Raw genomic sequence first — 57,671 nt, forward strand, 5'->3', positions numbered from 1 at the left:
CCATCTACAAATAAGCATTAGCTGTGAGCAAAAATTATTTATAATGACTAATGTTAAAATCCTTCCGATTTTCTATTGACATCCATATTTTATTTTTGTATAATTATATTTGAATACTTGCGCTCACGGTGCGATCCCGTATATGCGTTATTTATATTTTTTAGGCTTTTATGGCGTAATAACGTCATTAAGATAGAGGCTGCACGGCGATAGCAGTCATTATTGCTTCGGAATTTTTATATTTTACAGATCACGTATGTGTTTACGCAGGTTCAGCTCGGAAATGAGCTTGTACGGTTCCCTGCTTTGTATGTGATTAGTCTTTTTATCGCTATCTTATTGTATCGGCGCCGATCTTTCACGTTCCGGTACTGTTCCGCAGCTTTACTTAAATACACTTTTAGGCTTTCGCGGCGTTCACGCGGAGGTCTTCCCAATTATTGAAAGTGAGGTCATATAGTGAACGAAAAAGAGAAAAACAGCAAGGCAAAACAGAGCGCGTCTGCCGCTCCTAAGAGAACCTACAGAAAAAGAGCTGTTCCAAAGGATAAGGAAACCAGGGAGAAGAAAACCAACGTAAAAACAGAGACACAGGCTGAAAACAAGACCAAAAGCCGTGCAAGACAGCCAAAGGAAGTCAAGAAGACTCCTGTTAAGATCATTCCGCTGGGCGGACTAAACGAGATCGGCAAGAATATGACCGTTTTCGAGTGTTCAAACGATATGTTCATACTCGACTGCGGACTTGCCTTCCCTGATGCGGATATGCCGGGTGTTGATATCGTTATCCCGGATTTTACCTATGTTGAGAGAAATCAGGAGAAGATAAGAGGTATCGTTATCACTCACGGTCATGAGGACCATATAGGCGGACTTGCTTACCTTCTGAAGAAAATAAATGTTCCTGTATACGCTACAAGGCTTACTGTCGGACTTATCGAGGGCAAGCTCAAGGAACAGGGCCTTTACGGAAAGGTAACATTGAACGTCGTTGAGCCCAAGAAGACCGTAAAAATGGGCTGTATGGCTGTTGAATTTATCAAAGTAAACCATTCTATCCCTGATTCGGTCGGTATGGCTATCCATACTCCCGCAGGTGTTATCGTTCATACAGGCGATTTCAAGGTTGATTACTCCCCTATCGACGGAAAGATCATTGACCTTGCAAGATTCGGCGAGCTCGGAAGCCGCGGCGTTCTTGCTCTTATGGCTGATTCGACCAACGCAGAGCGTCCGGGTTATACTCATTCGGAACGTACTGTAGGCGATTCCTTCGACAAGCTCTTCCAGAAGGGCGAGGGAAAACGTATCATCATAGCAACCTTCTCCTCCAATATCCACCGTGTTCAGCAGATAGTAAACTGTGCGGAAAGATACGGCAGAAAGGTCGCTGTTTTCGGTAGAAGCATGGTAAATGTAATAAACACTGCCATTGAGCTCGGATATCTTGAAGTTCCCGACGGAATTTTCATTGACATCGAAATGATGAATCGTTATGAGAGCGAGCGAATAGTCCTTATTACTACCGGAAGTCAGGGCGAGCCTATGTCGGCTCTTACACGTATGGCTATGAACGACCATAAAAAGGTCAATATCACGCCTATGGACTTCATAATTATCTCGGCAACACCTATCCCCGGAAACGAGAAATTCGTTACCAGAGTTGTTAATGAGCTTATGAAATCAGGAGCTGAAGTTGTTTATGAAGCAATGTACGAGGTACACGTTTCGGGCCATGCATGTCAGGAAGAGCTCAAGCTCATGCAGTCGCTGACAAAGCCGAAGTTCTTCATACCTGTACACGGCGAGTACAAGCACCTGAAAAAGCACGCAGACCTTGCACTTCAGCTCGGTATGCCAAAAGAAAACGTTATCATTGCCGAGATAGGTAATGTCATCGAAACAGACGGAAACACCATGAAGGTCGTTTCACAGGTGCCTGCAGGCAGAGTTCTTGTTGACGGTCTCGGAGTCGGCGATGTCGGTTCTATCGTACTGAGAGACAGAAAACATCTTGCACAGGACGGACTTATCATAATAGTTATCGGTATTGAGAGAAGCACCAACGAGATCGTTGCTGGTCCCGATATTATTTCAAGAGGATTCGTTTATGTCCGTGAGTCGGAAGAACTCATGGTTGAAGCTAAGGGACTTCTCACAGATACCCTTGCCAACTGCTCATCAAGCGAACTCAGAGAGTGGAACTCCCTCAAGGGCAAGCTTCGCGACGCGCTCTCTGACTATATCTACCAGAAAACAAAGCGCAGTCCTATGATCTTACCTATTATAATGGAAACATGATCGATCCGAAAGGAGCATTAAGGTGAAAAATAAATTCCCCTCAGTTATGTTGACACTTCATCTGCTTGCGCTGGGGGTATTGATACCTGCATTTCTGCTCAGCAACAACAACAGTACTATCATCAACATACTCTTTGGCGCTGCGATAGCTCTTATATTCAGCTGTATAGTTTATGCAATAATATATTCGCGCAATTCCATGCGACGTATCTCTAAAATGAATCAGCACCTTGAAAGCTCGGCTGCTGAATTTATGAATTCTCTGCCGGCACCTGTGGCCGTTATTGACGATAACAGGCAGTTTGTCTGGTATAATCAGATATTCTCTGAAAAGATCGGTCTCGGTCAGGACGTTTACGGACTTGATTTTGAGAGCTTCGTAAAAATGGATATCGATATTATATCAAGGAACGGATACGCGATATGTCCCGTAAACGGCTGTATTTATAACGTGACATCGGAAAAATTCGAGAAAAATGATATGTCTTTCCTCGTTATGTACTTCCATGATGATACAAACTATTATACCATTAAAAGGGATATGCTTGAGTCTCACCCGAACGTTGTCATCATCACAATAGACAACTACGACGATATAATGCAGAACGCAAAGGAAAGTGAAAAAGCTCAGACTTCCGTTGAAACCGAGAAGCTTATCGAAAATTTCATGAGTAAAACCAACGGTTTTATTAAAAAAACTTCTTCAAACACTTTCTTTGCCATTATTGAGAACAAGCATCTCAATGAAATTATCGAGGAGAAGTTCAAGATCCTTGACTCTGCAAGAAATATCAAAATATCAGGCAAATATCCCCTTACCTTTTCAATAGGCGTGGGTCAGGGAGCTCATTCCCTTGCCGAAAGCGAAAAATTCGCAAGACAGTGCCTTGATATGGCTCTCGGACGCGGCGGCGACCAGGCTGTTGTAAAAACCGATAACGGATACAGGTTTTTCGGCGGTGTTTCCAGCGGTGTTGAGAAACGTTCGCGCTCAAAAACAAGGATCATTGCCAACGCGCTGCAGGATCTTATCGCAAACTGCGACAGGGTCTTCATTATGGGGCACCGCTTCGGCGATCTTGATTCGGTCGGAGCTGCCTGCGGTATCGCTGGTGCGGTCATAAACCTCGAAAAAGAAGCTTTTATAGCTGTAGACCGCTCAAAAAACCTCGCCGCAAATCTTATCGACAAGATAGATGCTGAAACCGAAGGGGCTCTTTTCATTACTCCCCAGGAAGCGGAAAGTATGATAGCGCCAAATGACCTTCTCGTCATAGTTGACACCCATAATAAGGATTATATCGAAAGCCGTACTCTTTATGAGAGAGCGAGAGCTATAGTCGTCATAGATCATCACAGAAAAACTGTGAATTTCATCGACGACGCAGTCATTTTCCACCATGAGCCCTATGCTTCATCGGCTTCAGAAATGGTCACGGAGATAATCCAGTACCTGAATTACCCGAATGACGAAAAAATCGCGAGCTGCTTTGCCGACGCTCTGTTGTCGGGAATAATGCTCGACACCAAGAATTTTGTAATGCGTACAGGCGTAAGGACATTCGAGGCTGCTGCTTTCCTTAAAAAGCTGGGAGCTGATACTATCGCCGTAAAGCATCTTTTCTCAAATTCCATAGATTCTTACAGAAGAAAAACACAGATAGTCGCTTCTGCGAAGATACATAACAACTGTGCCATCGCTTCAGCCGATTTCAATTCCGACGATATAAGGATAGTTGCTCCGCAGGCTGCGGACGAGCTTCTCGGCATAACGGATGTTGACGCTTCATTTGTTATTTATAAGACAAACAATATCGTGAATATCTCCGCAAGGTCGCTGGGCGGACTCAACGTTCAGGTCGTTATGGAACAGCTCGGCGGCGGCGGACATCAGACAATGGCTGCAGCACAGCTTGAAAACATTACACCGGAAGAAGCCGCTAAGGCTTTGATAACAGCAATAGACGACTGCAAAAACAGCAGTACCGATCTCTGATAAAGAAAGGTTGATGAATATGAAGGTTATTTTCTTACAGGACGTTAAAGGTTCAGGCAAAAAAGGCGAAATCAAGAACGTTGCAGACGGTTATGCACGCAATATGCTGCTCCCTAAGGGTTACGCCGTTGAAGCAACTGCTGCTAATATGAACAAGCTCGAAGGAGCTCAGGCTTCCGCACAGCACAAGATAGACGTTGACATACAGGCCGCTCAGGAAGCAGCTGCTAAGCTCAAAGGCAAAAAGGTGAATATCGCTGCAAAGGCAGGCTCGAACGGTAAGCTTTTCGGCTCTGTTACAGCTGGAAATGTTGCTGATTGCCTTGCAGAGCAGTTCGGCGTTAAGGTCGACAAGAAAAAAGTCGTGCTCAGCACGGATATCAAGAATTTCGGTTCATATACTGCTACTGTAAAGCTTTACAACGGTATATCCGAGACTATCGACGTTGAAGTAGTCGAAGGCTGACCGGTGAACACTATGGGTGAACATGAACTCCTGCTTTCCGCCCGTGAGCTGCCTCACAGCATAGAAGCAGAACAGTCTGTCCTCGGAGCTATAATTTCTCAGCCCTCCGTTCTTCCCGACGTTATCGAGCTTATAAAGCCCGAATACTTTTACAATGAACAGCATAAGGCATTATATTCAATAATGCTTCAGATGAACTCAATGAGTCTGCCTGTTGACATTGTTACGGTTCTCAACGAAGCTGAAAAGCAGCATATCTTTGAAAGCCCTGCGGAGGGACGAAGATATCTTGCCGAAATAGGCAATATGCTCCCCTCTACTGCGAATATTCAGAGCTACTGCAAGATAGTTGCGGACAAATACTTCCTGAGAAGTCTCAGCTTTGTTGCAAAAACTATCCTTGATGAGGTGCAGTCAGGCGAACAGGACGCGCAGCTCCTGCTTGACTCGGCAGAACAGAAGATATACGATATCAGACAGGGCAAGGACGTAAGAGGACTTGTTCCCCTTTCGGAGGCTATTGCCGAGGCGTATGACAGGCTCGGAAAGATATCTGGTCCCGACAAGGAAAAATATGTAGGTGCAAGAACAGGTTTTACCCTTCTTGACAGCATTACCTCCGGTCTTAACAAATCCGACCTTATCATAATCGCTGCCCGTCCGGGTATGGGAAAGACCTCTTTTGCAATGAATATCGCTACAAATGTAGCTCGAAGAGCGGAAAAGGAAGTAGTTACCTTCAACCTCGAAATGTCAAAGGAACAGATAGCTACACGTATCCTTTCAACAGAAGCCCTTGTTGAGTCAAATACACTCAGAAACGGCAGGATATCAGGTGACGACTGGGTAAAACTTGCTACAAGCGCAGGCTATCTCAGTACACTTCCGCTTTTTATAGACGATACAGCAAGCATGACAGTTCAGCAGATGAAAGCAAAGCTACGCAGAACCAAAAATCTCGGACTTGTCATCATCGACTACCTTCAGCTCATGGAATCGACCTCGCGTTCCGATAACCGAGTTACTGTCATCAGTGAGATAACCCGTCAGCTCAAGGTAATGGCTAAGGAACTGAATGTTCCGGTCATACTTCTTTCACAGCTCTCTCGTGCTGTTGAGAGCCGAACGGATAAGCGCCCTATGCTTTCAGACCTGCGTGAGTCAGGTTCTATCGAGCAGGACGCAGATATAGTTCTTTTCCTTTACAGGGACGCTTACTACAACAAGGAAAGTCAGCGTCAGAACATTTCTGAGTGTATCGTTGCCAAAAACAGACATGGTGAAACAGGTACAGTTGAGCTTATATGGGACGGTCAGTTCACAAGATTCTCGAATCCCGACTATAATGCTCCGCCTGAGAATGTATGATAATGTTAAATAAAGTTTATAACTTCATTAATAAATATAATATGCTTAGCTGCGGCGATACCGTGATATGCGGTCTCTCGGGCGGTGCTGACAGTGTTGCTTTACTGCTTATTCTAAATGAATTGAGCGATTCTCTTGGCATAAAATTGGAGGCTGTCCATGTAAATCACTGCCTCAGAGGTGATGAAAGCGACAGGGACGAGCTCTTCTGCAAGAAGCTCTGCGCTGACAACAACATCCCGTTTACAGCTGTTTCATGCGATGTAAAGAGCTTTTCTCAGGAAAAAGGTCTTTCCACAGAAGAAGCTGCAAGAGAACTCCGATATTCCATATTCAGAGAAAAGTCGTCTGGCAAAAAAATGGCGACGGCTCATAATGCAAATGACGCTCTTGAGACTGCTATTCTCAATCTTGCCCGCGGAACAGGTTTAAAGGGACTTGCAGGAATACCGCCCGTAAGAGGCAATATAATTCGTCCCTTGCTTCCTGTTACCCGTGCTGAGATAGAAAACTATCTCAAAATCAAGGGACAGACTTACGTAACTGACAGTACGAACTTATCCGATGACTATACAAGAAACAGGATAAGGCATAGGATAATCCCCCTTTTACAGGAGATAAACGCCTCTGTTATTGAATCGTCGGTCAGTTCGTTAGACGTTGTCCGCGATGAAAATATGCTCATCGAAAAAATGGTCGATGAAGCCGTGAAAAACTGCCTTGACGGCAAAAGGCTGTCGGGACTTGAAAAATATGACCATGTAGTGCGAAAAAGAGCGATATCGAGACTTTTGTCAGAAAATAAGCTCCCCTATTCGCATAAGCGACTTGACGAAGCAGATAATATACTTATTAACGGCGGAAAAATCAATATTTCCGACCAGTATTATCTTATCGGTTCAGAAAAAAACATTGAATTAAAAAAAATAACGCCTGTTTCAACGGAAGTTGTTTCGGCTCCGCTGAAAATGGGTATCAATCGGATATTTGCGGAATCTTCCCTTTTCTGCGAACTTATCGAATGTGATAATTTGAAGAAAAATGAAACTGTTAACAAAATATCCACATTTTTTCTTCTTGATTATGATAAAATAAGAGGAAGAGCAATTGTCAGAAGCCGTGTATATGGTGACAAAATAAAGCTCAGAGGAAGAAGCTTCACTTCTTCTGTTAAAAAATTGATAAACGAAATGATCGCCGTTGAAAACAGAAGTACTCTGCATTTCATTGAGGACGAGGAAGGAACGATCTTTGCCGAGGGTATAGGAATTGCCGACAGAGTCGCTCCGGATAAGGATACAGCCAGATTTCTAAAGATTTCTGTAAATCGAATATAAAGAATGGAGAGGATAATTTGACACCAAAGAAGAGTAAAGGCGTTCTTACCTATCTGCTTATCGTAGGAATTGCCGTTTTCATGCTGGTATTTATCAGCTCAAAGCTCAATCAGAACGCTGAAAAGACTGAATACACCGAGATAATCAGTCTGTTTGACGAGTATAAGGTAGCTTATTACGAGCTTGACCTCGGTACAGGCGAGCTTACCTACAGACTTGAAGACAGCGAGGAAGAAAAGCATTACAACGTTCCTAATGTCAATATATTCCTTAGCGATACGGAGAATTACCGTAAGGAATATAATGCAAAGCACGATAAGCCTCTTGAACAGGACTATATCAAGATCACAGACAGAACGTGGATATATTCCCTTATCCCTGTTATACTGACCGTTCTCCTCGGCATATCCATACTCTATTTCATTATGAAACAGAACGGCGGCGGAAGCAAGTATGCCACATTCGGCAAGGCTAACCTCAAAAACGGCGCAAGCGCGCGTAAAGCGACCTTTAAGGACGTTGCAGGTGCTGACGAGGAAAAACAGGAGCTTATCGAAATAGTCGACTACCTCAAAAATCCGAGAAAATACACAGAACTCGGTGCCAAGGTGCCTAAGGGCGTTCTTCTTCTCGGCCCTCCTGGTACAGGTAAAACCCTCCTTGCACGTGCAGTTGCAGGCGAGGCAGGCTGCCCGTTCTTCCCTATCTCGGGTTCTGATTTCGTTGAAATGTTTGTCGGAGTCGGTGCTTCGCGTGTAAGAGACCTTTTTGAACAGGCTAAAAAACACGCTCCTGCTATAATCTTCATTGATGAGATAGACGCTGTAGGACGTCACAGAGGTGCTGGTCTCGGTGGCGGACACGACGAGCGTGAGCAGACTCTCAACCAGCTGCTCGTAGAAATGGACGGATTTACAGGTAATGACAGTGTTATTGTTATCGCTGCTACCAACAGACGTGATATCCTTGACCCTGCTCTTCTCAGACCAGGTCGTTTCGACCGCCAGATCGTTGTCGGATATCCTGATGTAAAGGGTCGTGAGGAGATACTCCGCGTCCATGCAAAGAACAAGTCACTCGGTCCCGATGTTGACCTCAAGGTTATAGCAAAGACCACCCAGGGCTTCACAGGCGCCGATCTTGAAAACGTACTGAACGAAGCTGCTCTCCTTGCAGCAAGAAACAATCGTCTTGCTGTTACTGAAGCTGATATCGAAGAAGCTACAATGAAGGTCATTGCAGGTCCTGAGAAAAAGTCACGTATAGTAACAGAGCACGATAAACTTGTTACTGCTTATCACGAGGCAGGTCATGCTGTTGCGGCATACAACCTCAAAACTCAGGATAAGGTACACCAGGTCACGATCATACAGCGTGGTATGGCTGCAGGACTTACTGTTACAAGACCTGATAACGATGACAGACACGTTTCACGCAATCAGATGCGCGAGAGTATCATAATGCTTCTGGGCGGTCGTGTTGCCGAAGAGCTCTTTATCGACGACATCTGCACAGGCGCTTCAAATGATATCGAGCGTGCTACTTCAACTGCAAGAAACATGGTTACAAAGTACGGCTTCTCAAAGAAGATAGGTACTGTTGTATACGGTTCAGAGAGCGATGAGGTATTCCTTGGCAAGGATTACGGTCATACACGTAATTACAGCGAAGCTGTTGCAGCACAGATCGATGAAGAAGTAAGAGCTATCATCGAAAAGGCTTACAGCGATTGTACAGCTCTTCTCAAGGCTAATGAAGACAAAATGCATTTCCTTGCAAAATATCTTCTTAAATTTGAAAAGATCGACGGAGATGACTTTGAAAAGCTCATGAGTGGAGAAATGTCAGAGGAAATTCTTCTTACTGATCCCCTTGAGGAGGAAAAGCCGGAGGAAACTTCCGAAGAAGAAACTACAGAAGAATAATATAAAGTCCCGAAGAGCTCTCTTCGGGATTTTTATTGAAAATATTCTTCACTTTCATCACAAGAAGGTGTTTTTATGGATTCTATTAATCTTGTTTTATGTATTATAGCTGCCGCAGCTCTTGATATATGCGTCCTTGTAATACTGCTGACTGCTTATCGCGAGAAAAAGTCGGCAAAGAAAAAATGGTCCGAAATATCCATGGATATGGAGCTTGCCGAACAGGGTATGACTTATGAGCTTGGCTGCGACGAAGTACTTATCGGACGTCATGCGTCTGCGGATATACGGCTCCCTGACCTTTCTGTTTCACGATATCACGCTATACTTACAGTTTCCGACGGAAAATGGTCAATTAAGGATATGGGCTCGAAATCAGGACTCTTCATCAACGGGAGCATGGTCAAAGAGGCAGTACTCAACGAAAACGACGTTATAACCCTCGGAAACCGTCGTCTTATATTCAGAAAAAGGGGGCGTGAACGTGTACGCTAACCCGATTGCATTCGGTTTATCAAGTTTTTTTGTTCTTTTAGCTCATATTGCAATGCTGTTCAACGTTTATATCAACGGAAATTATAAGAATGTCAGAGATGTTGTTATTCTCGGTGCAGCTGTCCTGCTGGTGGACATAGCCTACTTTGCTGTGATACTCTTCTTCAGGCAGACCACATATGCCCTTGATTTTCTGCTGATACTCATACTTAACATGAGCTTTATATTCCAGTCGTGCTTCGGAGAAGTCGGCTTTAATGTAAAACACCTGATAACCTGTATCGCCTGCATAGCTTCCTGCAAGGCAGGTTTTATACTTTGCAGGAACCATAAGCTGCTTCAGAGCAGAAAAAAGCTAATTTATGGCTTAGCTGTCGGCGTTCTGTTTGTAACTCTCATTGTTACGCTTGTAAAAAAGGATATGTGGATATACATCGGAAAGTTCACATTACAGCCCTCAGAGTTCATAAAGCCTCTGTTCGTACTTGCCTGCGCGACTTCCATAGAAGATCAGCAGAAGAAACACAAGGTCCTTTTTGTAAACGTAGTTTACGAAAATATAACACTCATTATTCTTACGGCGGCAATATGCCTTGTTCAGGTAAAATCTCACGATTATGGCAGTTTGCCTACCTTCCTCAGTATTTTTTCCGTTGGATTCCTCCTCAGGATATGCTATCCTAAGGCGAAATTCTCGAAAAAGAAGCTTTTTGCTGTTATCGGTGTTATAATCGTATTTGTACTGATCGGTCTCAAATATGCTCCGGATTACGTACAGCACAGACTTCATGTGGATATATGGAGCGACAAGACGGGCGACGGTTATCAGCAGTCAAAGGCACTTATCGCCATTGCAAACGGCGGCTGGCTCGGACTTGGTCCCGGAAATGGCTTTCTCTCCAATATCTTTGCCTATGACAACGACATAGTTTTCGCAACGATAAGTGAGGAATGGGGACTTCTCTTTGCACTTATGGCTGTACTTGCGATAATAATCATAACTGCCATACCACTTGTCAATCCTGCAAGGTCTTATTATCACGGAACTATCTCCGCCTGCGTTTGTGCAGCATTTATCGTACAAATGGCACTGAATATATTCGGTTCCTGCAACCTTATCCCGTTTACCGGCGTAACGATTCCCTTCCTTTCATCAGGCGGAAGCTCTCTAATGGTCAGCGGCTTTATGGTCGGAATGCTCATGGCAACTCAGTCTCCTTCATTCAGAGAACCCGGACATCCAAAGCAGGAGCCGTCTGTACCAGCATGGAGGTGGCAGGAATGAAAAGCATTAAACGAACTCAGCGTATAATAAGTGCTGTTATTCTGCTGTTTATTATCGGTATGGCTCTCCTTGTCATTAAACTTGTACATGAGTCTTCCTTTTACATGATGAACTCCGATGTTCATCAGCTCGGATATGTTTACGACCGTTCGGGTGATGTACTGTTTGACGGTAGCGGGACAGGTTCCTATCCTGATAATCATTTCCTTGATGTAGGTAATCTTATCGGCGATGACAAGGGACAAATGGACAATACTCTTGTTGCGCGAAATCTTGAGAAAATAAACAATTACAGCTTCAATGACGGACTTGTGCCCAGCGGCGGAAAGGCTGCAATATATACGACCCTTGACCACAATGCCAACAGAGCTGTTTTTGACGCATACGACTATATGGAGGGCTGCGTTTCTGCATATAACTATAAGACGGGCGAACTGCTCGTATGTGTAAGTCTCCCATCCCTTGATGTCACAAATGGTTATGATAATTTGGGAAGTTTCAAATCAGGTACACTTTTATCGAAGAATATGTACGGAACTGTTCCGGGTTCTACGCAGAAGGTCTCAACTGTTATCTCTGCTATTGAAATTATGGGCAGCGATCAGCTTTTTTCGAAGAGCTACACCTGTTCTGGCAGATACCAGAATTTATCGGGAGCTTTCATCGACTGCCATAATCCTTACGGACACGGCACTCAGAACATACAGGAAGCCTTTGAAAACAGCTGCAATCCGTTCTTTGCTCAGCTTGTGGAGGACGAGGCTCTGCCTCTCGAAAAAGTGAAAAAACAGTATGCAAAAATGGGGTACGCTCTTAACGGCGAGGATATGACTTATATCGACATAAACGGGATCAAGTGCGAGACAGCTTCTACAACTCTTGTTGATCCATATGAGTTCAGGACACAGTGGGGCTGTATTGGTCAGGGCGATACTCTTGTCAGTCCGATGCAGCTTATGATGTGGCAGAGCGCTATTGCAAACGGCACCGGAAAAATGACAATGCCTCACCTGATTGACCATGTTACCGATACACGTGGTAAAGAGAAGGAAAAAGCTCCAACAAAGTTCAGCGAAAAGCTATTCTCAGAGAATACTGCCGAAGCTGTTAAGCAGATAATGCTTACAAACGGTGCTGACAGATATACATACCTGATAAACGGATACAAAGTCGGAGTAAAGAGCGGAACTGCTCAGGTCGATGAAGGAATGAAGGAAAATTCGCTGCTTGTGGGCTTTGTTGACGATCCTTCCTTCCCTATCGCTTTTGCTATTCTTATCGAGGATAAGGACAGCGGATACCTCACAACGGAACAGATCGCACAGGTGCTTCTTGATAATTTAAAAAACGATTTCTGATGTCAGATTAAACAAAATATACCATTTAGTTTGTGCATTTCAAACGAATTTAACAAAATTCTCTTGTAAAGCCACTTCTTTTATGGTATAATATAACCATAAAGTACAGTTTTGCATCTTGCAAAGCTATAAAAGGAGGACCAATATGAAAACAACTATCACAGCTAAGAAAATGCAGATACCTACTAACTTTACTGAGTACGCAGCGAAGAGGATCGATTCACGTCTCGGAAAATTTTTTGGAGAGGAAGCTGATGCTAAGATTGTAATTTCGGAAATAAAGACTCAGATAATTCTTGAGCTTACTGTTAAATATAACAGCATAATATTCCGTGCAGAGCGTTCTGCCGAAGACAAATATGTTGCGCTTGATGATGCTATCGACAAGATAATCAGACAGATCAGAAAGAACAAGACAAAGGTCGAGAAGAAGCTTAAAGACGCTGCTTTCAAGGAAGCATTTGCTTATCCTGTTCCCGATACTGTTGACTACGAGGTAATCAAGCACAAGAAGTTCAAGATGAGACCTATGGACATTGACGAAGCTATTCTTCAGATGAATCTTCTTGATCATGAGTTCTTTATGTTCACAAATGCTGATTCAGGTCTTATTAATGTGGTTTATAAGCGTGACGACGGCAATTATGCCGTTCTCGAACCTGATAACGATTAATTGCAAATACTGTATGCGGGGCTTATGTCCCGCATATTGATTTTATGAATGGAGTGTAATACAATGGACGAAAACAAGAAAACAATAATCGAAAAACGTATCCGTAAAACAGGCGAAAATCTCGTTAAGAACAATATGGAGTTCTATTATGCAAAAACCAAAGAGGACGTCTGTCCTATAGTTGAATCCCTGCTTAATGACGGCGATGTTATCACAAACGGCGGCACAATGACAATGAAAGAGTGCGGTTTGGCAGACCTCTTCAATTCTCCCAAATATAAATATCTCGACCGCGCAAAGGTCAATACGCCCGAGGAAGTTGTGGAGCTTTACAGAAAAGCTTTCTTTGCCGACGTTTATATTTCGAGCTCCAATGCAATAACCGAGGACGGTGTCCTTTACAATGTTGACGGAAACAGTAACCGTATAGCTGCTATTGCCTTTGGTCCGAAATCAGTCATAATCATTGCAGGCTACAACAAGATCGTCAAAGACCTTGATGAAGCTGAAATAAGAGTCAAGCGCGATGCTGCACCGCCTAACTGCGTCCGCCTTGACTGCGCTACATATTGCAGAGAAAAGGGCGAATGTGTTTCTTTCGGAAAAGCTGGCAGACAGATCACCGACGGCTGTTCCAGCGACAGCAGGATTTGCTGCAATTACCTTATCTCAGCTCATCAGCGCCATAAAAACAGGATAAAAGTAATTATCGTGGGCGAAGAGCTTGGATATTGATTAAACTGAACAGTAAAAAATATTTCAAATGGGGATTTTACATATAAATCCCCATTTATTTTTTTGATTTTGATACAATAGGGAAAATCTCAGAAATCGTTTGACAAATGCTTGAGACTATGTTATACTATATTCAGCGAATATCGCTTTAAAGTATTACAGTGTAAAGTGGTATAGTCAAAAAGGAGAGGGATAAGTATGAAAGAATTATCAAAGCTTATGAATTACAGATCCGATGTCAAGGTCGTAGACGCAACGCTTCGAGACGGTGGACTCGTTAACGATTTCAAGTTCAGCGACGAATTTGTGAGAGATCTTTATCTTTCAAACATCAAGGCCGGCGTTGATTACATGGAGTTCGGCTACAGAGCTGACAAGGAAATGTTTGATGTCAATAAATTCGGTCCGTGCAAGTTCTGCGACGATGAGTATCTCCGTTCGATCGTAGGCGACAATCACACCGATCTCAAGGTAGCTATAATGGCAGACGTCGGACGCTGCAATTACAAGCAGGATATTGCAGACCGTGAAAACAGTCCTGTTGACCTTGTACGCGTTGCCGCTTATATCCATCAGATACCAACAGCTATAGATATGATTGAGGACGCCAAGAAAAAAGGCTATGAAGTCAGCTGCAATATCATGGCTATTTCCAACGCTCAGGAATCGGACATAAAGGTGGCTCTTGACCTTCTCGGTCAGTCCCCTGTTGACGTATTCTATATCGTTGACAGTTTCGGCTCTATCTATCCCGAGCAGATGGCAAGGATATCAGAGCTTTACGTTGAAATTGCTGAAAAGTACGGCAAAAAGGTGGGTATCCACGCTCATAACAATCAGCAGCTCGCATTTGCGAATACTATTGAAGCTGTAGGAGACGGAGTTGACTGGCTTGACGCTACATACGCTTCTATGGGCAGAGGCGCAGGAAACTGCGCTATGGAGCTTCTCCTCGGCTTCCTTAAAAACCCAAAATACAATGTATATCCTGTATTCCAGTTTATAGAAAAGCATATCAACAAGCTCCGTGAAGAGGGTACTGTTTGGGGCTACGATCTCCAGTATCTCCTCACTGGCCTTTTCAATCAGCACCCAAGAACAGCTATTCAGTACACAAAGGAAAAGAGAAATGACATATCCGAGTTCTATAAGGAGATCATTTCACAGGAATAAAAGAAAAATCCGCATTTTATATAATGCGGATTTTTCTATCAGAATGTAAGCTGATTGCTGTCGCCGAGCTCCTTTGCAGGCTTTCCCGCGGCCGGGACGCTCTTTGACCGGTATTTTTCAAGCTCTGGAAGCTCCTCGGGAGAAATAAGCTCGGCAGAAGAAAGAGCAGCTTTTCTACGGAGATTAATGACCTGTACTCCCTGAGAGTCTCTTGTGGTCTTTGGAAGTATCATTCCTGTATTGAAAACAAGAGCATGACCGCTTGTCGTCCTGAGAAGTATATCAGACTCCGCTGCAATAAATATTGCAGCGATAAGAGGAGATTTCGACGAATATGCATTTGCAAGCTTCTTGCGGTTGGTCTTTGTTTCATATGATTTCAGCGGGACCTTTGCAGCCTTTCCGTTTTCAAAAAAGAACACGATATATCCGCTGTAATCGGTAGTCGTAACAAGGGTTTTTAGGTTTTCTCCTTCGTCAAAGCCAAGCTTTGCAGGTATATAATCGCCCATAACGCTTGCCTTTGTATCGTCGAATGCGCTTGCCTTTGATTTATATGCCTGCGCCTTGTCTGAGAAGAATACAAGCTCTGTCTTGTTTGTTGCTTCAAAGCTCTGACTGATAAAGTCTCCCTCTTTAAGCTTCTGCTCACTGCTCATACGCAGGGACTGAGGTGTTATCTTTTTGAAGTATCCGCTGTCGGAGACAAAGATATTAACGGGATAATCAGGAGTATCGTCAATTTCCTCGGCTTCTTCCACATCAGACTGATAGTAGAACATGGTCTTTCTTGGCTGAGAATAGTTCTTTATAACGTCCTTTAGCTCGTCTACGATTATCCTGCGTATCTTCTTCTTATCGCGGAGGATATCCTCCATTTCAGCAATATCCTTTTTCAGCTGGTCAACTTCTTCGACCCGTCTGAGAATGTACTGCTTATTGATATTACGGAGCTTGATCTCGGCAACAAATTCAGCCTGTACCTCGTCGATACCGAAACCTATCATCAGGTTCGGAACAACATCGGCTTCGTTTTCTGTTTCACGGATTATCTTTATAGCCTTGTCTATGTCGAGAAGTATTTTTGAGAGAGCTTCCAGTAAATGGAGCTTCTCTTTTTTCTTTTGCAGGTCGTGATAAGTTCTGCGCTGTATGCATTCCTCACGGAAAGCGGTCCATTCCGTAAGGATCTCACGGACGCCCATTACCTTAGGTGTTCCTGCAATAAGGATATTGAAGTTGCAGGGATAGCTGTCCTGCAACGGAGTTAGCCTGTAGAGCTTCTGCATGAGCTTGTCGGGATCTGTACCGCGCTTCAGGTCTATCGCTATCTTCAGGCCGTCAATATCGGTCTCGTCGCGGATATAGGATATCTCTCTGATCTTGCCCTGTTTAACAAGGTCGATTATCTTTTCGATAATAGCCTCGATAGTTGTAGTATATGGTATCTCTGTTACCTCGATACAGTTTGCTGTCTTGTCGTAGCTGTATTTTGCACGAACCTTTATGCTTCCTCGGCCTGTCTCGTATACCTTGTTGAGCTCAGCTTCATCGTAGAGCATAAGTCCGCCGCCCGGGAAGTCCGGCCCTTTAAGTGTGCTGATTATATCATGATCAGGGTCCTTCATCAGTGCGATAGTAGTTTCGCAGACCTCCTCAAGATTAAAGGGACACACATTGCTTGCCATAGAAACAGCAATACCCGTATTTGAATTGACCAACACTGTAGGAAAAGTTGCAGGCAGAAGAGTAGGCTCCTGCATGGTATTATCGTAATTGGGTACGAAATCAATGGTCTCCTTGTCGATATCACGGAAGAGCTCATTACATATCTTTTCAAGCTTTACCTCGGTGTATCGCGGAGCTGCGAAGTGCATCTTGCTCGAATACTGCTTTCCGAAGTTGCCCTTGCTGTCGATATATGGGTGCAGAAGAGCCTCATTGCCTCTCGTCATACGGACAAGTGTCTCATATATTGCCTGATCGCCGTGAGGGTTGAGCTTCATGGTCTCACCAACAATATTGGCCGACTTTGAACGCTCCTTGTCAGGGCTGAGCAGTCCCCTCTTGTACATCATATAGAGAAGCTTTCTGTGAGAAGGCTTGAAGCCGTCTATCTCGGGAAGAGCTCTTGATATGATAACGCTCATGGCATAGGGCATATAGTTCTTTTTAAGCGTATCCGCTATCTTTTCGTCAACAACGCTGCCCGAGCCCTCTATATACGCTTCATGCTTGAAAACAGGCTGCTTTGAGGGAGTACTTTTTTTCCTTGGCATTTATTTTTCTCCTTCTGAACGTCTTTCGCTCTTTTTCAGAAGCTTTTCGGGATCTTTGACAAAAGTCCTCACAACGCTTCCGCAGTCACGGCATATTGTATGATAAAGCGATGTCGAATGCAGAAGACTGTCGGCGCTGTAAACCGCTCCGTAAAAGTTCTGATATCCTGTTATGAATTCAGTACCGCCGCAAAAACGGCATTTTGTCATTCTTACCTTTTTCATATTATCACTCCGTTAGCTTATATCAGCAAGATCAAGGTAATCTGCTCCGTATTCGGAGATATAGTCCTTACGTCCCTGGAGGTCATCGCCCAGGAGCATTTCAAATATTTCGGCTGATTCGCTGATATCCTCAGCAGTTACCTTGATAAGACGTCTTGTGTCGGGATTCATTGTAGTAAGGCTCATCATATCGGGCTCGTTTTCACCAAGACCTTTAGAGCGCTGTATAGTATACTTCTTATCGCCTATCATCTCTAGAATGCGCTGTTTTTCCTGCTCAGTATAGGCAAAATAGGTCTTTCCCTTGGTATTTATCTCGAAAAGAGGAGATTCTGCAATATAAACATATCCCTGCTCGATAAGCGTAGGCGTGAGCCTGTAGAGCATGGTAAGTATGAGCGTTCTGATCTGGAATCCGTCAACGTCAGCATCAGTACAGATAACTATCTTGCTCCAACGGAAGTTGTTGATGTCAAAGTTTGAAAGCTCCTTGTTGGCTTTTGTTGTCACTTCGACACCACAGCCCAGTACTTTGATAAGGTCTGTGATTATCTCGCTCTTGAATATCTTGGAGTACTCAGCTTTCAGGCAGTTCAGTATCTTTCCGCGTACAGGGATTATCGCCTGAAATTCTGCATTTCTCGCAAGCTTTACGGAACCGAGAGCCGAATCACCCTCAACGATATATATCTCGCGGCGTGAAACGTCCTTTGTACGGCAGTCCACGAATTTTTCAACCATATTTGCAAGGTCGATAGTTCCTGTGAGCTTTTTCTTTACGTTAAGGCGGACTTTTTCTGCGTTTTCACGGCTTCTCTTGTTAATAAGCACCTGTTCTGCTATCTTCTGTGCCTCATCAGGGTTCTCGATGAAGTAGACCTCAAGCTGATGACGCAGGAACTCGGTCATAGCCTCGCGGATAAATTTATTGGTAATTGCCTTTTTTGTCTGGTTAGCATAGGAGGTCTGAGTTGAGAACGATGAAGAAACAAGGATAAGGCACTCCTCAACATCTGCGTAGGTTATCTTGCTTTCGTTTTTCTGATAACCGTTTATTGACTTGATGTAGCTGTCTATCTGAGCCTGAAACGCTCTCTTTACAGCTTCTGCAGGAGAACCGCCGTGCTCAAGAAAGCTGGAGTTGTGATAATATTCCGTGAGCTTGGCTTTATTTGAAAAAGTAAGAGCAACATCGAGCTTTACCTTGTACTCGGGCTTGTCGTCACGGTCCCGTCCCTTTTTCTCGGCAGTCCAGTGCTGGATAGAAGAAAGCGTTCCCTCCCCTGCTATCTCCTGAACATACTCCGTAATACCCGATTCATAGAAGAATTCCTGCTCGTTGAAACCGCCTGCCTCATTCTCTGAACGGAAAACAAAGAGGATATTCGGGTTTACTATAGCCTGTCTCTTTAAAATATCGCAGAAGAACTCGTCAGAAACGTTTATATCGGTAAATACCTCAAGGTCGGGGCGCCAGCGTGTCTTTGTACCTGTCTGTTTTCTCTTGCAGGGTTCTTTTTTCAAGCCGCCCACGTTATTTCCCTTTTCAAAGTGAAGATCATACTTGAAACCGTCACGGATTACCTCAACATCCATGAACTCCGACGAATACTGCGTAGAACAAAGGCCAAGTCCGTTAAGGCCGAGCGAATACTCGTATGATTCGGCAGCAGCGTCATACTTACCGCCTGCATAGAGTTCGCAGTAAACAAGCTCCCAGTTATAGCGCTTCTCGTTATTGTTATAGTCAACAGGACAGCCTCTGCCGAAGTCCTCGACCTCAATCTCGTTGTTTCTGTAATGAGTGATTATTATCTTGTTGCCGTATCCTTCACGGGCTTCGTCGATAGAGTTTGAGATGACTTCAAAAATCGAGTGCTCACAGCCGTCAAGGCCGTCAGAGCCGAATATAACCGCCGGACGCTTACGGACTCTGTCCGCGCCTTTGAGCATTGATATACTGTCGTTGCCGTAATCTTGTTTCTTAGCCATAATCCTCTGCCTTTCGGTCACGTTTTAAATGCATACTTGAATATTATAGCACATATATTTCTTTTTTGCAAGTCAGCGGCAGTTTTTTCTCTTAAAATGATAAATAACTGGAAAAGGCAGTCAATTCGACTGCCCCTGCCGCCTATTTCAGCGCTTCCTCATATTCCTTTTCCTTAAAGCCAACGATCACCTTATCGCCGGTAACGACTATAGGTCTTTTTACCAGCATTCCGTCAGAGGAAAGAAGCTTGTACTGCTCCTCCTCAGACATATCCTGCAGCTTATCCTTTAGCTGCATTGACTTGTACAGAAGTCCGCTGGTATTGAAGAACTTTTTCAGCGTAAGACCGCTCTTTTTATGCCATTCCCTTATCTCGGCAAGAGTCGGGTTATTTTCTTTGATATCGCGGAATTCGTATGAAATTCCATTTTCGTCCAGCCATTTTTTGGCTTTCTGACAGGTAGTACACTTCGGGTAACATATAAACAGCATTGTTATGACTCCTTTTTACTGTATTATGAAAAAACAGCCGGCTGAAAGCCGACTGTCGTTTCCTGATTGATCAATACGATGTTCTGAAAATATTTTCTCTGCCATTGCCTGTAAAAAATAAATACCCCTGAGTAAAGGAGTCAGGCTCTGTAAAATAAAGGGTAACAGAATCCTTAACGCTCTGTGTGACCTTGTAAGAGAAAGTTCCCAGATTTACGTAACTCCAACATCCCGTAAACTGACCGTTTTGTGTGAGCACGTCATATATTGTGTTCGGGAAGATCGGAGAATCTTTTCTATTCATGATCACTTCTACTACATACGCCTTGTTGTAATTACTGATCGTATCACTGCCTGCTTCGTGAGCAACAGCGTTACAGAGAAGTATGTATTCTTCATCTGATATCGGCAGTTGAAACTCAGTTGATTCAACGTCGGTAGATGTCGGCTCTGTCTGAGGTTCAACATATGTCTCTGTTGTTACCTCCGGAGCCTCAGTTACTGTTTCGACAACAGTTGTAGTTGTTTCTGCTGTTGTTTCAGCAACCGTGGTAGTTACCGTAGTTGTTGTTTCCTGCGTTGTAGCAGCCTGTGTAGTTGTCGAAGAAATTTCAGCTATGGTAGCTGTAGTAGCCTCCCTAATAGCATCAGCAGCAGTTGCGATGATAGTCGCTGTTGTAGCTGCCTCTGTGGAGGTCTCTGTGATTAATGCGGGCGCGTGAGCCCTTGCTGGCACCGATCTTGAAATCTTTGCAGCCTTGTCAGCTGCCGTACTGTACTGGGAAGTTGTGCCTTCCTGTGCAGAACTTGTTTTCTTGCTTGTTGCTGATGTATTATCAGCCTTGTTAGATTTCTTGGTGGTTGTTCCTTTGTTTGCGATTGCCGTTAATGCCTCACCTGCTGTTGCAGCTGTTGAAGTATCGTCTCTGTCATAGTTATTGACTTCGACTTCTTCAGTGACAAGATCAGCTGTGCTAATAGTGGAGGAAGTAAGATATGCAACTCCTGCACCACCGCCCAGAACTGCAGCAACCACTCCGCAAGCTAACGCTGCGGTTTTGAGATTACCCATCAACTCATCCTTTCCTGAAAAAGCATTTTCATTTTTTCGGGCTGTTGATATGATAACACATCTTCCCGGAAATGGCAATACTTTCAAATTTTTTTCCATTTAATGGCTAATAGTTTCCACTAAAAAAGCCGTATCGGAGTAAAACTGCACATATTAATTGTCCTTTTTATTGCTTATTAATTAATATTTTGTTAACAATGAATGTGATTTAACTGTATTTTGTTACAAAACAGTAACAAAAAAGACAGTGAAGTAACCAAAAAACGACGATTTCGGGCTCATTTTCCCCTCATTTTATTTTTTTAGGTTTTAAAAAATGGAACTGCCTGCGTTTTTTATTTCAAAAATGACTAAAAATATAGCTTCTGCTATTGCAAAGGATGCAAAAAAATGCTATAATATATAGGTATAAACAAATTTATAGGAGAAACATATGAACAACACATATTATACCGAACAGATCAACTCTGTAATTACAGAAGTCAAAAAAGCCGTTATCGGCAAGGATGCAATAATCATAAAAGTCCTGCTCGCTATGCTCTGCAAGGGTCATATCCTTATTGAGGATATCCCGGGCGTCGGAAAAACTACCCTTGCTCTCGCATTTTCAAAGGCTCTTTCCCTTGAACATAACCGTATGCAGTTCACCCCCGATGTACTTCCCTCAGACGTTACGGGTTTCTCTGTATATAATAAGAGCAACGGAAAATTCGAGTTTCGTCCCGGCGTCGCTTTCTGCAATCTCTTTCTCGCTGACGAGATAAACCGTACATCGAGCAAGACGCAGTCTGCTCTCCTCGAGCTCATGGAGGAAAAAAGCATTACTGTTGACGGAAATACCTATAAGCTCCCTGAGCCGTATACCGTTATAGCTACACAGAACCCTATCGGTTCGGCAGGAACTCATAATCTTCCCGATTCACAGCTCGACAGATTCATGATAAAGCTCAGCATGGGCTATCCCGATTTCAGCGGAGAGGTCTCGATACTGAAAGCAAAACAGACTATCAATCCTCTTGACAGGGTAATTCCTGTTGCTGACGCTTCGTTCATAACAGAACTTCAGGAATATATTTCCAATGTATATGTAGACGACCGTATTTATGAGTATATCGTTTCCGTTTCGGCGGCAACAAGAAATCACCCTATGCTCAAGCTCGGCGTAAGTCCCCGCGGAACCCTTGCTCTTATGCAGCTTTCAAAGGGTATTGCTGTTGCAATGGGACGCGATTACGTGATCCCTGAGGATATTTCCTATATATGCAATGATGTGTTCGAGCACAGGATCATCCTCAACTCAAAGGCAAAGCTTTCGGATACAACGGCTTCGGATATAATCACCGAAATACTCAGAACAGTTCCTGTTCCCGGTATTACTGCAAAATAAGGCGGAATTATGCTTCTGACGAAACTTCTGTTTATAATACTTATTATAATATGTATCTTTTTCTACATACTTTATCTGTGGGACTTCGCACTTGTACTTCTTGTCGTTGTTGCGGTTCTACCGATAATTATGTTCATAATTACATATATAACGAAAAAACGTATCTCTATCGAGTTTGCTGTAAAGGATAAAAGCGTTGCAAAAAACGTTGATTTTCCCGTTCAACTCGTAGTTACAAATAAAAGCTTCTTCCCTATAGGCAAGGCTGATGCAAAGATAGAGTATTATAATATTTTTAACGACGAGGTCTCGGCTTTTGACCTCTATCTCCCTATACAGGCAAGGAACTCTCAGCGGGTCACTTTCAGACTCAGCTCCAAATTCTGCGGTATCATAAAGATAAAGTCCTCATGTCTGCATATATATGACCCGTTGAAAATATTCAGGTTCAAGGCTGCGGATTGTATCAGCACCGAGGTGAATGTTCTTCCCGAGGGACACGATATAAGCGGTATCGTACAGTATACCGACCGCGTGAACGAAGAAAGCGATATTTTTTCGGAACATCGTGCAGGTGATGATCCCTCAGAGGTTTTTGACCTGAGAGAATACAATCCCGGAGACAAGCTCAACAGAATACACTGGAAGCTGAGCTCAAAGAAAGACGATTTCATTGTCAAAGAGTACAGTATGCCTATTGATGTCCCCTGCGTTCTGTTCCTTGATCTTAAATCTTATTCGGATAATTCAAGGAACCTGCCTGTTCTGGACACTGTTATTGAAACTTTTCTTTCTCTTTCACAATTCCTGCTGGATAATGAAAGAGGTCATTCAGTTGTCTTCTTTGACGCTTCTCAGAACTGTTTTGCGGAAGAGCATATTTATAATCCCTCTGACCTGAATAAGTTCATCAAAAAGCTTTTTTTATCATTTACCGACTATATGGAATGTCCTTTGCCCGAAAAGTATTTCATCGACAATTCCGGACTTTCTTTTGCCTCATTTACTTATATAAGCTCCGCGGCAGATCAGAAAGTTCTCGGTGAGATTGATGAAAACGTTGACGCGGACATTAAAAACGCATTTATAGTAGTAAGCTCTGATAAAAAGATCTCTGAATGCGACGCTGCTTTTTCATCGCTTAATATTACCCCTGTATTAATCGGCAGGATATCTGCCTCGATAAAGGATATAGAAATATAATGAAAAGAAAGAACATACAAAACTCAAACGGCATATCAATAAGCGACAGCATTATAATGTCTGTCAAGCAAAAACATGCCAATCTAAGGAAGTTATACTCTTCCGTCATAGCTGTTATCGGTTTTATATCGGTTATAATTGCTTTTCTCGGAATGTACGGCATAAATTACAGTAAAAAGGCTGTGGTCATGTCGGGGATCTGCATACTTGCCTTTTATGTTACGGTCTCTGTCGTTGGCGGCAGGGCGCTGTGGCTGTACGGGGCTTCTGTGATAGTCTTCCTGATTTCTGTGTTTAAAAATATTTCAGTGGATAAGGCGGCTTCGGAGAAAGATGAGGATCCGATCCTTGTCCTCGGCTTCAAATTCATTTATAATGTTATCTACAAGGTGTCTTTTGATTCAAAAGTAAACCATTACACGAGTCTCGAAATATCCAAGGAGATACCGGCAGTGACCACATTTTTCATCTTTTATATGTGGCTTCTCGCTATTGTTATATGCTTTTTCACAATATGCCGTCCTAACCCCGTGCTCCCGATACTCGTTACTTTCCCGATAATCGAGATAGGTCTTTATAACGGCGTAAAGATCCCTGTATTCTGGGGAATGCTTTGTATCGCCTACTGGTTTGCTTTAATGGCTATGTCTACCATAGATGTTGGCGAATATTCAGGCGGACAGAGCGGATTTGTCCGAAAAAACAACCTGTTTTTCCCGAAACGGCATATGAAGCTGAAAGTTACGGAAAAATGCGGAATGATAATTATTTGCTCCGTAATGGCGACAGCTTTTGCAACTTCAGCCATTATGAAGCTTACAAACTATGAACGAAGCGACAGCATAAATCAGAAGCGCCGTGATATTTCCGACGCTGTTGAGGATTTTTCATTCATCAACTTTGGCGATAGCATTTCTCGTATTATAAATGCTTTTGGTGTTGAACTTGACTATGACAGCCACAAGCTCGGTACAAGCAGCCGAATAAGATACAAAAACGTCACCGATCTTACAATTACTCTTGATGAACCTGTATCGGGGCCATTGTATCTCAAGGAATATGTGGGCTCCAAATATGACAGGCGCTCCAAATATGACAGTTACGAGTGGTTTGAACTGCCGTCCTCTGCCTATGATGATAAAATATTCGAGGATTTCAAGTACTTCGGAGTTTATCCGCAGGATTTTGCGCTGAATAATTACACTTTGTCACAAGACACGACTTTATCCAATCATATTGAGATAAAACCGTGCAACAGGAAAAAAAATTATGTTTATGTTCCTTATTTTTCTTCTGCAAGCGAAGGACATAATGAATATATATATGATACACTGAAAAAACCTCTTGATCAGAAAAAGGGCGATAATCACTATATCTTCTGCTCTGATGCAATAGTAAAAAACATATATCATATGTCTTCGGAAAGATCCGATCTGGTTCGTATATCTTTCCCGTCGGACCTGATAAGTGACAGTAATTTCCGCGCTAAAGTCATGGAATACTGCAGATCCAACGATTTATTGCAGGACAATGATTATATCATGGTTGATTGCGACGGTATTTATGGTACAATTGATTCACGTAAAATCGCAAACGATCAATACGGATTTCCTACAATTCTTCTGAAAAAAAGATACAATGACTTCGCTCGCAAAACTTACCTTGATGTTCCCGATAACAAGGCAATGGCTGAAGTTCACGCACTCTACTCCGATGTTGTAGATAATCAGGACATAAGCACGGCAGCAAAAGAGATCGATGTGCTTGAAGCTATCAAGAATAAAATGGCAGAATCCAATGCATACTCTCTAAATCCCGGAAAAACTCCGTTATCACACGACTTTGTCAACGATTTTCTGCTTGAGAGCCATAAAGGCTTCTGTATACACTTTGCCACAGCAGGAATCATGCTGGCAAGAATGGCAGGTATCCCTGCGAGATATGCTACCGGCTATGTTGTGGTCGAAAACGACATAAATACAGGCAAAAAAAATGACAACGGCTCTGTTACTGTCAACGTAAAGGATAACCGAAGCCATGCGTGGGCTGAAGTATACCTTGAAGATATTGGCTGGGTACCTTATGAGTTTACGCCGGGATACTCTTCTCCGTTCGTTGAATCTAAGCCGACAGATCCTGCAACGACTACAACTTCGGCAACTACTTCACATGATCCGTCACAGACTACCGCTGTTTCAACAAGCTCTTCCGACCATTCCACACAGGTAATATCAACTCAGGTATCCACGTCTTATATATACACTTCTGCCGGAAAGGGCAATAAAACAAGTACTACATTCCAAAAATGGATTTCTCCTTACATTAAAGGCTTGAAAAAGATTCTGAAATTCATATGTTACTGCATCCTTGCTTTCATTGTTCTCGTTATAAGAAGACATATCATACTCAGGATAAGAAAACAGAAGCTTACTACAGGAAAAGCAGCTGACCGTGTTATAAATATCTACTCTTATGCGGAAAAGCTTCTTGGCGAAATGAATATGCATAGTGAAATGAGCAGTTATGTCAGGTTTGCAGATGAAGTTGAACACTACCACGGCGGTGTCTACTTCGATAATGACAGCTTCCGCGCTCTAACGGATATAGCTCTAAGGACAAGGTTCAGCGAGACTGCCCCCACAACTGAAGAGGCTGTAAATTGTCTGAAATTCGTTGAGCAGCTTTCCGAGAATCTCTATAATAAATCAAGCCTGCTGCGTAAGCTGAAGATCAGATACATAAGTGTTCTGAGATAGGAGTGATAAAATGAAAATAGATAATACAGGCTATATCATCAAGGCTATACTCCTTCTGGTATGCGGAATTCTTTTCGCATTCTTCCCCGGAGTCATTTCATGGGTATTCTATATTATCGGCGGAGCTATCATCATTGGAAGCGTTTTCACAGCTATAAGCAGCTTCGGCGACGGAGGTTCGCTTCTTCCTGCCGGCATTGTGGGAGTGCTTATCGGACTTCTCGTTATATATATCCCAAAATTCATTGCTTCTCAGATGTCGGTGATCGCAGGAATAATACTGGGAGTTCTTGCTGTAACTCAGATAGTAAAGGCTCTGAGCAAGGAGCTTACAAAGGGCTTGAAGATATTACAGCTCATATTCGGTATCGCACTTCTTGTTTCGTCCGTTTTTCTTATTTTCAATCCGTTCAAGGGCGGAAAGATCATAAGGATCATAATCGGACTTGTAATAATGGGATTTGCAGCTTTCAACTTCTACGTTGCCTATGTCATCAGTGAAAGAAACGGCGAAGTCATTGAATCTAACAATATAGTCGATACAAACGCCTACGAAGTACATGACAGCGACAATCAGAAGCTCATTAAATAAGTTTATGAACTGCCGGACAACCGGCAGTTCTTTTTTACCGCAAAAATCGAACAAGTGTTTGACATTTTTGATTTGATATGCTATAATATATAGTAAATCTTATAAAAAGGGGGCGTGAACGTGTCAGATAAAAAAGTAATACTCGATCAGGTTCTTTCGGACGAGAAGCTCATAAACAGTCTTGCTTTCAAGGACAGAGTATACAAGGACGAACCGATAATCCGCACCGCTTCACAGCTGAAACCTCTCAGCACTCCCCGAAAGATAAAAGAAATGAAGGATATCATGTACTCCCCTGCGGCATACTGGAAAACCTCCGCATGGCTTTTCTATTCACAGGGCAAGTTCATGGAGGATTATGAGGACAGCTTCAGCTACAGCGAAGATTTTACGAAATATTATCCCTGTTACAGGGATCTTTCCGTTGAACAGCTCCGCGGATATTTTACCTGGCGAAAAAACGTCCGTCAGAATAAAATTGAAAAAGCGCCTCTCCCCTTTGTTTATATCTACATTTACGAGCTTCTGAACTGTATCGGAGCCGAAACTCCCGAGGAAGGCTTCAAGCTTCTTAAGTATTTCAGCGACGAATATGCAAAGATCGATGATTCCATAAAAAAATACACAGAAAGCTGGCTTGTTGACTTTATAGTTTATTATGAGCTTTCTCCGGAGCTTGCAAATGATATGTCAGATATCAGGCACGATAAAGCGCTGCTGACTCTCATGCACTGGAACGAGCGTTCTGATGATCAGCTTTTTGAAGCTATATCCGAGCTATCGTCCTATCAATTCCAAAGATCTCTTTATTATGTTTCATACCCTGATGAATTCAGGACAGTTCTTATAAGGAGCTTCATAAAAATATCTGAATTTTTCAGTGAAAAACGCAAGCTTCCGCTTTTTACAAAGCTCTTTGGCAATATAGTCGAATGCAGCCATAATATGTTCCAGTCAGCCGTATTTTACGACAGACAGTCTCTCCGGAGCTGCGAATATTCCCTCAGTGAAATACACACTTATACCTGTAAAAACGGCAAATGGAGCTGTAGAAAAATATACGGAAACCGCAGCAGGAACGGCAGACTTGGCGACCTTGTAAAGGCAGTCGACAGCCTTTTGCGAAAAAAAAAGGATTTCAGACATAAGTTGTCATGTACCGATGTTTCAAAAACGACTTTGAAGCTCATACAAAACGTTATTGACGAGTATTATGAAGAACTTCACAGAAAAGAAGCAAGAAAAATAACTATTGATCTTTCAAAGCTGAGCGGAATACGTAGAGCGGCTGATATCACACGTGAAAAGCTTCTTGTGGACGAAGAAGAAGCTCAAGATACAGTGTGTGCTGCTGAGGTTGAGAAAACTCACGAAATTGCTGATATTCCAGATAACGCTCCTCTTGAAGCCGATGAGAAAGAGTTCCTTATCGCTCTGCTTTACAATGGAGATATAGCAGCCGCTGCAAAAAAATGCGGCAAAATGCCGTCAATACTTGCAGATTCCATAAATGAAAAGATGTTCGAGGTCTTTTCTGACAATATCATTGATTTTTCCGAAGATATACCTCAGCTTATCGAAGATTACACTGACGAACTCAAAGAAATGTTTCATAAGGAGTAAATAATGAAAATTCCCAAAAGAATCGCCTCTGCCGTTGTCAATTCACTGAAAGGCGGCGTTGTGCCCCGAACAGGTCTGCCATACATAACTGTCGGACGTGAAACGGAAATAGACGCCCTCCTGCACGATGTTGACATAATAGCGGACGGCGGAGCTTCCTTCCGATTTATCGTCGGAAAATACGGAAGCGGTAAAAGCTTTCTGCTGCAAACTATAAGAAGCCATGTCATGGACAGGAATTTTGTCGTTGTTGACGCCGATCTTTCCCCCGAAAGGCGCTTACAGGGCACAAAAGGTCAGGGACTTGCCACATACAAGGAGCTTATACGGAATATGTCCACAAAGACACGTCCCGATGGAGGAGCACTTTCTCTTATACTCGACCGCTGGATAAGCAATATCCAGAGCGAAACTGCGGCAGAAACAGGGCTTTCCGCAGATACTGCCGAGTTCTCAAAGGCTGTTGAGAAGAAAATTTTTGAAGTCATCAATTCTCTGAATGAAATGGTACACGGCTTTGACTTCGCAAGACTTCTCACTATATATTACAATGCAGCAGTTAACGGAAACGACGAGGAAAAGACTAAGGTAATCAAGTGGTTCCGCGGTGAGTACAGCACAAAAACCGAGGCCAAAGCAGACCTCGGAGTTAATATTATCATCACTGACGATGACTGGTACGAATATATCAAGCTCTTTGCTATGTTTCTGAAAAAAGCAGACTATAACGGACTTCTTGTCCTCGTTGATGAGCTTGTTAACATCTACAAGATACCCAACAGTATCACACGTCAGTACAACTACGAAAAGATACTTACCATGTATAACGACACATTGCAGGGCAAAGCCAAGTATATAGGCATAATCATGGGCGGAACCCCACAGTGTATCGAAGATACTCGCCGCGGAGTATACAGCTATGAAGCACTCAGGTCAAGACTTGCCGAGGGACGTTTCGGACGCGAGGGGCTGAAAGATATGCTTGCGCCTGTGATACACCTTTCGCCTCTGAATTACGAAGAAATGACAGTTCTCACGGAAAAGCTTGCCGATATACACTCACAGCTTTTTGACTATGAACAGAAAATAACTCAGGAAGATATGATAAACTTCATCAAGCTTGAATTCGGACGTATCGGCTCGGACAGCCATATCACTCCCCGTGAGGTGATACGTGATTTTATTGAATTGCTGGATATTATATATCAGAATCCCGATATAAATATAAGTGAACTGATAGAATCCGACTCGCTAAGCTTCTCTGCTCCCCTGTCTGAAGCTTCTGCCGACGAGGAATTTGCTGAATTTGAGATATAAGGTACGTAATAATGAGTATTTTTGATAGATATGCGCCTTTTATACAGGATTTCATTTACAGAAACAACTGGGAATCACTGAGAGCAATACAGGCTGCGGCAGGCGACGCCATATTCAATACCGAGGATAATGTCCTCCTTACAGCATCTACCGCTTCCGGAAAGACAGAAGCTGCTTTCTTCCCGATACTTACCCTTTTTTCAGAGGATATGCCGCGTTCCGTCGGAGCTGTATATATTGGTCCGCTGAAAGCTCTGATAAACGACCAGTTCACGCGGCTCAACGAGCTCTGTGAAGAAGCCGGTATACCTGTATGGCACTGGCACGGCGATGTTGCACAGTCCCATAAAAACAAAATGCTAAAAAATCCCTCGGGGATACTACAGATAACTCCCGAATCACTGGAGGCTATGCTTCTGAGAAAGCACGCTCTCGTCCCTAAGCTTTTCAGCGACCTGCGATTTATCGTTATCGACGAGATACACTCCCTTATGCGAGGCGACCGCGGCGGTCAGACTATATGTCTTATAGAAAGGCTCTGCAAAATGGCGGGAGCCGATCCGCGGAGGATAGGTCTTTCGGCTACCATAGGCGATCCTGAGGCTGCAGGAGAGTTCCTTTCCTACGGAACAAAAAGACGGACGTTTATACCAAAGATCGAGTCCAAAGGTGTTAAATGGCGGCTCTCTATGGAACATTTCTACATTAGTCAGCAGAATCAGCCCGATGAGAAAAACGACGGAACTGCTCTTCCAGTGCTTGAAGAAAAGACTGACACAGCTCCTCAGAACGCCGACGCAGGCATGGGCTATGTTTTTGAGCATACAAGAGGGAAAAAGTGCCTTGTTTTTGTCAATTCCCGTGAAGAATGTGAAGCTGTCACTACTACTCTCCGCTCATACTGTGAAGCAAAACATGAACCCGACCGATTTCTTATCCATCATGGAAATCTTTCTGCTGCTTACCGTGAAACTGCGGAAGAAGCGATGAAGGACGAAGATGTATACATGACCACCTGCACGACTGCCACTTTGGAGCTTGGAATAGACATAGGAAAGCTTGAACGCGCTTTCCAGGTCGATGCGCCGTTTACGGTATCATCTTTTCTCCAGAGAATGGGTCGCACAGGCAGACGTGATCTTCCGCCCGAAATGTGGTTTGTAATACGTGAAGAGCTCCCTGAGCCGCGTTCCATGCTGCCCGAGACTATACCGTGGAAACTCCTGCAAGGCATTGCCCTCATACAGGTCTATATCGAAGAACGCTGGGTCGAGCCGCCAAAGCTTGACAGGCTCCCCTACAGTCTCCTTTATCATCAGACTATGAGCACTCTGGCTTCATGCGGCGAGCTGACTGCCGCCGAGCTTGCTTCAAAGGTTCTTACACTGAAATATTTTCACCGTATCTCACAGGATGATTACAGGATTATGCTCCGGCATCTTCTTGAGATCGACCACATACAGCGCACTGAAGAGGGCGGACTTATCGTTGGCATAACAGGTGAAAGGATAATAAACAGTTTCAAATTCTATGCTGTATTTCAGGAAAACGAGGAATATACTGTCCGCTGGGGCTCCCAGGAGCTCGGAACGATAGTAATGCCTCCGCCGCCCGGCGAGAAAATTGCCATTGCCGGTCATGTTTGGATCGTTGAAGAAGTCGACCACAAGCGCCATCTCGTCTACTGTGAGCAGATAAAAGGAAAGGTCCCTGCATATTTCGGTGATTGCCCCGGAGATATAAACACTAAGATACTTCTTCGCATGAGAGATGTGCTTCGCGAAGAGAAAAGCTATCCATATCTGATGAAGAATGCTGTTGCAAGACTTGCACAGGCACGTCAGACTGCAAAAAATTCGGGAGTAACAGAGTCGCCGCTGATATGTCTCGGCGGAAATATGTGGTGTCTCCTTCCCTGGCTCGGAACTTATGCGTTTTTCGCAATGGAGCGTTTCATTAAGCTTAAATGTGCTGATAAGCTCGGCCTTAAAGGAATGGATTCCTGCCGTCCCTATTATATCCAGTTCACTATGAAAGCAGAGCCGTATGAGTTCTTTTCCGTTCTGGTTTCGGAAGCAAAAAAAGATATTGATCCGATGGAGCTCGTTTACGATAAGGAAGTTCCGCTTTTTGAGAAGTATGATGAGTTTCTTCCTCCAGAGCTTATAAGAAAGGGATTTGCTTACGGGATACTTGGTATTACTGAAATGAAGGAACGTATTTTAAGCTGGGAAAAGATTATTTAATTAACCGCAATTAAAGACTTGATTTTTCAGCTAAATTGTGTTATAATATAAATAAGTAAAAAATACTGCTAAAAATGAGGTAGGATGTCATATGAAAATACAACAGCTTGAATATGTCATTGCAGTAGCAAGAGAGGGCAGCATAACCAAAGCAGCTAAAAAACTGTATCAGGCTCAGCCTAATATCAGTATCGCCCTTAAGGAGCTCGAAACTTCTCTTGGAATACAGATTTTTAACCGTTCTCCCAACGGTATGATCCTCACCACCGAAGGTGAAGAGTTTCTCGCAAGAGCCCAGACTATAGTTGACGAAATGCAGAGTCTTGAACGTGATTACGCTCATATTCCCGAAAATGAGCTCAAGCTCAAGGTCGCTTCAGCACGCTCCACATATGCAACAAACGCCATGGGAAAGCTTATAAGCGATTATTCTGAAAAGACAGATAAAATAGAAGTTCACATCATGGAAACCAGTACTGCCAAGGTAATGGAGGATATATGTGCAGGCAAGTATGATATCGGATTTATCCGTGTTCCAAGCACATATGCTGAAATGATCGAGAGTCGCCTTAAAGCAAGGAATCTTGTAGGCAAGACCATTATGGAGTTTCCTCTTCAGATCGTTATAAAATCAGATCATCCGCTTGCAAAGTATGAGGATATCCCGTTTGAGCTTCTTTCACAGTATCCTGAGATAATCCATGGAGACGATGAGCCCGAAATGGTTAGGCGTGCTTCCATAAATCAGGATTACGATGAAAAAAGGTCCACTAAAAAGATATATATCTATGACAGAGGAACTCAGATAAGTATGCTGAAAACAGTCAAGGACGCATATATGTGGGTAGCTCCGATGTCGCAGAGTATACTTCGCTATAATGACCTTGTGCTGAGGAAGTGCTCATACGCTAACAATCTTAACCGCGATATGATAATCTATCGCAAGGCAAGCGAAAACAGTACTCTCATAACAGATTGTATCAGGACTGTTTATGAATACGCCGATATGATCGAAGGACTTGAAATATAAAACCTATCCCCGACCACTGGTCGGGGATTTCTATACTATATATAATTATATCTTTTAAACAAATATGGATAGAAAAAGAATGAGAGCCATTAGGGGGGAGGTTCTCATTCTTAATAAGGGGATATGAGATTGTCATTTATGAAAGAATGACTTTCCATATGTTATTATAGCATAGAGGTCAATATATTGCAAATATAAAATATTTATGTCTTTATATGCTATATTAATTACTGCTAATTTAAGTAAGTTATTTACATCGCAGACATAATTTATAATATCTTTTGAAATAAAAAGCTCCGTATATTTCATACGGAGCTTTGACTTTAATCAGCCATGAATACTTCAAATGCTTTGTATGCCATGTAGGTATCGAGCTTTGAAACTATTTCATACGGAGCGTGCATTGACAGCACGGGAACTCCAAGATCAATGGTATCAACATCAAGATTTGCGATATATGCTGCAACTGTTCCGCCGCCGCCCTCGTCGACCTTGCCGAGCTCTCCTGTCTGCCATATTACATTTTTGGAGTCCATAAGCCTTCTTACACGGCCTGTAAACTCGGCAGAAGCATCAGAAGTGCCAGCCTTTCCACGAGCACCTGTGTATTTTGTAACGACTACACCGTGATTGATGTAGGCGCTGTTGTTACGCTCGTTAACCTCAGGGAATGTCGGGTCAAAAGCTGCGTTAACATCAGCAGAAAGGCACTCGGAAGCAGAAAGGACAGTTCTTCCGTCAGAACCGAGAGCTTCGGCTATATCCGCAATGAAATATTCGAGATATGATGAGCGGAGACCTGTGTTTCCGTCGCTACCTGTTTCTTCCTTGTCAGTAAGTATCGTTACTACAGTATGTTTCGGCTTTTTGCATTCAGCAGTTGCAATAAGCGCAGGATATGCACACACCTTGTCGTCGTGGCCGTATGCGCCTATCATGCTGCGGTCGAAGCCTATATCCTTTGCCTTGAATGCAGGAACCGCTTCAAGCTCTGACGATATGAAATCAGCCTCGGTCATACCGTATTTCTTATTGAGAATATCAATTATCGCAAGCTTTACAGAACCGCTCTCCTCGTCGTCCTTGAAGGGACGCGACCCGATAATGATATTGAGCTGTTCGCCTGTGATACCCTTTGCAAGGGGCTTCTGCATCTGTGCAGCTGCAAGGTGAGGAAGCAGATCGGTCACACAGAAAACAGGATCGTTGTCATCTTCACCGATATTAACGGATATACTTGTTCCGTCAGCCTTTATTACAACACCATGAAGTGCAAGCGGGATAGTCGTCCACTGATATTTCTTTATACCGCCGTAATAATGAGTCTTGAAAAGCGCAAGCTCCGTATCCTCGTATAACGGGTTCTGCTTGAGGTCGAGCCTCGGAGAGTCGATATGAGCCGCACACAGTCTTACGCCATTCTCAATGGGGGCTGTTCCGATTATCGAAGCGATTACGGACTTGCCACGGTTATTGCGGTATATCTTATCCCCTGCCTTCAGGGTCATGCCCTTTTTATACTCGACAAAGCCCTTTTTCTTCAGAAGCTCGATAGAATAAATAACAGCTTCGCGCTCTATCTTTGCCTTGTTCATGAAGTCCTTGTAGCCCTCGCAGAACTTATCGCAAGCCTTGAGTTCTTTGTCGGAGATAAGATGATATCCATTCTTGCGCTGCACAAGAAGCTTTTCTTTAAGCTTTTTTACTGCGTCCTTTTTTTCTGCCATGATAAATTACTCCCTTCCGAAAATATACATCATATACTATAAAATTTACTGCGCCTTTGCAGGCATCTGCTTATTGTAGTAAAGCTCCCTTATTTTTCCCGAAACTTCCCATGCAATACCGTTTACGGTGTCCATACCGCCGTTATTCCTGATTATATAGTCGGAATGACTGCGGAAGAACTCCTCGTCAAGCTGAGAGTTCATTCTTCTTCTTGCCTGTTCGGCAGTGAGACCGTCACGTGAGATTATTCTTTTCTCCCTGATATCAGCATCGGCAAGTACAGAAATGATGATCTCGCAGAAATCGTCAGCTCTGCTCTCGAAAAGTGTGGGAGCGTCAAGAAGTATGAGCTTCTCCCCTTTCAGTGAATGAACACGTATCTGACGGAGGATCTCTCCTGTAATATAAGGATATGTAATGGTATTAAGAGCTTCAAGCTTGGATTTATCTGAAAAAACTATCCCTGCAAGCCCTTTTCTGTTGAGTGTGCCGTCCTCGTTGATAACTTCCTGACCGAAAAGATCAGATATCTCGTCAAGGCACTTAGTACCTTTTTCTACTATCTTTCGTGCTACCCGGTCAGCGTCAATGACTGCAAATCCATTAGCGGCAAATATCTTTGAGACTGTGCTCTTTCCTGCACCTGTCTGTCCGGTAAGTCCGACGACCATAACACCGTTCAAACTGTTCATATCCTTATCACCTCGAATCCTGCCGCCCTGATAAGACGGTTATATACCGCAAGCCCTACTCCTTCCGTTTCAGGAGCGCGGACATAGACTTTCCCTGCACCGGCGTCATCCAGCTCACGAAGTCTCTGGAACAGCAGATGTGCCTGTTCGGAGCTGTCCTTTCCGTAAGTCATATACCTGTAAGGGAACTTATCCTTGTCTGTGTCAAAAATAAGAGAAAAAACGTTATCGCCGTTGTGAGCGCCCACATAAGATATAAAGCTTTCAAGATCGCCCTCTACCATAATTATATCAGCTTTAGGCGAATAATGCTTGTACTTCATTCCAGGAGAAGCAGCTTTCTGTCCCGCTTCAAGCTCATGAAGTATCGCGCGGTCGATAATAACCTCGCTGCAAAGCTCCGTAAGCATTTCCTTTGTGATACAGCCGGGACGGAGTATCCTTACTGAGCTTCTGCCCTCAATGGATATAACAGTAGACTCAACGCCGAATTCAGAGCTTCCGCCGTCTACGACTGCTGCGATCTTTCCTTTCATGTCGCGCATTACGTGCTCGGCAGAGGTGGGACTCGGGTAGCCCGATGTATTAGCCGACGGAGCAGCTATAGGTCTGCCGGAAAGTTCGATTATCTTGTGCATGACATGATGGGACGGGACTCTGATACCAACTGTATCAAGTCCGCCTGATGTTATCATAGGTATCCTATCATTCTTAGGGAGCACCATTGTAAGAGGTCCCGGACAGAAGCGCTCTGCAAGCTCAAACGCAAGCTCCGGAATAGATGTTGTGTAGTCCTTAGCCTGTGAAAAATCCGCAAGATGAACTATCAGCGGATTATCCGCAGGTCTGCCCTTAGCCTCGAAAACTCTGCGTACTGCGTCCTCGTTTGACGCATCAGCACCGAGACCGTAGACTGTCTCCGTAGGTATACCGACTATCTCACCGTTTCTTATTAAATCAGCCGCTTTTTCAAGCTCATTGTTACTATCACTTAGTAAAACTGTATCCATAAAAACTACGCTTCCTGATTTGCGAGCTTGGCAGCCTGATCGGCAGTCGCAAGCGCATCAAACACTTCATCAAGATTTCCGTTAAGGATGTCTTCAAGTCTGTAAATAGTCAGACCTATACGGTGATCCGTAAGACGTCCCTGCGGATAATTGTATGTTCTGATCCTCTCGGAACGGTCGCCTGTACCGACCTGCATTTTTCTTTCCGATGCGATCTTTGCGTCTTGCTCCTCCTGCATAGCCTCGTAAATCCTCGAGCGCAGAATCTTCATAGCTTTATCTTTGTTCTTATGCTGACTTCTTTCGTCCTGACACTCCACCACCGTATTGGTAGGCAGATAAGTTATTCTTACAGCGGACTCTGTTTTATTTATATGCTGTCCGCCTGCACCGCTTGCGCGGAAATAGTCTATTTTCAGATCCGTGGGATTTATCTCCAGTTCGACCTCGTCTGCCTCGACGAGGACCGCCACGGTTACTGTTGAAGTGTGGATACGTCCCTGAGACTCTGTCTCGGGAACTCTTTGTACACGGTGAACACCGCTTTCATATTTAAGGCGTGAATAAGCTCCCTCACCTTCAATGGAGAAGCTTATCTCCTTAAAGCCTCCGAGCTCTGTGGGGTTGGCGCTGAGGACTTCCTGTTTCCAGCCCATAGTCTCGGCATACATTGTATACATACGATACAGAGAATTTGCGAACAGCGAAGCCTCTTCGCCGCCTGCGCCGCCTCTGATCTCAATAATAACGCTTTTATCGTCATTGGGGTCTTTGGGCAGAAGAAGGACTTTAAGCTCCTGAGTTATATTCTCCATAGCCTCTCTCGACTCGTCAAACTCCGCCTGAGCCATTTCCTTGAAATCCTTGTCAAGTCCGCCGCCGTCAAGAAGCTCCTTTGCTTCTTCAAAAGAGCTCTGTGCTTTTTTGTATTCCCTGTACTTTTCGATAATGGGAGTCATTGTCTTGAACTCCCTCATCAGCTGAGTATACAGCTTATTGTCGTTAACGATATCGGGATCGGAGAGCTTTTCGCTTATCTCCTCATATTTTTGCTCCATAACTGCAAGCTTTTCAAACATCAGGTATTCTCCTTAAAGCTAAAATAATTACTGTTAATGTTGCAGTCGGCTAACCCTCATCGGCGTGCTTGACAGTGCGGATACTTTTTTCTATCTTGTTGCGCGGGACCATGAATTCCCTCGAACATTTCACACATCTGAGTCTGAAATCCATTCCTGAGCGCAAAACGAACATTTCATTGCCGCCGCAAGGATGATTCTTCTTCATTGTTAGAATATCTCCGGCTCTGATATCCAAAAAAGTATCCCCCCTTAAACGAAAAAATAAAAATCGAACATTTTTATTATACCTCAAATCAACTTTCAAATCAATATTTCCGAGGTATATTTTTTTCATTTTGGTGAAAAATAATAAAAAATGCCAATCAATCATATTGAACACATACAAAAATTAGAAAGGATATATAAATATGATCTCAAGAGTTACAGCTGATTTCGAGTCTCCCGAGCTTGCCCATATGGCGGTGAAAAGATTGAGAGAAAGCGTAGAATACGTGTATTCAGCCAAAATGATGTATCACAGGATAGGTAAAAACCAGGCAAGAACAAGTCGTTCATCAGCTTTTTCACTTATACCGGCTTATTATAATTCTCATTCAAATTACCTTACAGATGTAATCAGTTCGCCTGTTTCGGAAGATATTTCTGTTTCGCGCCGCAGAAACAGGACTACTACAGCCTGCATCGTATGCGGAAGTGCTGCTGTAGACAATGTAATCTCAGTCCTTAATGCAATGGGCGGCTCAAATATAAGATTCGCACAGTAGAATATTATACCTTCACTCTGAATAGACTTGAATATCAAAGTCAGATAACGGAGGTACAAACATGGAATACAAACCCGAAGGAACGATTTACGGAACAACTTCCAATCAGAAGTATATCTCAACAGCCGCCGGACTTTCCGAAGCAATGAACAGGAACATCACCCTTGAAGGAAAGGTAATACTTTGCACAAGCAGTCATGACCTTATCGTTGATCTCCCGTGCGGACGAGGCATAATCCCGCGCGAAGAGGGAGCTGTAGGCGTAAAAGAAGGAACTACCCGTGATATCGCGCTGATATCACGGGTAAACAAAATCGTATGCTTCAAGATAGCAAGTCTCACGCTTTCTGACAGCGGAGAAATAACCGCTCAACTTTCAAGAAAAGCGGCGCAGGAGGAATGTCAGGCTGAATTTGTATCAAAGCTCGTAAAAGGTGACATTATCGACGCAACAGTAACTCATCTTGAACAGTTCGGCAGCTTTGTCGATATCGGCTGTGGTATTCCCTCGCTTATACCTATTGATGCTATGTCAGTATCCCGTATCTCTCACCCGTCGGACAGATTCTATCCGGGCCAGAAAATAAAAGCAGTCGTTACAGATAATATAAAAGGCAGAATAAACCTCACACACAAGGAGCTTCTCGGAACATGGGACGAGAATGCTTCAAAATTCAACATCGGAGAGACAGTACCAGGGATAGTCCGCTCCATCGAGAGCTACGGAGTATTCGTTGAGCTCTCACCGAATCTTGCTGGTCTTACCGAACCGTATGACGATATAAAGATAGGACAGAGCGTCAGTGTATACATAAAAGCTATTATTCCCGAAAAGATGAAAATAAAGCTTATAATCGTCGATATATGCTGTGAGAGAGCTCCTGTTCCCGAGTATGATTATTTTATCGCGGACGATCATATTGAAAACTGGGTGTATTCGAGCAGATTCTCCGACAAAATCATAAAAACCAGCTTTTCGTGAAAAAATGCACCTGAAAAACAGGTGCATTTTATAACATTAATATGCGATCTCTTCTGCAATGTGGTGAAGCTTTTCGTCATAATCCTTATGCATTGAAAGAGCTTCCTGGATATCGTAGTCAACAAGCTTGCTGTCCTTGATACCAACAACACGGTTGCCGATACCCTGCTCGAGAAGTTCAACTGCATAGTAGCCCATTCTTGTAGCTTCAACTCTGTCGCGTACTGTAGGTGTGCCGCCTCTCTGAACATGGCCGAGTATTGTAAATCTTGCGTCGATACCGGTCTTTTCCTGGAGCATCTTGGCGATCTCCTCGGAATGGCCAACACTCTCTGCAACGATAACTACGAAATTCTGCTTACCCTTTGCCTTCTTTGCAAGCATTGTGTTTGCGATAGCGTTTATATCGTAAGGAACTTCCTTTGTAATTATATCTGTAGCACCGCAGGCAATACCAGTATTAACTGCAATGTGGCCTGCGCCTCTGCCCATTACCTCAACAACGGAGATCCTGTCATGAGACTGAGCTGTATCACGAAGCTTGTCAACGAGATCCATTGCTGTGTTCATAGCTGTATCAAAGCCGATAGTATAATCTGTACAAGCAATATCGTTGTCGATAGTTCCCGGGATACCGATGCAAAGCACACCCTGTGCAGAAAGATCAGCAGCTCCTCTGAACGAACCGTCACCGCCGATTACTACAAGTCCCTCGATACCGAGTTCATCGCACTTAGCCTTGCCCTTTGCAACGCCCTCTGCTGTTCTGAATTCGGGACATCTAGCTGTATAAAGAGTAGTTCCGCCTCTATGAATAATATCAGAAACACTTCTTTCATCCATTTTGATGATATCGCCATTGATAAGACCTACATAACCTCTGCGGATTCCGTAGACCTCCATCCCCTTGCTGAGAGCCGATCTAACTACAGCTCTTACTGCGGCATTCATTCCCGGGGCGTCGCCGCCGCTTGTTAAAACACCGATTTTCTTGATCATAAATATTCTCCATTCTGCACTTGGCAAATATTTTTAATTCGCAGATCATCTGCGAAATAATCCCATACTCTTATATTTTACTACTTTGTGTAAAAAATGTCAAGAGTATTAATGATTTTTTTCGTTAAAACTGATATTTTGCCCATCTGCTGCTATATAAGGCCTATCTGCGAAGCTGTGAAATGTTTTTTCAGCTCTTCATATGACTCTTTTGTAAGCTTCAGGCTCAGCTTTGCCCGCGGAACGACAGTTTTTCTTACATCGGTAAGATAACAGCAAACGGCCGTATCTCCCTCATACCGCGAACAGATATCAACAAGCTCGGGACGCAACACTGTTTCGGTAGATAAAGTTTTCACGCAAAGCTTCATATTGGATATAAGGCTTTCAAACTCTGTTTCGGCAGTAATAGCTCCGCATATAACAGTTATACGGTCGTCCTTGACGGAGATCTTACCGTTTATGATCACTATCGAGTCATTTTTCAGCTTTTGTCCGCTGACAAGGAAAAGATCGGGGAATACAACCCCCTCTGCCTCTCCCGTTTCGTCCGCAAAGTTCACAAAGCACATCTTATCGCCTTTTTTTGTGACGTGAAGCTTCATGCTTTCAACAAAGCACAGGAGTTTTACAGACTTTCCATCGCTTTCTGCGCCGAGCGAATTGATCTCCCTTATCTTTTGCGTATGCATGAGCTCCCCTATCCAGCCGTAAGGCGTAAGAGGATGACCGCTGAGATACATACCGGTAGCGTCCTTTTCAAGGGCAAGTATGTCCTTGTGCTCGTATTCTGGCTTGAATGGGATACGGATATTCATTTCAGTAGTATCGGTCCCCTCGAGGAAATTGAGCTGTCCGTCGATGATCCCTCTCGAACTCGAGCCTGCCATTTCAAACAATGCTTCATAACTTTCAAGCATTTGCCTGCGATTGAGGCCTAAACCGTCAAAAGCTCCTGCTTTTATGAGGTTTTCAAGGGCTTTTTTATTGAGCTCGCGTCCGCCGATACGCTCGCAGAAGTTCTGCAAGCTGAAAAAGGCTCCGTTTTCTTCCCTTTCGTTGATTATCTTGTCTGCAAGACCGCTTCCTGCGTTTTTAATGGCAAGAAGTCCGAAATACATCTTTCCGTCAACAAATGTGAAGCCTTTGTTGCTCTTGTTTATGTCGGGACGAAGTATCTCAATACCGTAATCGCGGCAGGAATCTATGTACTCCGAAAGCTTTGAACTCATTCCCATAACGCTGGACATAAGCGCAGCCATGTAAATTCCGCGGTAATGATATTTAAGATATGCTGTCTGATACGCAAGATAGGCGTAAGCAGCCGCATGGGACTTATTGAATGCGTATGAGGCAAAGCTTACCATTTCGTCAAATACAGAATTTGCAATATCCTCGGAAACTCCGTTATCGGCAGCTCCTTTTACAAAGCTTTCCCGCTCTTTAAGCATGACATCGTGCTTTTTCTTAGCCATTGCACGTCTTACGATGTCCGCATGGCCGTAGGAATAACCTGCAAGCTTTCGGCATATCTCCATTACCTGTTCCTGATACACCATACAGCCGTATGTATCGGAAAGAATTTCCCTTAGCAGTTCATGCTTGTATGTTATGTTTTCGGGGTGTTTCTTGTTTTCTATGTAAATAGGTATGGATTTCATCGGTCCAGGACGGTAAAGGGATATAACAACGATAAGATCCTCCAGCCGCTCCGGACGAAGCTCCATGACTCTTGCTGTCATGCCCTCGCTCTCAAACTGGAAAATCCCGCACGTATCCCCTTCCGACATCATCTCAAATACGCCCTTATCATCGATAGGTATACTGTTTATATCAAAATCAGGCTCGGTTTTATGTATTTCCCTTACCGTATCCCTTATTATTGTAAGGTTTCTCAGTCCGAGGAAGTCCATTTTAAGCAGTCCGAGGGACTCAAGAACTCCCATTGTATACTGAGTCACTACCGTATCATCGTTCCTCTGAAGAGGGACAAGGTCGCTCAGAGGCACAGCGGATATGACAACTCCGGCTGCATGAGTTGAAGCGTGGCGAGGCATACCTTCAAGCTGCATTGCAAGGTCGATAAGCTTCCGCATTGTCCTGTCGGAGTGGTACAGACCGCTCAGTTCTTCAGATTCCTTCAGAGCTTCGCTCAAAGTTGCTCTTGGGTCTATCTCTTTTGCGGCACTGTCGCATAACTGGTACGATACGCCGAGAACTCTGCCCACATCACGCACAGCAGCACGTGCTTTCAGAGTATCAAATGCGATTATTTCTGAAACATAGTCCTTTCCGTACTTCTCTACGACGTAATCCTTAACGCTCTGTCTGCCATCGATACAAAAATCTATATCAAAGTCAGGCATACTTACTCTTTCAGGGTTGAGAAAACGCTCAAAAAGAAGATTGAACTTGATAGGGTCTATTCCTGTGATACCGATACAGTAGGCGCAGAGACTTCCTGCACCCGAGCCTCTTCCCGGACCTACAGGAACATCATGTTCCCTTGCGTAACGGATAAAGTCCCAAACTATAAGATAGTAGTCGGTATAGCCCATTTTCGTTATAATATCAAGCTCATACTCCAGGCGCTCAGTCACTGTTGCCGACGGCTCGGAGCCGTACTTTTCAAACATGCCCTTGCGGCAGAGACTGCGGAAAAACTGCTTGTTATCGTCAACTCCGTCTATGGTGAACTTAGGGAGCTTTATATTTCCGAACTCAAACTCAACATTGCATCGTTCCGCAATAAGCCTTGTATTTGATACGGCTTCCTCATGACCTTTGAAGAGTTCCGCCATTTCGTCGGCTGATTTTACATAAAACTCATCAGTCCCGAACTTCATACCGTTCGGATCGTCAAGAGTCTTTCCGGTCTGAATGCAAAGCAGAACGTTCTGCATTTCCGAGTCTTTTTTATTTATGTAGTGGCAGTCGTTGGTAGCAGCAAGAGGAATACCTGTTTCCGCCGAAAGCTTATAAAGAAGAGGAAGATTTTTTACTTCCTCCTTAATGCCGTGGTTCTGTATTTCAATGTAATAATTGTCTTTACCGAATATATCCCTGTACTTCAGCGCAACTGATCTTGCGGCTTCATACTCGCCGTCGGTTAGAAGTCTCTGAACCTCGCCTGCAAGACAGGCTGACATACAGATAAGTCCGTCGTGATACTTTTTCAGCAGTTCAACGTCAACTCTCGGCTTGTTGTAAAATCCTTCTATGCTCGCATATGAGACAAGCTTTACAAGATTGCGGTAGCCCTCGTTGTTCTCGCATAAAAGTATAAGATGATAGGGAGAAGAATCAAGTTTCGGCTCACGGTCGTGTCGAGTACGCCTTGCAACATATACCTCGCAGCCGATGATTGGCTTTATCCCCTGAGCTCTTACAGCGTTCCAGAACTCAACGGCTCCGTACATATTGCCGTGGTCGGTTATGGCTACTGCCGTCTGTCCTAGCTCTTTTACACGGGATATAAGCTCCTTTATGCGGCAGGCACCGTCAAGCAGACTGTATTCCGTATGTACATGAAGGTTTACAAACTCGTCCGCTCTCATACTGCACCTCCGTTTCTGAGCTCATCTGCCATCTTTGCAAGCTTCTTGAAACGATGATTGACTCCAGAGCGGCTTATGGGTTCGCTTAAAGACTCCCCTATCTCCTGTAGACTCATGTCGATATTGTCAAGCCTGAGCTGAGCTACCTCACGAAGCTCTTCGGACAGAGTATCAAGTCCTACAGCACGGTCGATAAGCTTGATATCCTCTATCTGCTTCATGGCCGCCTTAACGACTTTGTCGATATTTGCAGCGTCGCAGTTTGCTATCCTGTTGGCTTTATTGCGGATATCCTTGTATATCTTCATATTCATCAGCTCAAGAGTACACTGGGACGCACCGATAAAGGTCAGCGTATCCTCGATGGACTCGCTGCCCTTGATATATACTATATGCTGCCCCCTGCGGAGAACTGTTTTTGCCGTTACGCCTATATCGCTTAAAAGCGTCATAAGCTGTATTGCAAGTCCCTCCTCAGGGCAGGCAAATTCAAGGTGATACTCCTTTGACGGGTCGTTAACGCTTCCGCAGGCAAGAAATATCCCTGCTGTAAAAACTCCGAGACTATTTGTTGCAATAATCTCGGAATCTATCTCTCTTTTGTTTTCAGCTAATCTGTATTTCTGAAAAACGGCGGCTGCTTTTTCTCCGTACACGTCACAGGTATGGAGAACCGCCCCGTTTTTTCTTGTATGCTCGCCTGATTCGGGCTTATATTTGAAAACAGCTTCAAAAAGTCCGCTGAAAAGCTCTGCGGAAGTCCTGCTCTCACTCTGAAAGCATATATGTCCGCTTGTGAGCGTTCTGCAAAACAGCAGCATACCATAAAGGCAGGCAAAACGCCTGTCTTTATCGTTCACAGATGTGCTTATTTCATGTCTTACATCGTTTGAGAATGATATTTTAACTCACTCCCTGTTCAGAATTTTTTATCCTTTGTTATATCCCTGTGGTATTTCTGCACCTTGTAATCCTTTTCGATAAGGTGCTTTGCCATAAGCTCAGCAAAGGTTATGGAGCGGTGTTTGCCGCCTGTACAGCCAAAGGATATTACGAGCTGGCTCTTTCCCTCCTGTACGTAAAGAGGTATAAGGTAGTCAATGAGGTCGGTCAGCTTCCTAAAGAGCGTCTGCGACTGCTCAAAACCCATAACATAATCCCTTACGCAGCTGTCACAGCCTGTATGGTTGCGAAGCTCCTCGATATAGAAAGGATTGGGCAGACATCTTACATCAAACATGAGGTCTGCGTCAGTTGCCACACCGTACTTGAAACCGAAGGACATCACCTTGATTATCAGCGAATCAGAGCTTTTTTCAAGGAAAATGGTCTTGACCTGTTCCTTCAGCTGCGACGATGTGAAATTGGAAGTATCAATGTAATAATCCGCAATCTCACGAAGCTGAGAAAGCTGAGACCATTCATAGTTTATGGCTTCCTGTATATTACCGTTGAATTTCTCCGACAAAGGGTGCTTTCTGCGTGTTTCCTTGTATCTTTTAAGGATAACATCGTGAGTTGCCTCGATAAAGAGCACCTTTACATCCACATCAGGCTGGCGCTTCATTTCCTGCCATGAGCGGAATATTTCAGCAAACATATCGCCTGTTCGTATATCTACTGCAACAGCGATCCTGCATATATTGGATTCGGACTGTCTGCAAAGGTCAACGAACTGAGTAATCAGCTTTGGCGGTATATTATCTATACAGTAAAAGCCGATATCCTCCATTACGTCCATTACACTTGATTTTCCCGAACCCGACATCCCCGTTACAATCAAAATTTGCATAGATCTCTCCAAATCACGCTTATCAGCTTAGTATCACAGGTTCAAGCTCAAGCTTATAGCCTGTTTTTTCGTTTACGATCTTTTTAACTCTGTCACAGAGCTCAAGTACGTCTGAACAAGTTGCATAGCCTTTATTAATTACAAATCCGCTGTGCTTTTCGCTTACCATAGCGCCGCCGCAGCTAAAGCCCTTGAGTCCGCACTGGTCAATAAGCAGAGAAGCGTAGCTTCCCTCGGGGCGCTTGAATGTGCTTCCCGCACTTGGAAATTCAAGAGGCTGCTTTGAGCTTCTTTTCGCCATACATTCGGACATTGCGTTCTTTATTTCATCGGGCTTTCCGTTTTTGAGCCTCAGGGTAACAGACGTTATCACCCTGTCAGTTCCCGAAAAGATGCTGCTGCGGTAGGAAAGTTCCATATCCTCGGCCCGGATTGTGCGGATATTGCAGTTTTCGTCTATATACTCGGCGGAACAGACAACATCTTTCATTTCGCTGCCGTATGCTCCCGCATTCATATAAAGAGCGCCGCCGATGGTACCGGGTATACCGAAAAGGTTCTCCATTCCGGTCAGACCAAGCTGCTGTGCGCGAACACAGGCGGAGGCAAGAAGCGCTCCCGCATCGCAGCGGATAGTATTGCCGTTTTCTTCGATATTCGAAAAATCACTGCCGAAATGAAGAATAACGCCGTCAAAGCCTTCATCAGGAACAAGTACATTGCTTCCTCTGCCGAGGACGCCGTACTTTATTCCGTTTTCCTTGAGGAATCTTATCAGCTCTGCTGCAGAAGAAGCGGAATTAACACTGATAAGAGCTCGGCAAGGTCCGCCGAAGCGGAATGTGATATATTCGTTGAGTGGAGCCTCGGGAGTTATCCTGCACCCGAGCTTATCGCATAATACAGTCAGTTCACTTATATCTATCATAGTGTCCCCCTGATCTAATGTATATTTTTTCAAGTTTCTCAGAACGCCTCATAATCGCGGACAACTTCCTTAGGCTCCGACTCCATGCCGAGTCTGTTAAGGAGCTCACGGGCTGCATTATAGCCCATCTTTTTCTGTCTGTTGTTCATAGCTGCGACCTCGAGTATGACCGCAAGGTTACGGCCCGGCTTTACAGGGATGGTAAGAGAAGGTATCTTAACACCGAGCAGGCTTACAAACTCGGTGTCAACGCCCATTCGGTCATATACCTTTTCGGAATTCCACTGTTCGAGCTCAACAACAAGATCGATCTTTTCCGTCATCTTTACAGCACCGATACCGAAAAGTCTTCTTGCATTTATGATTCCTATGCCGCGGAGTTCGAGAAAATGACGGATATTATCGGGAGAGCTTCCCACAAGGCTGATATTTGACACCTTTCTTATCTCGACTGCATCGTCCGCAACAAGTCTGTGACCTCTTTTTACGAGCTCGATAGCAGTCTCACTCTTACCTACGCCGCTCTCGCCTGTTATGAATACGCCTTCGCCGTAAATTTCAATGAGTACGCCGTGACGTGTCACACGGGGAGCAAGGTTGAGGTTGAGAAAAGCGATAAGTCCCGACATAAAGTTTGAAGTGCTTTCCTTGCTTCTGAGGAGCGGTACCTCATATTCCTTTGCAAGCTCAAGCATTTCCGCAAAATACGGAAGCTCCCTTGTGATTATGAGAGCCGGTATCCTCTGGGCAAAAAGAAGCTGCAGGCGTTCCTTCCTTGTCTTCTCATCGATAGTCGAAAGGTAAGCAAACTCCATTTTGCCGATGATCTGGATACGCTCGGGATTGAAGTACTCATAGAATCCCATGAGCTGCAATCCCGGACGATTAACATCATTTTCATCGATCATTACATCGTTGGCGTCCTTGTGTATGTAGATAGTTTCAAGCTTAAATTCATCAATGACGCGCTGAAGTGAAACCTTAAAATTCTCTGCCATAACAAACTCCGTTCTCCGATCCTGGACCGGGAATTATTTTTCAGCCGATTACGTATGAATCATATCCGCAGCCGACTATTTCATCCTTTGCATCAAGCAGCTCCTGTATTCCGGCTGTAGAGCCTGAAACACGGACAGCCACGTTAAAATCTTCAAGATCCTCTCCCACAAGGTCAAGCATTTTCTTTACATTTTCAGCGGGAGTTCCGTTAAATTCGTAAACCGTATCAGGCGTAACAACGCCGTATGAAATATTGTCAAGATCGATATTTAGTACCAGTGTATTTACTCTGAGCAACATAGGCTGTAAAACATCCTTTTTGCCTTTGAGAAGATCGGAAGCGTCCACCTCGAGAAGCATTTTCGCGTCGTTTGACATAGCTTTGTCGTACATCATATTCGCTGCCGATGTAAGAGCCATATATCTGTCCGAGCTTACGTATCTGTCACCGAGAATATCGATATCTGACTGACGGAAATCAGGAAAGACAAAATCCGAGCATACAACTTTCACAAAGCCGGCTGATGTGACCTCGTCAACAAGATCGGCGTTGTAGTTCACCGCCTTCTCCGAAAACGGGCTCATCCAAGGCTTTCCGCCTGCCTCAACACTGTTGTCTATCCAAAGCGAACCGTCGGCATATGTAAGATAGCTCATATCCTGAAAATACATGGGAACAGTATTGTCGTAAAACGTACTTATATGAGCAACAGGCTTGTAACCTGCGGAAATAATCTCGTTTGCAATGTCCTTCGGAGTCATAGAACCTACAACTATTCCCGATGAAGTAGCATAATAGTTATTTGTTGCGTAGTATATATCTCCCCCCGGTTCCTTCATCGGTACGTCGATATATTCTATCTTTTCATCGGCAGGAACACGCTTAAGGGCTTTTCTCAGGGTATCCTTGTCGGTTATATCCATAGTACTGAGAGTGAAAGCCTTGAAACGCTCTATATTGAACGGAACCACAGCAGTTGTGATCTCCTGGGTTATTTCCTCTCCGTTTGCGTCAGTAACTACCTCCTCTTCAAATGTGGGAGCAGTTGTTGTAACAGTATCGCCCTTCTGCTTTGCATAGTTTATGAGCGGTCCCGCAACGCTGAAACCTATAAAAAAGATACCGCCTATAAGGAGAACAGTAAGTCCCACGGAAAAAGCCTTTCCAACAGGGCTTTTTCCGTAATAATTCTTTTCCTTTGTCTTATAGATCTTGCGTCCTTTGTTTTTGAACTTCATTAAAAAACTCTCCTATATCAGTATATTGCGTTTATTTGAGCGAATATACTGCCATTGATATGATCCCAAGGTATACGAGCATTGCCGGGAAACCTCTGAAAGCCGCAGGGACTTTCGAGGAATTGAGCTTTCTGTACGCGGCTGTCAGTATAAGTGCGGATATTATGAAGCCTGCACCGGCTTCAAGACCTGCGCCTGCATAGTCGCCGAGGTCATAGGTGCTGCCGTTCATTGAAGCTCTTTCATTTATAGTGAAAAGCGTTCCAATAACAGCACAGTTAAATGCTGAAACGTGAACATACTTACGCAGCTCGTCAAAATGCCGCCTGGCAGTATAATATACTGCTGTAAGAAGCAGAACATAAAGCGCTCCGATAACAATGATATACATCAGCAGTCTGAGGTCAGACACGGCTGAAGGGAGCATTTTGTCAATAAAATAAGCAGCCGTAGCGCCTGCGGTAGTAAAAAAAGTAATGACGCAGGCAGTTGCCATAAGATTTTTCCTGCTTCCCGCGGCAATGAAAATCGTACTCGTGCCCAAAGCGCGTGAAAGAATGAGATTGGCTGCAAGAAGAGCGATAAGATCATTTATAAGAAACATCAGTACCACTCCTTACTTCGCTTTTATCATTTTGGACTGCATTTCTGATAAAACGATAGGCTCCGCACATCAATCCGAGGAAAATGAAGCCTCCGAACGGCTTTGAAAGCCCGTCCGTGAGAGTATTCATGTCCACGATATGATTGTTTATTGTACCGTAGGCAAAAAGTTCCCGAAGAAATCCGGTGACAAGCATTACAAGATCAAAACCGAGTATGCAGAATATAAGTGAAATCATCATATCACGCCTTGGCATACGGAAGAACTTCGTCTCTGTCTGGAATACGATAAGCGAATTTACCGCAAGAAGCGGGAAATAAATACCTATCCTCGGTATAGACTCGGGATAGAGCTGCTTTGAGGCAAATTTAACGGGAATATATACTATCGCCGCTATAAGGGCGTAGATGATCACCTTTACAGTATACGGAAGCTTCTGCGGTACAAAAGAAGAGATCAGCACAGCAAGGAATGTTATTGCCGAAAAAGCATATACAAGGGCTGCCGCGTTTTTCAGAGTATCGCCGCATACGATAACAGGTGAAATGACCATAAGTCCAGACAGGACAATATTATCGCCAAGTATTCCGTCCATAAGGGCTTTTCTGCGTTCAGTCACCCGTTACTTCCCCCTCTCTGCCTGTGCCTTCACTTATCATTGTCTCTTCATTATGCTCCTCTGCGACTTTTTCTATCCTCTTTTCGAGGTTCTTGAAGCCAAGAGCCGCAGGAGTGAACAGAACAGACACGATAACTATCGCATTTTCCTTTGCACCCGTAAGAACAAGGACGTATGAGAAGATACCGATGAAAAGTCCGTAGAAAAAGGCGTAATAATCACGCTTCGGAGCTATTCTTACGTCCGAAACTATATAAACTGCCGCAAAAAGCACCATATTCGTAACAAGCGAGTACTTGAGCGAATCGGCTTTTGAAGAAACAGCAGGCGTCACAACCGCAAAAAATCCTGTTCCGAAGATAGTTCCGAGAAAAGCTCCTGCTGAAATACTCCTTCTGAACATAAGGACAACAGCTGCCACCGCAAGGAGAAGAATGCTTACAGCACCCGAAGGACCGCTGAAATTTCCGAGAAGTATCTCAAAATCCAAATGTTTGAAAGTTCCTGTAAGGTCAAATGTATGCGAAGCAGAATTGACAAGCACCTCAGGCTTTTCAAAAATGCCTGTTTTAACATGAGGCTCCGTGTACTGGAGAAGCTTGCGCCCCCATGAAGTCAGTACAAATACGTAAGCCGCAGCCGCAGGTGAAAAAATCATGTTTATCCGTCCGCCGAATACGTTCTTTGCGACAACTATGGCAAAAACACAGGCAATAGCCGCTATTTTGTAGTCCATTACCGCAGGGAACATCAATGCTATGATAAGTGCGTCAGATGTGCAGGTAAGATCATCAGCGGAGAATTTCCGCTTCATGAGCCTTATCGAAATGATCTCTGCTGCAGAAGCTGCTGCAATACATACTGCTGCAAGTACGACCGAACGGATACCGTAATAGAAATAGGACATCAGTTCAAGCGTCAGGAGGGTCAGCATGATATCGAGCCAGATATGCCGTTCTTTCCTTGCCTTTTTCAGCATATCTTATCTTCCTTCAGTGCTTTTGCTGCCGCTGCCATATCGTCGGCATGGAAGAGAAAACTTCCCGAAACAAGAACATTCGCACCTGCTTTGCGTACAATAGCAGAAGTCTCGCCGTTGATCCCGCCGTCCACCTCTACATTCACATTAAGTCCAAGTCCGGTTATCCTGGACCTGACAGCCCTTATCTTGTCAACAGTCTCGGGAATGAAGCTCTGTCCGCCGAAACCCGGCTCAACGGTCATGACAAGCACCATATCAAGGTACGGTAGAAGATCGAATACAGCTTCAGCAGGAGTTGCAGGTCTGATAGCAATTGCAGGCTTGACTCCGCATTCCCTTATGGCTTTGAGAGTTTCAAGAGCGTTGCTTTCACTTTCGACATGGAAAGATATCATGTCTGCACCTGCCTCGGCAAAACGCTTTATATACTTTGCAGGCTCCTTTATCATAAGATGAACGTCAAGGGTTATACCGGATGCTTTTCTCACCTGTTCCAGTACAGGCAGACCGAAAGTGATATTATTGACGAAGATACCGTCCATAACATCAAAATGCAGCATATCTATACCGTTTTTTTCAAGCTTTCGTATCTCGCTGCCGAGATCGAGCATATCAGCGCTCAGAACAGACGCCGAAACATAGTTTTTCAATTTATCACTTCTTCCAAAAACGTTCGCCTGCAATGGCAAGCGATCACTATCTTTCAAAATCCATACATTACTATTATATAATATTTATTGCGCAACGTCAATACGCAGTATAAATTTTTTCAATAAATTTTATCAATACAGTTATTTCACAAATAAAAGCAAAATAATTATTTTTATATTGTCCAGGCTCTGCAGCATAATATATTATAGCTCAACATCAGGAGGTACGCTATGTTTATACAAATACTCAGAAATCTTTTCTTCTTTTCCCTGCATATCGACAATTCTGCCGTATTTCCGAAACCGCTTTCAAAAAAGGAAGAAACGGAATGCTTCAAAAAAATGTCAGTCGGTGACAGAACGGCAAGGAACATGCTGATCGAGCATAATCTGCGGCTTGTGGCTCATATCGTAAAAAAATACGCCTCCGGAACTGACGAACAGGACGAACTTATCTCAGTCGGTACGATAGGTCTTATCAAAGCCGTTTCCTCCTTCGACTATGAAAAAGGAGCAAAATTTGCGACTTATGCAAGCAGATGTATAGAAAATGAGATCCTTATGCAGTTCCGGGCAGCTAAAAAGTCCTCAGGCGACGTATACATAAACGAACCTGTTGAAATCGACAAGGACGGAAATGCTCTGACGCTTTTGGACCTTATTGACGACGGCATAGACATACACGAACAGGTTGACATACTTATCCGTTCAAGACAGCTGTACAGTTTCCTGAAAAAATGCCTCGAACCGCGTGAATACGACATTATCGTGTACAGGTACGGACTTTACGGCTCATCTCCCCATACACAGAACGAAACTGCCGAAAAGCTCAATATTTCACGCTCATATGTTTCAAGGATAGAAAAAAAGGCAATAAGCAAACTGAAAGAAATGTTTGACAGTACAATAATCTGATACTTGCTTAAAAAATTTCTGTGTGCTATAATAAGTATGTATTCAATAACCGGCATTAAGGCGGTTTGCCATGAAATATATAATTAAGCGCTGATTTCCAATTATTTAAACTTTATCAAGTACACACTACTTTTGTCAAGGAGGAGCACAAATGATATATACACCTCTCACCTGCAAAGCGATGAAGCTCGCATACGATGCTCATCATGGACAGCTCGACAAAAACGGAGTTCCTTACATCTTTCATCCGTTTCATCTTGCCGAGCAGATGACAGACGAGTATTCGACCTGTGCCGCACTCCTTCATGACGTTGCAGAGGATACTGATATCACAATTGACGAGCTTGAAATGATATTTCCTCGTGAAGTCACAGACGCAGTAAAACTCCTTACTCATGACAAAAATGACGATTACTTTGATTATGTCGGCAAAATAAGCACCGATCCGATAGCTAAAGCTGTAAAGATCGCTGATCTTAAACATAATTCCGATACAAGCAGATACTTGGATGAAACAGTGAAAAGTTCGCCTGAGACTCTGAAAAGACTTGAAAAGTATCAGAAAGCTTTAAAAATTCTTACAAATAATAGCTGAAAAAATTTCACATTTATTTCCGATGCTGATTGTACAATTTGCACGGTGACAACTTCATAGAAATATGGTATAATACTTTTTGCAGTATTCTTTCGGAGGTGTCTTTATTGGAATTTAAGGTAAACTGCGGCATATGGGGAACAATGTTCGGAGTTCCTGGTATAGTTGCGGATAATTTTCTTAAGCTCGCCACAGGCGGACAGATAAAGGTGCTTCTGTATCTTCTCAGGTACTCGGGAAAAATGTGCTCTCTTGACGAGATATCCTCGAATACGGGAGTCCAGCCCGATCAGGTCGAGGAGGCTATAATGTTCTGGCAGCAGGCAAATGTGCTTACTCCTCAGAACACACCGGAAATATCGGCTGTAAGATCAATAATGCAGCAGCCTGCCGCTCCTGAGCCCAAGCAGCTCTCCACTTCTGTCGTTCACGAGCCGGTCCCTGACCATAAGGCTAACTACAGCGGTTCGGAGATTGCTGAGATAATGAAAGATTCCCAAGATATCCGCGAGCTTTTCAAGATAGCGGAAGGCATTCTCGGTACACTGAAAAACAGTCAGATGAACTCTATTATATGGATGTACGAACACCTTGGACTGAAAAAAGAGGTGATCATCACCCTTCTCACCTACTGCGCTTCAATAGAAAAGACCAATACGGCCTATGTTGAGAAAATCGCAGCAGACTGGGCCGAAAACGACATAAATTCAATGTCTGCGGCACAGGACGAGATCCAGCGCCTTACCTCTTCCAGAGATTACACTGCAAGTATCATGAAACTTTTTGAAATGACAAGACGTCCAACCACAAAACAGGACGACTTCATAAAACAATGGAAAAACGCAGGCTATGAGCTTGATATTATCCATTACGCCTACGAAAAAACGCTGGAGCAGATAAATAAACTCAGCTTCGACTACATAAATAAAATACTTATTTCCTGGAACGACAGCGGTTTCAGGACTGTTCAGGACGTAAAAAACGCCGAGAGCAGCTTCAGGAAGAAAAAGAAGGATAAAGGTTCTCAGAATAACGAAATTGATCCCGATATCGAAAAATACAAATCAGTTATCAATAAATTTCTGTATTAAGGAGTGTAAAAATGGACAGCGAGATATTCGACAAGGCACAGGCTATACTAACTAATCGCCGCATGAAAGCTGTCAGCGAAAACGAGGAACGGATACGCGAGGTCAATGAAAAAATACCTCAGATACGCGAAATTAACGAAGTCCTTTTTAATACCGGAAAGGAGCTTATCTCCATTATATCAAACGGCAGAGGCAAGGATATAACCGATAAAATAGAACAGCTCAGGCAGTACAATCTGGGAGCTCAGGCAATGTGCAAAAAAATGCTTACAGAGCACGGTTATCCCGAAAACTACCTTGATATACACTACAATTGCTCCAAATGCAGCGATACAGGCTATAACGGCAGTAAATTCTGCGACTGCTTCAATACTTTGTGCGGAAAACTTGCCGCTGACAAGCTCAACAACCGCTCTCAGCTAAAGCCGTCGAGCTTTGAAAGCTTTTCACTTTCATATTATTCCGGCGAAAACTACACGAAAATGAAGAATATTTTCGAGTATGTGAAACAGTATGCTGCAACTTTTACAACAAATTCCAAAAGTATCCTCATGTTCGGTCAAACAGGTCTCGGAAAAACCCACCTTTCGCTTGCCATAGCGAATGCGGTTCTGCAAAAGGGTTACAGCGTCATATATGATTCAGCTATAAATATTCTGAGGAATATTGAAAAGGAGCATTTCAGCTACGAGCATTCCTCTGAGATGATAGACCTTGTTATGAATACCGATCTTCTTATTCTTGATGATATCGGTACCGAATACGAATCAAACTTCTATAACGCAACAGTTTACAACATAATCAATACAAGACTCAACTGCGGAAAGCCAACTATCATCAGCACAAATCTTGATTTTGAGGGTATTGCCCGCAGATACGACAAAAGAGTCATGTCAAGAATTATTTCCATGTACTCCTGCCTCGAATTTAAAGGCGAAGATGTAAGAATGCAAAAAAGAGACCTAAACACATAAAAAAGGCTGCCTTTTCAGGCAGCCTGATTTTTTTATTTTAACCGAGGTTGAGATCAAAAGGAGTATATTTTCTGTAAGCTTTATTGTTCTTTGTTACAGAATAGCCCTTTACAACGTTCTTCATCATATCCTCGAAATCCTTGTAATAACGTTCGTTCAGAAGAGACTCTATCTTTTCCTCTGTCCAGAGGTCATCAGCAGTCATACGCTCCTTGATATCGGCTCTGATTATAACATAAACCGTATCGTCGTCGTACTGATACTTTTCAGCCTTATTGTAAGCCATTGAGAAAACGTGGTCGTTATAGTTCTTATAAGCCTTTTCACTTGCCTCTGCTTCGGCTGACGCTGTGGTAGTAGTCGTATCGTTGGACTCATCCTTATCGGCAGTTGTAGTTGTGTACTTTGTTATAGTTATCTCCTTGGCATGGGGATCTGTAGTTGTAGTAGTGGTTGTACCCGAAGAAGTGGTAGTTGTTGTAGTTGTCGTAGTTTCTCCGGCTTCCTTTGCAGCTTTAGCCTCTGCTTCGGCTTTGCGCTTATCGGTGTACTCCTTGTAGTCCTCCTCGCACTCGTCGATCTTCTTGAGCTTGGCGTCGGAAGTCTTTTCTTCATTGATCTCCTTTACGTAATCGTCGATCATATTGTTTAGGCGGCGCTTTTCATCAGCGTCATACTGCTCACCGTTTTCATCGACCATGCTTATTGAGAAATACTTGACTCTTGTTGTCTTGTCCTGATAGTATGTCTTGAGTTCGTCCTCTGAACATCCCTTTTCAGCATCAAGTCCGTAATAGTGCTTGAAAATAGCCTCTCTCTTGTAGCTGTTCTCAATTATCTTTCTTACAGACTCCTCACCTACACCGTTTTCGATGAGAGAATTGTCAGACGAATATGAAGAAGCGAGATTCTTTATTTCGGTAATTTCGTCTTCCTTGAGGCTCTCGCCTATCTTTTCAAATTCCTTTTCATTTGCAACGAAATCCTTGCAGGCGTCAGTAGCGTTGTTCTGTATCCAGTCTGAAGCACTGAGCTGCTCGATAGTAGATTCCTTTACGTCGTCCACTGAAGGCATTGAACCTTTCTCGTAATACATCTTATATGCCGCGTTCTGATAAGCATTTATCTCATTATAGATAAATACTCCTGCAGGCACCTCATAACCGTCAACGGTAAGAGCTGTCTGTGCTCCCTTTCCGAATGTGATAGCTTCAGGAGCGCTGCATGAAGCTGAAGCAGCAGCAAGTGCAAAAGCCGCAGCTGCCGACGCGAACCTATTAAATTTATTCATTTGTATATTCCTCCGATATAATAGTAGATTACAAATACTGTTTTATTATACAACATTTTTTTCTGTTTGTCCATAGTAAAATGAAAATTTTTTCCGTTTTATCACCTTTTCAACTTATTAAAACATTTATATTAAAGATTTTTTGTGTAATTTCCTTGACTTAACCGCTCAGAAATGATACAATAATTATATGTGCATTATTATTAATAAGGTAGGTGTCTTTTTTGAAAGTCAAACTAATATCACATACTCCCGACGCCGAAAAGCTTGTAGCGACGGCTGCAAAGCTCTGCTATTCTAGCAGCGACATCGAGTCCCTGATGGACGGACTTACGGAAGAGAAGACCGAAAGCTTCATTGATATGCTAGTTTCTATCGGACATGAAAGCATTATGGAGCACGTAAGCTTCACTTTCGGCATCGAAGGTATATCAAGAGCCTGCAGTCACCAGCTCGTAAGACACCGTATCGCCTCATATTCACAGAAAAGTCAGCGTTATGTCAATGAAAACGGCTTTGAGTTCATAACTCCGCCTGCGATCGGGGCTATTCCCGAAGCCAAAACGGAGTATGACAGGATTATCGGAGAGATAACGGAAAGTTACGAAAAGCTTGCCGCACTCCTGACCGAAAAGCACACTTCCGAGTTGATTGCACAGGGCATGGACGAGAAGACCGCACGTTCAAAGGCTTCAAAGCTTGCAAATGAGGACGCAAGATTCGTTCTTCCGAACGCCTGCGAGACAAAGATCGTCGTTACAATGAATATACGCTCGCTTTTTAATTTTTTCAGACATCGCTGCTGCAACCGCGCACAGTGGGAGATAAGGGCTGTAGCCAACGAAATGCTC

General features: G+C 43.7%; 49 protein-coding genes (1 of these 49 only partly in view). 27 read left to right on the forward strand and 22 right to left on the reverse strand.

All coding sequences use genetic code 11. The features are described 5' to 3' along the window. Positions 1-657 precede the first annotated feature (657 nt). The 12 genes from IKW96_RS10580 to IKW96_RS10635 all read left to right on the forward strand — a co-directional run bounded on the left by IKW96_RS10580 (position 658) and on the right by IKW96_RS10635 (position 15,112). Complete coding sequence (locus tag IKW96_RS10580) at positions 658-2,301, forward strand: ribonuclease J (RefSeq protein WP_296574464.1); 1,644 nt, start codon at positions 658-660, stop codon at positions 2,299-2,301. A gap of 22 nt (positions 2,302-2,323) precedes the next feature. Then, on the forward strand, positions 2,324-4,297 hold the full coding sequence (locus tag IKW96_RS10585; protein ID WP_296574302.1) for a DHH family phosphoesterase: 1,974 nt from the start codon (positions 2,324-2,326) through the stop codon (positions 4,295-4,297). Positions 4,298-4,316: 19 nt separating this feature from the next. Then, positions 4,317-4,763 carry a 50S ribosomal protein L9 gene (rplI, locus tag IKW96_RS10590; protein WP_296574304.1) on the forward strand — a complete coding sequence of 149 codons (447 nt, stop codon included), beginning with the start codon at positions 4,317-4,319 and terminating at the stop codon, positions 4,761-4,763. Between the two features lie 12 nt (positions 4,764-4,775). Further along, on the forward strand, positions 4,776-6,131 hold the full coding sequence (gene dnaB / locus IKW96_RS10595) for a replicative DNA helicase (protein ID WP_296574306.1): 1,356 nt from the start codon (positions 4,776-4,778) through the stop codon (positions 6,129-6,131). Between the two features lie 2 nt (positions 6,132-6,133). Continuing rightward, complete coding sequence (gene tilS, locus IKW96_RS10600) at positions 6,134-7,468, forward strand: tRNA lysidine(34) synthetase TilS (RefSeq protein WP_296574309.1); 1,335 nt, start codon at positions 6,134-6,136, stop codon at positions 7,466-7,468. A 17-nt stretch (positions 7,469-7,485) separates the two neighbouring features. Further along, entirely contained in the window at positions 7,486-9,393 is a 1,908-nt protein-coding gene (gene ftsH / locus IKW96_RS10605; protein ID WP_296574312.1) for an ATP-dependent zinc metalloprotease FtsH, read from the forward strand. 75 nt (positions 9,394-9,468) lie between these two features. Further along, a complete protein-coding gene (locus tag IKW96_RS10610; RefSeq protein ID WP_296574317.1) occupies positions 9,469-9,888 on the forward strand; it encodes an FHA domain-containing protein in 420 nt (139 codons plus the stop codon). Beyond that, positions 9,878-11,173 (forward strand): FtsW/RodA/SpoVE family cell cycle protein, encoded by a 1,296-nt coding sequence (locus tag IKW96_RS10615; RefSeq protein WP_296574320.1) that lies wholly within the window; start codon positions 9,878-9,880, stop codon positions 11,171-11,173. Before IKW96_RS10610 ends, IKW96_RS10615 begins: the two co-directional genes overlap by 11 nt. After that, positions 11,170-12,531: a penicillin-binding transpeptidase domain-containing protein gene (locus IKW96_RS10620; RefSeq protein WP_296574323.1), complete on the forward strand. Its 1,362-nt coding sequence runs from the start codon at positions 11,170-11,172 to the stop codon at positions 12,529-12,531. The genes IKW96_RS10615 and IKW96_RS10620 overlap by 4 nt, the downstream gene beginning before the upstream one ends. A gap of 145 nt (positions 12,532-12,676) precedes the next feature. Further along, positions 12,677-13,204: a ribosome-associated translation inhibitor RaiA gene (gene raiA, locus IKW96_RS10625; protein WP_296574326.1), complete on the forward strand. Its 528-nt coding sequence runs from the start codon at positions 12,677-12,679 to the stop codon at positions 13,202-13,204. 63 nt (positions 13,205-13,267) lie between these two features. Next, positions 13,268-13,939: a lactate utilization protein gene (locus IKW96_RS10630; protein ID WP_296574329.1), complete on the forward strand. Its 672-nt coding sequence runs from the start codon at positions 13,268-13,270 to the stop codon at positions 13,937-13,939. A 198-nt stretch (positions 13,940-14,137) separates the two neighbouring features. After that, positions 14,138-15,112 carry an aldolase catalytic domain-containing protein gene (locus tag IKW96_RS10635; protein ID WP_296574331.1) on the forward strand — a complete coding sequence of 325 codons (975 nt, stop codon included), beginning with the start codon at positions 14,138-14,140 and terminating at the stop codon, positions 15,110-15,112. 38 nt (positions 15,113-15,150) lie between these two features. On the opposite strand, the gene IKW96_RS10640 is transcribed toward IKW96_RS10635, so the two are convergent. The 5 genes from IKW96_RS10640 to IKW96_RS10660 form a co-directional block, all read right to left on the reverse strand. Further along, positions 15,151-17,391 (reverse strand): DNA topoisomerase (ATP-hydrolyzing) subunit A, encoded by a 2,241-nt coding sequence (locus IKW96_RS10640; RefSeq protein WP_296574334.1) that lies wholly within the window; start codon positions 17,389-17,391, stop codon positions 15,151-15,153. Beyond that, the gene (locus tag IKW96_RS10645) at positions 17,392-17,616 is read right to left on the reverse strand and encodes a hypothetical protein (RefSeq protein WP_296574338.1); all 225 of its coding nucleotides are present in this window, start codon (positions 17,614-17,616) and stop codon (positions 17,392-17,394) included. Positions 17,617-17,628: 12 nt separating this feature from the next. Beyond that, on the reverse strand, positions 17,629-19,608 hold the full coding sequence (locus IKW96_RS10650) for a toprim domain-containing protein (protein ID WP_296574342.1): 1,980 nt from the start codon (positions 19,606-19,608) through the stop codon (positions 17,629-17,631). Between the two features lie 142 nt (positions 19,609-19,750). Further along, a complete protein-coding gene (locus tag IKW96_RS10655) occupies positions 19,751-20,101 on the reverse strand; it encodes an arsenate reductase family protein (protein ID WP_296574346.1) in 351 nt (116 codons plus the stop codon). A gap of 70 nt (positions 20,102-20,171) precedes the next feature. After that, the gene (locus IKW96_RS10660; RefSeq protein WP_296574349.1) at positions 20,172-21,173 is read right to left on the reverse strand and encodes a cell wall hydrolase; all 1,002 of its coding nucleotides are present in this window, start codon (positions 21,171-21,173) and stop codon (positions 20,172-20,174) included. A gap of 433 nt (positions 21,174-21,606) precedes the next feature. On the opposite strand from IKW96_RS10660, the gene IKW96_RS10665 reads away from it, so the two are divergent. The 8 genes from IKW96_RS10665 to IKW96_RS10700 all read left to right on the forward strand — a co-directional run bounded on the left by IKW96_RS10665 (position 21,607) and on the right by IKW96_RS10700 (position 33,327). Beyond that, on the forward strand, positions 21,607-22,560 hold the full coding sequence (locus tag IKW96_RS10665; RefSeq protein ID WP_296574352.1) for a MoxR family ATPase: 954 nt from the start codon (positions 21,607-21,609) through the stop codon (positions 22,558-22,560). A gap of 9 nt (positions 22,561-22,569) precedes the next feature. Continuing rightward, a complete protein-coding gene (locus tag IKW96_RS10670; protein ID WP_296574355.1) occupies positions 22,570-23,763 on the forward strand; it encodes a DUF58 domain-containing protein in 1,194 nt (397 codons plus the stop codon). Then, positions 23,763-26,519, forward strand: a complete 2,757-nt coding sequence (locus IKW96_RS10675) for a transglutaminase family protein (RefSeq protein WP_296574357.1) — start codon at positions 23,763-23,765, stop codon at positions 26,517-26,519. Before IKW96_RS10670 ends, IKW96_RS10675 begins: the two co-directional genes overlap by 1 nt. Before the next feature lie 10 nt (positions 26,520-26,529). Then, positions 26,530-27,111 carry a DUF308 domain-containing protein gene (locus IKW96_RS10680; protein ID WP_296574360.1) on the forward strand — a complete coding sequence of 194 codons (582 nt, stop codon included), beginning with the start codon at positions 26,530-26,532 and terminating at the stop codon, positions 27,109-27,111. Between the two features lie 120 nt (positions 27,112-27,231). Continuing rightward, positions 27,232-28,734 (forward strand): TerB N-terminal domain-containing protein, encoded by a 1,503-nt coding sequence (locus tag IKW96_RS10685; RefSeq protein ID WP_296574362.1) that lies wholly within the window; start codon positions 27,232-27,234, stop codon positions 28,732-28,734. Positions 28,735-28,737: 3 nt separating this feature from the next. Next, the gene (locus tag IKW96_RS10690) at positions 28,738-30,051 is read left to right on the forward strand and encodes an ATP-binding protein (RefSeq protein ID WP_296574365.1); all 1,314 of its coding nucleotides are present in this window, start codon (positions 28,738-28,740) and stop codon (positions 30,049-30,051) included. 11 nt (positions 30,052-30,062) lie between these two features. Further along, positions 30,063-32,297, forward strand: a complete 2,235-nt coding sequence (locus IKW96_RS10695) for a DEAD/DEAH box helicase (protein WP_296574368.1) — start codon at positions 30,063-30,065, stop codon at positions 32,295-32,297. 91 nt (positions 32,298-32,388) lie between these two features. Then, positions 32,389-33,327 carry a LysR family transcriptional regulator gene (locus tag IKW96_RS10700; RefSeq protein WP_296574369.1) on the forward strand — a complete coding sequence of 313 codons (939 nt, stop codon included), beginning with the start codon at positions 32,389-32,391 and terminating at the stop codon, positions 33,325-33,327. Between the two features lie 323 nt (positions 33,328-33,650). Here IKW96_RS10700 and IKW96_RS10705 read toward each other — a convergent pair whose 3' ends face one another. The 5 genes from IKW96_RS10705 to IKW96_RS10725 are packed head-to-tail and all read right to left on the reverse strand — an operon-like array spanning position 33,651 to position 38,074. Further along, positions 33,651-35,054, reverse strand: coding sequence for an aminopeptidase (locus tag IKW96_RS10705; RefSeq protein WP_296574370.1), 1,404 nt, complete (start codon positions 35,052-35,054; stop codon positions 33,651-33,653). Positions 35,055-35,099: 45 nt separating this feature from the next. Next, on the reverse strand, positions 35,100-35,747 hold the full coding sequence (gene coaE / locus IKW96_RS10710) for a dephospho-CoA kinase (protein ID WP_296574373.1): 648 nt from the start codon (positions 35,745-35,747) through the stop codon (positions 35,100-35,102). Next, the gene (locus tag IKW96_RS10715) at positions 35,744-36,757 is read right to left on the reverse strand and encodes an L-threonylcarbamoyladenylate synthase (RefSeq protein WP_296574376.1); all 1,014 of its coding nucleotides are present in this window, start codon (positions 36,755-36,757) and stop codon (positions 35,744-35,746) included. The genes coaE and IKW96_RS10715 overlap by 4 nt, the downstream gene beginning before the upstream one ends. Positions 36,758-36,762: 5 nt before the next feature. Beyond that, positions 36,763-37,836, reverse strand: coding sequence for a peptide chain release factor 1 (gene prfA, locus IKW96_RS10720; RefSeq protein WP_296574380.1), 1,074 nt, complete (start codon positions 37,834-37,836; stop codon positions 36,763-36,765). Positions 37,837-37,885: 49 nt separating this feature from the next. Then, positions 37,886-38,074, reverse strand: coding sequence for a DUF951 domain-containing protein (locus tag IKW96_RS10725; RefSeq protein ID WP_296574384.1), 189 nt, complete (start codon positions 38,072-38,074; stop codon positions 37,886-37,888). Between the two features lie 172 nt (positions 38,075-38,246). Here IKW96_RS10725 and IKW96_RS10730 point away from each other — a divergent pair, with 172 nt between their 5' ends. Beyond that, positions 38,247-38,603 carry a hypothetical protein gene (locus tag IKW96_RS10730; RefSeq protein WP_296574387.1) on the forward strand — a complete coding sequence of 119 codons (357 nt, stop codon included), beginning with the start codon at positions 38,247-38,249 and terminating at the stop codon, positions 38,601-38,603. Between the two features lie 61 nt (positions 38,604-38,664). After that, positions 38,665-39,585, forward strand: coding sequence for a S1 RNA-binding domain-containing protein (locus tag IKW96_RS10735; RefSeq protein WP_296574390.1), 921 nt, complete (start codon positions 38,665-38,667; stop codon positions 39,583-39,585). A gap of 36 nt (positions 39,586-39,621) precedes the next feature. Here IKW96_RS10735 and pfkA read toward each other — a convergent pair whose 3' ends face one another. The 11 genes from pfkA to rpe all read right to left on the reverse strand — a co-directional run bounded on the left by pfkA (position 39,622) and on the right by rpe (position 51,954). Continuing rightward, entirely contained in the window at positions 39,622-40,584 is a 963-nt protein-coding gene (pfkA, locus tag IKW96_RS10740) for a 6-phosphofructokinase (RefSeq protein WP_296574393.1), read from the reverse strand. Positions 40,585-40,736: 152 nt separating this feature from the next. After that, entirely contained in the window at positions 40,737-44,141 is a 3,405-nt protein-coding gene (locus tag IKW96_RS10745) for a DNA polymerase III subunit alpha (RefSeq protein WP_296574394.1), read from the reverse strand. Further along, the gene (gene whiA / locus IKW96_RS10750; RefSeq protein WP_296574467.1) at positions 44,138-45,043 is read right to left on the reverse strand and encodes a DNA-binding protein WhiA; all 906 of its coding nucleotides are present in this window, start codon (positions 45,041-45,043) and stop codon (positions 44,138-44,140) included. The genes IKW96_RS10745 and whiA overlap by 4 nt, the downstream gene beginning before the upstream one ends. Before the next feature lie 17 nt (positions 45,044-45,060). Further along, on the reverse strand, positions 45,061-45,933 hold the full coding sequence (rapZ, locus tag IKW96_RS10755; RefSeq protein ID WP_296574396.1) for an RNase adapter RapZ: 873 nt from the start codon (positions 45,931-45,933) through the stop codon (positions 45,061-45,063). A 22-nt stretch (positions 45,934-45,955) separates the two neighbouring features. Beyond that, positions 45,956-46,861 carry a UDP-N-acetylmuramate dehydrogenase gene (murB, locus tag IKW96_RS10760; protein WP_296574399.1) on the reverse strand — a complete coding sequence of 302 codons (906 nt, stop codon included), beginning with the start codon at positions 46,859-46,861 and terminating at the stop codon, positions 45,956-45,958. Positions 46,862-46,899: 38 nt separating this feature from the next. Beyond that, positions 46,900-47,859, reverse strand: a complete 960-nt coding sequence (gene hprK, locus IKW96_RS10765) for an HPr(Ser) kinase/phosphatase (RefSeq protein WP_295089246.1) — start codon at positions 47,857-47,859, stop codon at positions 46,900-46,902. A 40-nt stretch (positions 47,860-47,899) separates the two neighbouring features. Continuing rightward, positions 47,900-49,099, reverse strand: a complete 1,200-nt coding sequence (locus IKW96_RS10770) for a putative glycoside hydrolase (protein WP_296574402.1) — start codon at positions 49,097-49,099, stop codon at positions 47,900-47,902. Between the two features lie 31 nt (positions 49,100-49,130). Then, the gene (locus tag IKW96_RS10775) at positions 49,131-49,703 is read right to left on the reverse strand and encodes an Rnf-Nqr domain containing protein (protein WP_296574404.1); all 573 of its coding nucleotides are present in this window, start codon (positions 49,701-49,703) and stop codon (positions 49,131-49,133) included. Continuing rightward, a complete protein-coding gene (locus IKW96_RS10780) occupies positions 49,687-50,322 on the reverse strand; it encodes an Rnf-Nqr domain containing protein (protein WP_296574407.1) in 636 nt (211 codons plus the stop codon). The genes IKW96_RS10775 and IKW96_RS10780 overlap by 17 nt, the downstream gene beginning before the upstream one ends. Then, positions 50,315-51,301: an RnfABCDGE type electron transport complex subunit D gene (locus IKW96_RS10785; protein ID WP_296574410.1), complete on the reverse strand. Its 987-nt coding sequence runs from the start codon at positions 51,299-51,301 to the stop codon at positions 50,315-50,317. Before IKW96_RS10785 ends, IKW96_RS10780 begins: the two co-directional genes overlap by 8 nt. Beyond that, positions 51,295-51,954 (reverse strand): ribulose-phosphate 3-epimerase, encoded by a 660-nt coding sequence (gene rpe, locus IKW96_RS10790; RefSeq protein ID WP_296574414.1) that lies wholly within the window; start codon positions 51,952-51,954, stop codon positions 51,295-51,297. Before rpe ends, IKW96_RS10785 begins: the two co-directional genes overlap by 7 nt. A gap of 231 nt (positions 51,955-52,185) precedes the next feature. Between rpe and sigK the strand changes: the two genes are divergently transcribed. From sigK to IKW96_RS10810, 4 genes are all read left to right on the forward strand, one after another. Then, positions 52,186-52,869 (forward strand): RNA polymerase sporulation sigma factor SigK, encoded by a 684-nt coding sequence (gene sigK / locus IKW96_RS10795; protein ID WP_296574418.1) that lies wholly within the window; start codon positions 52,186-52,188, stop codon positions 52,867-52,869. A 151-nt stretch (positions 52,870-53,020) separates the two neighbouring features. Continuing rightward, positions 53,021-53,464 (forward strand): HD domain-containing protein, encoded by a 444-nt coding sequence (locus IKW96_RS10800; RefSeq protein ID WP_296574421.1) that lies wholly within the window; start codon positions 53,021-53,023, stop codon positions 53,462-53,464. A 107-nt stretch (positions 53,465-53,571) separates the two neighbouring features. Next, a complete protein-coding gene (locus tag IKW96_RS10805) occupies positions 53,572-54,555 on the forward strand; it encodes a DnaD domain protein (protein ID WP_296574423.1) in 984 nt (327 codons plus the stop codon). Positions 54,556-54,566: 11 nt separating this feature from the next. After that, positions 54,567-55,529, forward strand: a complete 963-nt coding sequence (locus tag IKW96_RS10810; RefSeq protein WP_296574426.1) for an ATP-binding protein — start codon at positions 54,567-54,569, stop codon at positions 55,527-55,529. A 37-nt stretch (positions 55,530-55,566) separates the two neighbouring features. On the opposite strand, the gene IKW96_RS10815 is transcribed toward IKW96_RS10810, so the two are convergent. Then, positions 55,567-56,820, reverse strand: a complete 1,254-nt coding sequence (locus IKW96_RS10815) for a hypothetical protein (protein ID WP_296574429.1) — start codon at positions 56,818-56,820, stop codon at positions 55,567-55,569. Between the two features lie 224 nt (positions 56,821-57,044). Here IKW96_RS10815 and thyX point away from each other — a divergent pair, with 224 nt between their 5' ends. Further along, positions 57,045-57,671, forward strand: the 5' portion of a protein-coding gene (thyX, locus tag IKW96_RS10820) for an FAD-dependent thymidylate synthase (RefSeq protein ID WP_296574432.1). 150 nt of this gene lie beyond the right edge of the window; the window shows 627 of its 777 coding nt (coding positions 1-627); it begins with the start codon at positions 57,045-57,047; its stop codon lies beyond the right edge, outside the window.

The sequence above is a fragment of the Ruminococcus sp. genome (genome assembly GCF_017549005.1).
Taxonomy (GTDB): Bacteria; Bacillota; Clostridia; order Oscillospirales; family Ruminococcaceae; genus Ruminococcus.

Coding starts and splice junctions, on each gene's coding strand:
- rplI (WP_296574304.1), top strand. CDS start 4,317: ATGAAGGTTATTTTCTTACAGGACGTTAAAGGTTCAGGCAAAAAAGGC.
- dnaB (WP_296574306.1), top strand. CDS start 4,776: ATGGGTGAACATGAACTCCTGCTTTCCGCCCGTGAGCTGCCTCACAGC.
- tilS (WP_296574309.1), top strand. CDS start 6,134: ATGTTAAATAAAGTTTATAACTTCATTAATAAATATAATATGCTTAGC.
- IKW96_RS10610 (WP_296574317.1), top strand. CDS start 9,469: ATGGATTCTATTAATCTTGTTTTATGTATTATAGCTGCCGCAGCTCTT.
- IKW96_RS10620 (WP_296574323.1), top strand. CDS start 11,170: ATGAAAAGCATTAAACGAACTCAGCGTATAATAAGTGCTGTTATTCTG.
- raiA (WP_296574326.1), top strand. CDS start 12,677: ATGAAAACAACTATCACAGCTAAGAAAATGCAGATACCTACTAACTTT.
- IKW96_RS10630 (WP_296574329.1), top strand. CDS start 13,268: ATGGACGAAAACAAGAAAACAATAATCGAAAAACGTATCCGTAAAACA.
- IKW96_RS10635 (WP_296574331.1), top strand. CDS start 14,138: ATGAAAGAATTATCAAAGCTTATGAATTACAGATCCGATGTCAAGGTC.
- IKW96_RS10640 (WP_296574334.1), bottom strand. CDS start 17,391: ATGCCAAGGAAAAAAAGTACTCCCTCAAAGCAGCCTGTTTTCAAGCAT.
- IKW96_RS10645 (WP_296574338.1), bottom strand. CDS start 17,616: ATGAAAAAGGTAAGAATGACAAAATGCCGTTTTTGCGGCGGTACTGAA.
- IKW96_RS10650 (WP_296574342.1), bottom strand. CDS start 19,608: ATGGCTAAGAAACAAGATTACGGCAACGACAGTATATCAATGCTCAAA.
- IKW96_RS10655 (WP_296574346.1), bottom strand. CDS start 20,101: ATGCTGTTTATATGTTACCCGAAGTGTACTACCTGTCAGAAAGCCAAA.
- IKW96_RS10660 (WP_296574349.1), bottom strand. CDS start 21,173: ATGGGTAATCTCAAAACCGCAGCGTTAGCTTGCGGAGTGGTTGCTGCA.
- IKW96_RS10665 (WP_296574352.1), top strand. CDS start 21,607: ATGAACAACACATATTATACCGAACAGATCAACTCTGTAATTACAGAA.
- IKW96_RS10670 (WP_296574355.1), top strand. CDS start 22,570: ATGCTTCTGACGAAACTTCTGTTTATAATACTTATTATAATATGTATC.
- IKW96_RS10675 (WP_296574357.1), top strand. CDS start 23,763: ATGAAAAGAAAGAACATACAAAACTCAAACGGCATATCAATAAGCGAC.
- IKW96_RS10680 (WP_296574360.1), top strand. CDS start 26,530: ATGAAAATAGATAATACAGGCTATATCATCAAGGCTATACTCCTTCTG.
- IKW96_RS10690 (WP_296574365.1), top strand. CDS start 28,738: ATGAAAATTCCCAAAAGAATCGCCTCTGCCGTTGTCAATTCACTGAAA.
- IKW96_RS10695 (WP_296574368.1), top strand. CDS start 30,063: ATGAGTATTTTTGATAGATATGCGCCTTTTATACAGGATTTCATTTAC.
- IKW96_RS10700 (WP_296574369.1), top strand. CDS start 32,389: ATGAAAATACAACAGCTTGAATATGTCATTGCAGTAGCAAGAGAGGGC.
- IKW96_RS10705 (WP_296574370.1), bottom strand. CDS start 35,054: ATGGCAGAAAAAAAGGACGCAGTAAAAAAGCTTAAAGAAAAGCTTCTT.
- coaE (WP_296574373.1), bottom strand. CDS start 35,747: ATGAACAGTTTGAACGGTGTTATGGTCGTCGGACTTACCGGACAGACA.
- IKW96_RS10715 (WP_296574376.1), bottom strand. CDS start 36,757: ATGGATACAGTTTTACTAAGTGATAGTAACAATGAGCTTGAAAAAGCG.
- prfA (WP_296574380.1), bottom strand. CDS start 37,836: ATGTTTGAAAAGCTTGCAGTTATGGAGCAAAAATATGAGGAGATAAGC.
- IKW96_RS10730 (WP_296574387.1), top strand. CDS start 38,247: ATGATCTCAAGAGTTACAGCTGATTTCGAGTCTCCCGAGCTTGCCCAT.
- IKW96_RS10735 (WP_296574390.1), top strand. CDS start 38,665: ATGGAATACAAACCCGAAGGAACGATTTACGGAACAACTTCCAATCAG.
- pfkA (WP_296574393.1), bottom strand. CDS start 40,584: ATGATCAAGAAAATCGGTGTTTTAACAAGCGGCGGCGACGCCCCGGGA.
- IKW96_RS10745 (WP_296574394.1), bottom strand. CDS start 44,141: ATGAGAGCGGACGAGTTTGTAAACCTTCATGTACATACGGAATACAGT.
- rapZ (WP_296574396.1), bottom strand. CDS start 45,933: ATGCAAATTTTGATTGTAACGGGGATGTCGGGTTCGGGAAAATCAAGT.
- murB (WP_296574399.1), bottom strand. CDS start 46,861: ATGATAGATATAAGTGAACTGACTGTATTATGCGATAAGCTCGGGTGC.
- hprK (WP_295089246.1), bottom strand. CDS start 47,859: ATGGCAGAGAATTTTAAGGTTTCACTTCAGCGCGTCATTGATGAATTT.
- IKW96_RS10770 (WP_296574402.1), bottom strand. CDS start 49,099: ATGAAGTTCAAAAACAAAGGACGCAAGATCTATAAGACAAAGGAAAAG.
- IKW96_RS10775 (WP_296574404.1), bottom strand. CDS start 49,703: ATGTTTCTTATAAATGATCTTATCGCTCTTCTTGCAGCCAATCTCATT.
- IKW96_RS10785 (WP_296574410.1), bottom strand. CDS start 51,301: ATGCTGAAAAAGGCAAGGAAAGAACGGCATATCTGGCTCGATATCATG.
- sigK (WP_296574418.1), top strand. CDS start 52,186: ATGTTTATACAAATACTCAGAAATCTTTTCTTCTTTTCCCTGCATATC.
- IKW96_RS10800 (WP_296574421.1), top strand. CDS start 53,021: ATGATATATACACCTCTCACCTGCAAAGCGATGAAGCTCGCATACGAT.
- IKW96_RS10810 (WP_296574426.1), top strand. CDS start 54,567: ATGGACAGCGAGATATTCGACAAGGCACAGGCTATACTAACTAATCGC.
- IKW96_RS10815 (WP_296574429.1), bottom strand. CDS start 56,820: ATGAATAAATTTAATAGGTTCGCGTCGGCAGCTGCGGCTTTTGCACTT.